Annotated in this window: 53 protein-coding genes, 2 tRNA genes and 1 riboswitch (2 of these 56 running past the window's edge); of the genes, 22 read left to right on the top strand and 33 right to left on the bottom strand. The window is 67.9% G+C overall.

What is annotated here, in order from left to right; all coding sequences use genetic code 11:
• Window positions 1–17, top strand: the 3' portion of a protein-coding gene (locus tag NYP18_RS11910; RefSeq protein WP_259428421.1) for a DUF1542 domain-containing protein. Its footprint begins 808 nt before the window's first position; 17 of the gene's 825 nt are visible here — the last part of the coding sequence; the start codon falls outside the window, past its left edge; its stop codon occupies window positions 15–17.
• A gap of 17 nt (window positions 18–34) precedes the next feature.
• Window positions 35–871 (top strand): aldo/keto reductase, encoded by an 837-nt coding sequence (locus NYP18_RS11905; protein WP_259428420.1) that lies wholly within the window; start codon window positions 35–37, stop codon window positions 869–871.
• On the opposite strand, the gene NYP18_RS11900 is transcribed toward NYP18_RS11905, so the two are convergent.
• Genes NYP18_RS11900 through NYP18_RS11885 form a run of 4 tightly spaced genes read right to left on the bottom strand, consistent with a single transcriptional unit; the run spans window position 807 to window position 4,691 of the window.
• Window positions 807–1,679, bottom strand: a complete 873-nt coding sequence (locus tag NYP18_RS11900; RefSeq protein WP_259428419.1) for a glycosyltransferase family 2 protein — start codon at window positions 1,677–1,679, stop codon at window positions 807–809. The two genes, NYP18_RS11905 and NYP18_RS11900, sit on opposite strands and share 65 nt — an antisense overlap.
• Entirely contained in the window at window positions 1,676–2,626 is a 951-nt protein-coding gene (locus tag NYP18_RS11895; RefSeq protein ID WP_259428418.1) for a hypothetical protein, read from the bottom strand. The genes NYP18_RS11900 and NYP18_RS11895 overlap by 4 nt, the downstream gene beginning before the upstream one ends.
• A complete protein-coding gene (locus tag NYP18_RS11890; RefSeq protein ID WP_259428417.1) occupies window positions 2,623–3,690 on the bottom strand; it encodes a glycosyltransferase in 1,068 nt (355 codons plus the stop codon). The genes NYP18_RS11895 and NYP18_RS11890 overlap by 4 nt, the downstream gene beginning before the upstream one ends.
• On the bottom strand, window positions 3,687–4,691 hold the full coding sequence (locus NYP18_RS11885; protein WP_259428415.1) for a glycosyltransferase family 1 protein: 1,005 nt from the start codon (window positions 4,689–4,691) through the stop codon (window positions 3,687–3,689). Before NYP18_RS11885 ends, NYP18_RS11890 begins: the two co-directional genes overlap by 4 nt.
• Before the next feature lie 119 nt (window positions 4,692–4,810).
• Here NYP18_RS11885 and NYP18_RS11880 point away from each other — a divergent pair, with 119 nt between their 5' ends.
• Both NYP18_RS11880 and NYP18_RS11875 read left to right on the top strand, forming a co-directional pair.
• Complete coding sequence (locus NYP18_RS11880) at window positions 4,811–5,740, top strand: WcbI family polysaccharide biosynthesis putative acetyltransferase (RefSeq protein ID WP_259428414.1); 930 nt, start codon at window positions 4,811–4,813, stop codon at window positions 5,738–5,740.
• Complete coding sequence (locus NYP18_RS11875) at window positions 5,737–7,779, top strand: glycosyltransferase (RefSeq protein ID WP_259428413.1); 2,043 nt, start codon at window positions 5,737–5,739, stop codon at window positions 7,777–7,779. The genes NYP18_RS11880 and NYP18_RS11875 overlap by 4 nt, the downstream gene beginning before the upstream one ends.
• Before the next feature lie 65 nt (window positions 7,780–7,844).
• Here the strand turns inward: NYP18_RS11875 and NYP18_RS11870 are convergent, their stop codons facing one another.
• Both NYP18_RS11870 and NYP18_RS11865 read right to left on the bottom strand, forming a co-directional pair.
• Entirely contained in the window at window positions 7,845–8,318 is a 474-nt protein-coding gene (locus tag NYP18_RS11870; RefSeq protein WP_259428412.1) for a ribose-5-phosphate isomerase, read from the bottom strand.
• A 60-nt stretch (window positions 8,319–8,378) separates the two neighbouring features.
• A complete protein-coding gene (locus NYP18_RS11865; protein WP_259428411.1) occupies window positions 8,379–8,996 on the bottom strand; it encodes a mycothiol-dependent nitroreductase Rv2466c family protein in 618 nt (205 codons plus the stop codon).
• 69 nt (window positions 8,997–9,065) lie between these two features.
• On the opposite strand from NYP18_RS11865, the gene pepN reads away from it, so the two are divergent.
• From pepN to NYP18_RS11845, 4 genes are all read left to right on the top strand, one after another.
• Complete coding sequence (gene pepN / locus NYP18_RS11860) at window positions 9,066–11,633, top strand: aminopeptidase N (RefSeq protein ID WP_259428410.1); 2,568 nt, start codon at window positions 9,066–9,068, stop codon at window positions 11,631–11,633.
• A 121-nt stretch (window positions 11,634–11,754) separates the two neighbouring features.
• Window positions 11,755–12,132 (top strand): hypothetical protein, encoded by a 378-nt coding sequence (locus NYP18_RS11855; RefSeq protein ID WP_259428409.1) that lies wholly within the window; start codon window positions 11,755–11,757, stop codon window positions 12,130–12,132.
• Window positions 12,113–13,594 carry a sensor histidine kinase gene (locus NYP18_RS11850; RefSeq protein WP_259428408.1) on the top strand — a complete coding sequence of 494 codons (1,482 nt, stop codon included), beginning with the start codon at window positions 12,113–12,115 and terminating at the stop codon, window positions 13,592–13,594. Before NYP18_RS11855 ends, NYP18_RS11850 begins: the two co-directional genes overlap by 20 nt.
• Window positions 13,591–14,256: a response regulator transcription factor gene (locus tag NYP18_RS11845; RefSeq protein ID WP_259428407.1), complete on the top strand. Its 666-nt coding sequence runs from the start codon at window positions 13,591–13,593 to the stop codon at window positions 14,254–14,256. The genes NYP18_RS11850 and NYP18_RS11845 overlap by 4 nt, the downstream gene beginning before the upstream one ends.
• A 167-nt stretch (window positions 14,257–14,423) precedes the next feature.
• Here NYP18_RS11845 and NYP18_RS11840 read toward each other — a convergent pair whose 3' ends face one another.
• The 6 genes from NYP18_RS11840 to NYP18_RS11815 all read right to left on the bottom strand — a co-directional run bounded on the left by NYP18_RS11840 (window position 14,424) and on the right by NYP18_RS11815 (window position 21,563).
• Entirely contained in the window at window positions 14,424–15,164 is a 741-nt protein-coding gene (locus NYP18_RS11840; protein WP_259428406.1) for a GntR family transcriptional regulator, read from the bottom strand.
• A 70-nt stretch (window positions 15,165–15,234) separates the two neighbouring features.
• A complete protein-coding gene (locus NYP18_RS11835) occupies window positions 15,235–16,443 on the bottom strand; it encodes an alkylhydroperoxidase domain protein (protein ID WP_259428405.1) in 1,209 nt (402 codons plus the stop codon).
• Window positions 16,444–16,448: 5 nt separating this feature from the next.
• On the bottom strand, window positions 16,449–18,074 hold the full coding sequence (locus NYP18_RS11830; RefSeq protein ID WP_259428404.1) for a dipeptide ABC transporter ATP-binding protein: 1,626 nt from the start codon (window positions 18,072–18,074) through the stop codon (window positions 16,449–16,451).
• Between the two features lies 1 nt (window position 18,075).
• Window positions 18,076–18,936 (bottom strand): ABC transporter permease, encoded by an 861-nt coding sequence (locus tag NYP18_RS11825; protein WP_259428403.1) that lies wholly within the window; start codon window positions 18,934–18,936, stop codon window positions 18,076–18,078.
• A complete protein-coding gene (locus tag NYP18_RS11820) occupies window positions 18,933–19,874 on the bottom strand; it encodes an ABC transporter permease (RefSeq protein WP_259428402.1) in 942 nt (313 codons plus the stop codon). Before NYP18_RS11820 ends, NYP18_RS11825 begins: the two co-directional genes overlap by 4 nt.
• Window positions 19,875–21,563, bottom strand: a complete 1,689-nt coding sequence (locus tag NYP18_RS11815; protein WP_439648093.1) for a TIGR04028 family ABC transporter substrate-binding protein — start codon at window positions 21,561–21,563, stop codon at window positions 19,875–19,877.
• Window positions 21,564–21,682: 119 nt separating this feature from the next.
• Between NYP18_RS11815 and NYP18_RS11810 the strand changes: the two genes are divergently transcribed.
• Window positions 21,683–23,599 carry an FAD/NAD(P)-binding protein gene (locus tag NYP18_RS11810; protein ID WP_259428401.1) on the top strand — a complete coding sequence of 639 codons (1,917 nt, stop codon included), beginning with the start codon at window positions 21,683–21,685 and terminating at the stop codon, window positions 23,597–23,599.
• On the opposite strand, the gene NYP18_RS11805 is transcribed toward NYP18_RS11810, so the two are convergent.
• On the bottom strand, window positions 23,600–24,316 hold the full coding sequence (locus NYP18_RS11805; protein ID WP_259428399.1) for an SDR family oxidoreductase: 717 nt from the start codon (window positions 24,314–24,316) through the stop codon (window positions 23,600–23,602). It abuts the gene before it with no gap.
• A gap of 60 nt (window positions 24,317–24,376) precedes the next feature.
• On the opposite strand from NYP18_RS11805, the gene NYP18_RS11800 reads away from it, so the two are divergent.
• Window positions 24,377–25,324, top strand: a complete 948-nt coding sequence (locus NYP18_RS11800) for a DMT family transporter (RefSeq protein WP_259428398.1) — start codon at window positions 24,377–24,379, stop codon at window positions 25,322–25,324.
• An 18-nt stretch (window positions 25,325–25,342) separates the two neighbouring features.
• On the opposite strand, the gene NYP18_RS11795 is transcribed toward NYP18_RS11800, so the two are convergent.
• From NYP18_RS11795 to NYP18_RS11780, 4 genes are all read right to left on the bottom strand, one after another.
• Window positions 25,343–26,758, bottom strand: coding sequence for an alkaline phosphatase (locus tag NYP18_RS11795; protein ID WP_259428397.1), 1,416 nt, complete (start codon window positions 26,756–26,758; stop codon window positions 25,343–25,345).
• 381 nt (window positions 26,759–27,139) lie between these two features.
• A complete protein-coding gene (locus tag NYP18_RS11790) occupies window positions 27,140–27,865 on the bottom strand; it encodes a DDE-type integrase/transposase/recombinase (RefSeq protein ID WP_259428396.1) in 726 nt (241 codons plus the stop codon).
• Window positions 27,866–27,901: 36 nt separating this feature from the next.
• Window positions 27,902–29,086, bottom strand: coding sequence for a cystathionine gamma-synthase (locus NYP18_RS11785; RefSeq protein ID WP_259428395.1), 1,185 nt, complete (start codon window positions 29,084–29,086; stop codon window positions 27,902–27,904).
• 49 nt (window positions 29,087–29,135) lie between these two features.
• On the bottom strand, window positions 29,136–29,915 hold the full coding sequence (locus NYP18_RS11780) for an ABC transporter ATP-binding protein (protein ID WP_259428394.1): 780 nt from the start codon (window positions 29,913–29,915) through the stop codon (window positions 29,136–29,138).
• Window positions 29,916–29,939: 24 nt separating this feature from the next.
• On the opposite strand from NYP18_RS11780, the gene NYP18_RS11775 reads away from it, so the two are divergent.
• A complete protein-coding gene (locus tag NYP18_RS11775; protein WP_259428393.1) occupies window positions 29,940–30,359 on the top strand; it encodes a globin domain-containing protein in 420 nt (139 codons plus the stop codon).
• Here the strand turns inward: NYP18_RS11775 and ald are convergent.
• On the bottom strand, window positions 30,316–31,410 hold the full coding sequence (gene ald, locus NYP18_RS11770) for an alanine dehydrogenase (protein ID WP_259428392.1): 1,095 nt from the start codon (window positions 31,408–31,410) through the stop codon (window positions 30,316–30,318). The genes NYP18_RS11775 and ald overlap by 44 nt on opposite strands.
• A gap of 151 nt (window positions 31,411–31,561) precedes the next feature.
• Between ald and chrA the strand changes: the two genes are divergently transcribed.
• Window positions 31,562–32,755, top strand: a complete 1,194-nt coding sequence (gene chrA, locus NYP18_RS11765) for a chromate efflux transporter (protein ID WP_259428391.1) — start codon at window positions 31,562–31,564, stop codon at window positions 32,753–32,755.
• A 131-nt stretch (window positions 32,756–32,886) separates the two neighbouring features.
• On the opposite strand, the gene NYP18_RS11760 is transcribed toward chrA, so the two are convergent.
• The 4 genes from NYP18_RS11760 to arsB all read right to left on the bottom strand — a co-directional run bounded on the left by NYP18_RS11760 (window position 32,887) and on the right by arsB (window position 35,627).
• Complete coding sequence (locus tag NYP18_RS11760) at window positions 32,887–33,510, bottom strand: DUF8185 domain-containing protein (protein ID WP_259428389.1); 624 nt, start codon at window positions 33,508–33,510, stop codon at window positions 32,887–32,889.
• Window positions 33,507–33,956, bottom strand: a complete 450-nt coding sequence (locus tag NYP18_RS11755; RefSeq protein ID WP_259428387.1) for an acyl-CoA thioesterase — start codon at window positions 33,954–33,956, stop codon at window positions 33,507–33,509. The genes NYP18_RS11760 and NYP18_RS11755 overlap by 4 nt, the downstream gene beginning before the upstream one ends.
• Window positions 33,957–34,095: 139 nt before the next feature.
• Window positions 34,096–34,512, bottom strand: a complete 417-nt coding sequence (locus NYP18_RS11750; protein ID WP_259428386.1) for an arsenate-mycothiol transferase ArsC — start codon at window positions 34,510–34,512, stop codon at window positions 34,096–34,098.
• Complete coding sequence (gene arsB, locus NYP18_RS11745; protein WP_259428385.1) at window positions 34,509–35,627, bottom strand: ACR3 family arsenite efflux transporter; 1,119 nt, start codon at window positions 35,625–35,627, stop codon at window positions 34,509–34,511. The genes NYP18_RS11750 and arsB overlap by 4 nt, the downstream gene beginning before the upstream one ends.
• An 80-nt stretch (window positions 35,628–35,707) precedes the next feature.
• Between arsB and NYP18_RS11740 the strand changes: the two genes are divergently transcribed.
• Complete coding sequence (locus tag NYP18_RS11740; RefSeq protein ID WP_259428384.1) at window positions 35,708–36,055, top strand: ArsR/SmtB family transcription factor; 348 nt, start codon at window positions 35,708–35,710, stop codon at window positions 36,053–36,055.
• 32 nt (window positions 36,056–36,087) lie between these two features.
• Complete coding sequence (locus tag NYP18_RS11735; RefSeq protein ID WP_259428383.1) at window positions 36,088–37,077, top strand: ArsO family NAD(P)H-dependent flavin-containing monooxygenase; 990 nt, start codon at window positions 36,088–36,090, stop codon at window positions 37,075–37,077.
• A gap of 66 nt (window positions 37,078–37,143) precedes the next feature.
• Here the strand turns inward: NYP18_RS11735 and ettA are convergent, their stop codons facing one another.
• The 5 genes from ettA to NYP18_RS11710 form a co-directional block, all read right to left on the bottom strand.
• The gene (gene ettA / locus NYP18_RS11730) at window positions 37,144–38,814 is read right to left on the bottom strand and encodes an energy-dependent translational throttle protein EttA (protein WP_259428382.1); all 1,671 of its coding nucleotides are present in this window, start codon (window positions 38,812–38,814) and stop codon (window positions 37,144–37,146) included.
• Window positions 38,815–38,888: 74 nt separating this feature from the next.
• Window positions 38,889–39,428 (bottom strand): single-stranded DNA-binding protein, encoded by a 540-nt coding sequence (locus NYP18_RS11725; protein ID WP_259428381.1) that lies wholly within the window; start codon window positions 39,426–39,428, stop codon window positions 38,889–38,891.
• A gap of 138 nt (window positions 39,429–39,566) precedes the next feature.
• The gene (locus tag NYP18_RS11720; protein WP_259428380.1) at window positions 39,567–41,663 is read right to left on the bottom strand and encodes a bifunctional copper resistance protein CopD/cytochrome c oxidase assembly protein; all 2,097 of its coding nucleotides are present in this window, start codon (window positions 41,661–41,663) and stop codon (window positions 39,567–39,569) included.
• 33 nt (window positions 41,664–41,696) lie between these two features.
• On the bottom strand, window positions 41,697–43,004 hold the full coding sequence (locus NYP18_RS11715) for an MFS transporter (RefSeq protein ID WP_259428379.1): 1,308 nt from the start codon (window positions 43,002–43,004) through the stop codon (window positions 41,697–41,699).
• A 2-nt stretch (window positions 43,005–43,006) separates the two neighbouring features.
• Window positions 43,007–43,768: an SDR family oxidoreductase gene (locus NYP18_RS11710; RefSeq protein WP_259428378.1), complete on the bottom strand. Its 762-nt coding sequence runs from the start codon at window positions 43,766–43,768 to the stop codon at window positions 43,007–43,009.
• A gap of 195 nt (window positions 43,769–43,963) precedes the next feature.
• On the opposite strand from NYP18_RS11710, the gene NYP18_RS11705 reads away from it, so the two are divergent.
• Window positions 43,964–44,040 (top strand) — tRNA-Arg (locus tag NYP18_RS11705).
• Window positions 44,041–44,257: 217 nt separating this feature from the next.
• Here NYP18_RS11705 and NYP18_RS11700 read toward each other — a convergent pair.
• The 3 genes from NYP18_RS11700 to NYP18_RS11690 are packed head-to-tail and all read right to left on the bottom strand — an operon-like array spanning window position 44,258 to window position 47,837.
• A complete protein-coding gene (locus tag NYP18_RS11700) occupies window positions 44,258–45,709 on the bottom strand; it encodes a 2-hydroxycarboxylate transporter family protein (RefSeq protein ID WP_259428377.1) in 1,452 nt (483 codons plus the stop codon).
• 14 nt (window positions 45,710–45,723) lie between these two features.
• Window positions 45,724–46,584 carry a hydroxymethylglutaryl-CoA lyase gene (locus tag NYP18_RS11695; protein ID WP_259428376.1) on the bottom strand — a complete coding sequence of 287 codons (861 nt, stop codon included), beginning with the start codon at window positions 46,582–46,584 and terminating at the stop codon, window positions 45,724–45,726.
• Between the two features lie 5 nt (window positions 46,585–46,589).
• Window positions 46,590–47,837 (bottom strand): CaiB/BaiF CoA transferase family protein, encoded by a 1,248-nt coding sequence (locus NYP18_RS11690; protein ID WP_259428375.1) that lies wholly within the window; start codon window positions 47,835–47,837, stop codon window positions 46,590–46,592.
• Window positions 47,838–48,163: 326 nt separating this feature from the next.
• Here NYP18_RS11690 and NYP18_RS11685 point away from each other — a divergent pair, with 326 nt between their 5' ends.
• The 6 genes from NYP18_RS11685 to NYP18_RS11660 all read left to right on the top strand — a co-directional run bounded on the left by NYP18_RS11685 (window position 48,164) and on the right by NYP18_RS11660 (window position 52,605).
• Window positions 48,164–49,795: a thiamine pyrophosphate-binding protein gene (locus NYP18_RS11685; RefSeq protein WP_259428374.1), complete on the top strand. Its 1,632-nt coding sequence runs from the start codon at window positions 48,164–48,166 to the stop codon at window positions 49,793–49,795.
• Between the two features lie 71 nt (window positions 49,796–49,866).
• Complete coding sequence (locus NYP18_RS11680; protein ID WP_259428373.1) at window positions 49,867–50,505, top strand: IclR family transcriptional regulator; 639 nt, start codon at window positions 49,867–49,869, stop codon at window positions 50,503–50,505.
• A 44-nt stretch (window positions 50,506–50,549) separates the two neighbouring features.
• Window positions 50,550–51,353 (top strand): mycolate reductase, encoded by an 804-nt coding sequence (gene cmrA, locus NYP18_RS11675; protein ID WP_259428372.1) that lies wholly within the window; start codon window positions 50,550–50,552, stop codon window positions 51,351–51,353.
• Window positions 51,354–51,356: 3 nt separating this feature from the next.
• Entirely contained in the window at window positions 51,357–51,995 is a 639-nt protein-coding gene (gene orn / locus NYP18_RS11670) for an oligoribonuclease (RefSeq protein ID WP_259428371.1), read from the top strand.
• Window positions 51,996–52,044: 49 nt separating this feature from the next.
• Window positions 52,045–52,117, top strand: a tRNA-His gene (locus tag NYP18_RS11665).
• 116 nt (window positions 52,118–52,233) lie between these two features.
• Window positions 52,234–52,605, top strand: coding sequence for a carboxymuconolactone decarboxylase family protein (locus NYP18_RS11660; RefSeq protein ID WP_259428370.1), 372 nt, complete (start codon window positions 52,234–52,236; stop codon window positions 52,603–52,605).
• A 9-nt stretch (window positions 52,606–52,614) separates the two neighbouring features.
• Here the strand turns inward: NYP18_RS11660 and NYP18_RS11655 are convergent, their stop codons facing one another.
• Both NYP18_RS11655 and NYP18_RS11650 read right to left on the bottom strand, forming a co-directional pair.
• Window positions 52,615–53,892, bottom strand: coding sequence for an LLM class flavin-dependent oxidoreductase (locus NYP18_RS11655; RefSeq protein WP_259428369.1), 1,278 nt, complete (start codon window positions 53,890–53,892; stop codon window positions 52,615–52,617).
• 4 nt (window positions 53,893–53,896) lie between these two features.
• Window positions 53,897–54,673, bottom strand: coding sequence for a 3-oxoacyl-ACP reductase (locus NYP18_RS11650; protein ID WP_259428368.1), 777 nt, complete (start codon window positions 54,671–54,673; stop codon window positions 53,897–53,899).
• Window positions 54,674–54,721: 48 nt separating this feature from the next.
• Window positions 54,722–54,819: riboswitch (TPP riboswitch) on the bottom strand.
• 84 nt (window positions 54,820–54,903) lie between these two features.
• Here NYP18_RS11650 and NYP18_RS11645 point away from each other — a divergent pair.
• On the top strand, window positions 54,904–55,788 hold the full coding sequence (locus NYP18_RS11645) for an SDR family oxidoreductase (RefSeq protein ID WP_259428367.1): 885 nt from the start codon (window positions 54,904–54,906) through the stop codon (window positions 55,786–55,788).
• A 1-nt stretch (window position 55,789) separates the two neighbouring features.
• On the opposite strand, the gene NYP18_RS11640 is transcribed toward NYP18_RS11645, so the two are convergent.
• Window positions 55,790–56,615 carry the 3' portion of an MsnO8 family LLM class oxidoreductase gene (locus tag NYP18_RS11640; RefSeq protein WP_259428366.1) on the bottom strand. The gene runs 134 nt beyond the window's last position, so the window shows 826 of its 960 coding nt (coding positions 135–960); its start codon lies beyond the right edge, outside the window — the gene reads right to left on this strand; the stop codon is at window positions 55,790–55,792.

Raw genomic sequence — 56,615 nt, 5'->3', positions numbered from 1 at the left:
TCGACTTCGACTTTTAGGCGTACCATGCGGTGGTATGGCACCGCAGATCCCCACCATCACGCTCAATGACAACACGTCGATCCCCCAGCTGGGGTTCGGCGTGTTTCAGATTCCGCCGGAGGACACCGAACGTGTGGTCTCCACGGCGCTGGAGGCCGGCTACCGGCACTTCGACACCGCCGCCATCTACGGCAACGAGGAGGGCGTCGGGAAGGCGCTCGCGGCCTCCGGCATCCCGCGGGACGAGTTGTACATCACCACGAAGCTGTGGAACGACCGTCACGAGGATGCGGAGGCGGCATGCCACGAGTCCCTGGAACGCCTCGGGCTGGACCGGCTGGATCTCTACCTCATCCACTGGCCCTGCCCGGCCCAGAACCGTTATGTCGAGGCCTGGCAGCAGCTCGTTGAGCTCCGGGAGCAGGGGCTGAGCACCTCAATCGGCGTGGCCAATTTCCTGCCCGGGCACATCGACCGGCTGGAGATGTCTTCCCGGGTCACCCCGGTGCTCAACCAGGTCGAACTGCACCCGGCGTTCCAGCCGTGGAAGGACATCGACGCCGCCCGGGTCCACGGCATCAAGGTGGAGGCCTGGGCACCGCTGGGTCAGGGCCGCAACGATGTGCTCGAGCAGCCGGAGGTTGTCGACGCCGCCGAGACCCACGGCGTCACCCCGGCGCAGGTGGTCATCCGTTGGCACCTGCAGAACGGGGTGATCCTCATCCCGCGTTCCTCCCGCCCGGAACGGATCCGGGAGAACATCGACGTGTTCGGCTTTCAGCTCAGCGAGAACGAGATGTCCGCCATTACTGCACTGGACGAGGGTGAGGCCGGTCGGGTCGGAACACACCCGCTGGATATGGAGCCTTAGCCAGTTTCTGGTTGACCGCGACCCACCGGCCGTCGCGGTACTCCAGGGCCCCTTCGTCGGCGAATTTCTCCAGCCAGCCGGTCATCGGCCAGAAACCCCAGATCTCGTGGAAGATCTCGGCGTTGCGCAGGATGTCGTGGAAATGCTCCCACGGCGGGTCGGAAACCGGATGCCACTGGTGGTAGGCATGCGCCCCACCGACCCAGATGAGCGGAATGCGGCGGACCCGCAGGTGCTGGGCGAAGTCGGTGTCCTCTGCCCCGTAGCCGGTGTAGCTCTTGTCGAAACCGCCGAAGATGCGGCGGATGCTCCGCCACAGGGCAGTGGTCACCGCGAAGGACAGGGACCAGAAGAGCTCGTAGTCGTGGCCGTCGGCGAACAGCAGCGTGCCGGCCGGGGGGTTCGGGCGCCCCGGATGCGGGTCGGGTCGGTCGGTGCGGGTGTCACCGTCCCGCAGGTAGGTGACCGGGCCGGCGACGACAGCTTCGGGGTGGGCGTCGAGCGCCAGCCGGTACTGGTCGAGCAGGTCCGGACCGGGCAGGCAGTCCGCGTCGAGGAAGACGATCATCCCCTCCCCACCGGGATCGGCCTTGGCGGCGACGTCGCCCCCGAGGTTGCGGGCACCGGCGAGGGAGAACTCCCCCAGGGCGAGGACCTCGGAATCGGGCAGAGCCTCGGCGAGGACATCGGCGTCGCCGAGCGCGATGACGAGGTGCCGCACGCCGGGTGGGAGCGCCGCAGCCTGACGGGAGACATGCCGCAGCCTGCGGGCATTGGAGAGGGTCACCACAGTCACTGGGGAATTCACAGCTCAGCCACCTTCCGGATTGCTTCGGCCGCACGAGAGGCCGCACCGGAAGTCTGCCACCGGTGCCACGTGCTGTCCAACGATTGCGCCTGTTCCAGCAGGCCCGGCCATGCCGCGGGCCCGGGGAAGTCATGGGCGACGACGGCGAGGCCGGCGGCGTCGAGAAGCGAGGCGGTGGCCCGCTGCTCGGCGAAGGGGCGCTCCTGCGGCAGGATGACCGCCCTGGCCTGCGCGGAGGCGATGTCCGCCACCGAGTTCTGGCCCGCCGCGGAGACCACCACATTCGCCGCCGCCAGCCACGGCATCGGATCATCGACGAACCGGTCCCGGCCGAGGAACACGAAATCCCGGCCGGGGCAGGCGGCCCGCACCTGCGCCCACTGCCCGTCGGTCCACCCGGTCCCGCCACGACCGGAGAGCACCACCACGTCACAGTCCGGGACCGGCCCGGCGGGCTGCCCGAAGCGGGAGATCCCGCCCACGGGGTGAAGGCGGTCCGCGTGCGGATGCAGGTGGGCAGGTACGGGCACCCAGTCCGGCCAGGCGGCGATGATGGCGTCGGCCTGGCGGTAGGCGAGCTGGTGGGCGGCATCATCCCGCACGCCGGGCATGGCGAGGGTGACCACAGGCACGCCGAGGAGCCGGGCGAGGAGGGCGACCTCCACGGAGACATCGACGTAGAAGGCCGCCGGGCGGTGCTCATCGATCCAGGCGGCGATCTCCGCCATCCGGCGGGTCAGCCCGGCGCGCCGGTACGGCACGTAGTGGAGGGTGCCGCGGGCCGTGGTATCCAGGGCCGGGGCACCGGGTGCGGCATCATCCGCGAGCACGACGTCAGCGGTGGCATCAGTCGACAACAGCTGCGCCTCCGCACCCAGTTCCGCCATGATCGCCCGGCACCGCTGGAGGTGGCCGCGTCCCTGGTGGTGGGCATAGAAACCGATCACCGCTCCACCACCTCCCGGTAGAAACCGAGGTAGCGACGCGCCACCTCGCTGAGGCTGTGGTGGCGGGTCACCCACTCCCGGACCAGACCCCGGTCGAGGTCGGCGGCGGCGAGCACCGCCGCCGCCAGCGAATCCACGTCATCGGGTTCGGCGAGGCATGCGGGTGCCCCGGAGAGGATCTCCCCCAGCCCACCGCGGCGGAAGGCCGCCACCGGGGTGCCCGCGGCCATCGCCTCGAAGGCGACCAGCCCGAAGGGTTCCTCCCAGCGGGGGGTGACCACGCAGACCCGGGATCGGCCGACGAGCGATTTCAGTGCCTTGTGGTCGAGAGCGCCGACCCAGGTCGCGGCCTGCCCGGTCATGCGCGGCACGATGTGGGTGGAGAAGTAGTGGTGGTCGCCCACCCGCCCCGCGAAGACGAGGGGGATGCCCACCCGCCGGCAGGCGTCCATGGCCAGGTGCAGGCCCTTCTCCGGGACGATCCGGCCGAACCACACCGCGTGCTGCCCGCCGGGGCCGGGCTGCCAGCGGATGGTGTCCACCCCGTTGGGGATCACCGTCGCCGGGGTGGGCAGCACCCAGTCGGCGGCGGTGGTCGCCGAGACGGCCGCGAACCGGCCCGCCTGTTCCCCAGCCCCGGCGATGGCCTCCTGCATATCCGCCAGCGCGGGCGTGTGCAGTGTGGTCATCAGGGGTAGTTCGGCCGTGGGGTGGAACAGGTGCGGGGTGAGACTGTTGTTGTGGATGATGTCGTAACCACCGGCCGACAGGCGCTGCAGGAGCGCGCGGAAGGCCGCGTCCTCGGCCTCCCGCGCGCCGGGCGGGTAACCGGTGTCGCTGGCGGCCAGGGGCAGGTCCGCCCAGTCGACACCCGGCAGTTCGAAGTCGGTGACGTGCCCCTGCGAACCCCGGGCCGCGAAGAGGTCCACGGTGTGGCCCATGTCGCGGACCGCGCGGACCAGGGTGTGGCAGAAGGCCTCCATCCCACCCGCATAGGGCTCGCGGATGGGATAACGCGCCGGTGCGATCAGGGCGATCCTCCGGGTGCCCCGGGTGGGGCTCATCGACCCACCACCTTCCGGTAGATCTCCCGGTGGGCCGCCCGGATCTGGCGGAGCTGTTCCACCCGGTCCCCGGCGTAGGGTACGGGCCCCCGCTCATACAGCGCTATCAGGGCACGGGCGGCGTCGAGCGGGTCACCGGTGCGGTACTTCTCGACACCCCGCGGGTCATCCGCCTGCCCCTCGTACATGCCGCAGTCCGGCACCGCCACCGTGACGCCGAGGTCCCGGCACATCTCCAGCCAGCCGGAGTGCGAACCCCGCTGGTAGGGCAGCAGCACGGTGCGACAGGCGGCGACGGCGGCGTGGAGGGTGGCGTCCGACATCGGCGAATGGACCCGCAGCTCCAGGTACCCGGCGGCCTGTTCCTCCCCCAGCGAGTGCAGGATGTTCGCGGCCGCCGAATTCTCGTGGAGATGGATCCGCAGCGGCCGGCCCAGCGCGCGGTGCACTGTCCGGCCCAGAATCCGGTAGAAGACGGGGTCGGCGACGACGTTGCTGCGCAGCGACTTGAGGAATACCCCCACCGCCTCCCCGTGGCCGGTTCCGGACGGTGGGTCAGCGACCACCCGGGGATGCGGGATCACCTGCGTCCCGGCGGGCAGACGGCGGGCGGCCTGCCCGGTGAGGGTGAGGTGGGCCGCGGCGGCGTCGACAAGCAGACGGATCTTCTCGTGGTGCCCGCTCTGGTCGACCAGATGGGGGTTGTCCAGGTCGTGGACGGTGACCACCAACGGCACCCCACGACGCCGCAGCGCCTGCGTGAAGGCGACCGTCTGCTCCGGACTGAGATGGTCGAAACCGAAGTGGAGGTGGACCAGATCAGGCAGTTCATCCTCGGGCAGCTGCCCCCACCATTCGGCCTCCAGCGCAGGGTGGGGCCACCAGTGGCCGTCCACATCGGGGTCCGGCAGATATGCCGCATCATCGGGTCTGACCGCGGCGGTGTAGACGTGACCGGCCGGAATGGACAGGACCTGTAGTCCTCTGCCCGCCTGATGCATTCCGATCCTTTCTCCATGAAACACATAAGCAGTGATGAATTCTACTGCAAAAAATCCACTGTAGCCGTTTCTCACCTGCAGTTCAGCGGAAGAGCCGTTCCCGTTGCTAGATTGACGCCATGACCTCACCGACTGATCTGGCCCGCCGCCGACACTACGGCAGTTTCTACCGGATCAGCCCAGTGCCTGGTGCTTCCGGGCGCCCCTTCGTCACGGTGCTGGGCAACTGCCAGGCAGAGTCACTGCGCCTCCTGCTGGACTCCTCCGGGCTGGTCGACTCCTTCCGCATCCCACCGGTGCACGAATTCACCGCCGAGGACGTCGACCTGCTGCGGGAGGTGCTCGCCCGCACCGACGTCCTGGTGACCCAGCCTGTCCGCCCGGACTACCGCGATCTCCCGGTGGGCACGGCACAGCTGATGGAGCTGCTGCCGGCCGGCGCCCGGACGGTGACCTACCCGGTGCTGCGCTGGGACGGCCTGATGCCCTACCTCGCGATCGTGCGTGACCCCGCTGATCCTTCGCGTAATCCACCCGTGGTCCCGTACCACGATCTGCGGATCCTGGTGGCCGCCTCCCGGGGGCTTGACCGCCCCCTGGATCCCTGCGCCTCCGCTGCCGCCCTGCGCGCCGCCGCAGAACTGTCCGTCGGGCAGCTGCGCAGCCGCGAGACACACCACGGCACCGTGGTCATCTCTGATGTCCTGGAGACCTCCCCGCAGTGGCACACGATCAACCACCCCGACAACGCCACCCTTGCCGTCCTGGCGCAGCGGGTGCTCGACGAGATCATCCCCGGCGGCACCGTCACCGCCCCCGCCGACCGGGAGATGCTCGGCGGGCTGAGCGCCCCGCTGGATCCCGGCGCGGCCGGAGCCCTGGGGGTTGACGTCACCGGTCGGGAACTGTGGCGCGCCGGGGGAACACCGCTCGATCCCGGGGAGCTGGTGGCCCGGCAGCTCGAGTTCTACCGCCTGCACCCGGGCCTGGTGGCGGCTGGTCTGCGCCGTCATGCCGAGCGCCTTGAGCTGCTGGGGCTGGGCCGATGACCGGGGCAGGCACTTCCCAGGTCACCCATCTCATCGTCGGCCCGGACGGGCACGGCGTGACGGAGTATGCGCTGGCCCTGGCCCGCCACACCGGTGGTCACGTGGTGCGGGACATCGGTCCCCTGCCGTCCGGTCCGGTGCACGTCACCTTCACGGACCATCTCTTCGGTCCGGGTCCGGCGGAGGCCGTCGAGCGGGTGCTCGACCGGTGCGCCGGGCATCCGCTCAGCGTCAGCCTGCACGACATCCCCCAGCCACAGGAGGGGGCGGAGCGTTTCGCCCGGCGCCGCCCCGCCTACCTCCACCTGGCCGGGGAGGCGGACCTGGTGGTGTGCAACTCCCGGCATGAGTCCGCCTTCTTCGATTCGCAGGTGGAGGTCATCCCGCTGCCCGTGCCGGCCGTCGACTCCCCCTACGATCCCGGGCCCGGCACGGTGGGCATCCTCGGCTTCATCTACCCGGGCAAGGGCCATGACGATCTCATCCGGGCGCTGGCGGGCACCGGGCTGGAGATCCGTGCCCTCGGCGGTGTCAGTGCCGGTCACGAGGACTGGGCCGCCCACCTGCAGGACCTGGCCGCCGAGTGCGGTGTCCGCCTGTCCATCACGGGTTACCTGTCCGAGGAGGAACTCGCCGTGGAGATGGGCCGGATCGCGGTGCCGGTGTGCGCCCACCGCCACTACTCCGCCTCCGGTTCGCTGATGACCTGGCTGGGGGCCGGACGCCACGTCCTGGTCAGCGATTCCCCTTATACCCGGGAGATGGCCGGGCGGTGGCCCGGGCGGATCGGGATCGTCTCCGACTGGCGGGAGGCCCTGCTCCAGGCCGCCGCCTCCCCCACCCCGCCGGTGGGGGCCGCCACCGGGTGGGACTGGCCGGAGGTTGCCGCTGAATGGCGGTCCCGCTGGGCGGGGCTGTGGCCGGCCGTGAGCGTGGTCATCCCCTACTACAACGATGCGGAGGGTCTGCGACGGGTGGTCGCCGCGGTCCGCACCCAGGATTACCCGGGGGAGGTGGAGATCATCATCGCCGACGACGGTTCCTCCACCCCACCCCCGGAGCTGGGCTGCGTGGTGGTCCGCCAGGAGGACCACGGTTTCCGGGCGGCGGCCGCCCGCAACCTGGGGGCCGGGGCCGCCTCGGGTGAGGTGCTCGCCTTCCTCGATGGCGACACCGTCCCCGGCCCCGGTTACCTGCGTGCGGTGGTGCCCCATGTGGTGGCGGACCGGCGGGCGGTGGTCGTGGGTTCCCGGCTGACCGGCCCGGAACACAGTGAACCTGCCTGGCTGCGGCAGGCCTGGTCCCGGACGGGGCATCTGCACCGGGCGGATGAGACCAGCTGGCGTTTCATCATCTCCGCCGTGCTCACCTGCTCGAGGTCCTTCTTCGGGGAGTTCGGCGGTTTCGACCCCACCTTTGTCGGCTACGGCGGGGAGGACTGGGAGTTCGGCTTCCGCGCCTGGCACACCGGGGCGTGCTTCGTCCACGAACCCCGGGCCACCGCCACCCACGACGAGCCCGACTGGGGCCACCGCGGCTGCGACCCCGTCCGGCAGGTGGAGGAGAAGAACGCTGAGACGACCGCCCTCGCCCAGCGCATCACCCACCCTTCGGCACGCCCGGCCGGCGTCATCTTCCCCACCGCCGACATTGCGGTGGCCGTTCCGGACTTCCGGGAACCCGGGGTCAGGGAGATCGTGATCGCGGGCTGGCTGCGGGCCGGGGACGTCGCCGTGGTGCCCACCGGGCCGGTGCCGGAGATCTTCCGCGCCGACCCCCGGGTGCGCACCGTCACACGGGGTGAACGCATCAGGTTCGTGCTCGACCGGCCGGTGGTGCCGGCCGGTCCGGTCGCGGATCTGGTGGACCGGATCTGTGCGACCGGTGGCGACGCCGAACTCCTCATGGAGGGGGAGGTGGCGGCGACGGCACGGACGCGGCGCCGGGCGGCGCTGGGTGGCCGGACCGTCCCGCTCGACGTCGACTGGGAGGTCATCGAGGGGCCCCGGCGGCTGGAGCGGGACTTCGCCGGTTGGTGAACGGGCCGGAGAATCGGGGACAGAAAAACCCCGCACCACAGGGGTGCGGGGTGAAGCAGACCGGACTACTGCTCGGGCAGGGCCGGGGCGATGCCGGTGCGCTCGTAGTCGGCCAGGATGTCGATGCGGCGCTGGTGACGCTCCGCCTTCGACCACTCCTGCTCGAGGAAGGCGTCGACGATGGCCAGTGCCTCCTCCTCGGAGTGCATGCGGCCGCCGATGCCGATGAGCTGGGCGTTGTTGTGCTCGCGGGCCAGGCGGGCGGTCTCCGGGGACCAGGCCAGGGCGCAGCGGGCACCCGGGACCTTGTTGGCGGCGATCTGCTCGCCGTTGCCGGAACCACCGAGGACGATGCCCAGGGAACCCGGGTCATTCACGGTGCGGGAGGCGGCCTCGATGCAGAAGGCCGGGTAGTCGTCATCGGCATCGTAGGTGTGGGCGCCACAGTCAATGACGTCGTGGCCCTGCTTCTTCAGGTGCTCGGCGATGATGTTCTTCATGTCAAAGCCGGCATGGTCTGCTCCAAGATATACGCGCATGCCCCGGATTCTACCCGGATCCGGGGACCGGCCCGTGAGCCACCCGGAGCAACCGGCCTGCTAGACCTGCGGGCCCTCGGTGCGGGAGCGCTTGATCTCGAAGAAGTAGGGGTACCGGGCGAGACGCACGGCGGCGTCGAAAATCTCGCCGGCCTCCTCACCCGTGGGCACGCGCGTGATCACGGGGCCGAAGAAGGCGGTGTCACCGAGCTTGATCACCGGGGTGCCCACCTCATCGCCGACACCGTCCATGGCGGACTGGTGGAAGGCACGCAGCTTGTCGTCGACCTCCTCGGTGTTGGCCACCTCGGCGTAGGAGGCGTCGAGTCCGACCTCCTGCAGGGCACGGACGATGAGCTCGTCATAGGCGCCGAAACCCTTCTTCCCGGCCTCCCTGCCGGCATGGAGGATGGTGCCCAGGGCGGTGTAGAGATCGTCGACCTTCCCGGGTTCCTCGGTGGCGACCTTGGCGAATACGCGGGCAGGCCCCCAGGCGGCCTTCATCATCTCGGTGTAACCCTCCTCCAGGTCGCGGCCGTCATTGAGGACCGCCAGGGACATGGGGGTCCACTCGACGGTGATGTCGCGGACCTTCTCCACCTCCTTGACCCAGCGGGAGGTCTGCCACGCGAAGGGGCAGGTGACGTCGAACCAGAAATGAACGTTGTTTGTGGTCATGGCCCCCAGGATAGGTGGAGATTAGGCTGAGGGTGGCCACCGTCCGCCCCAGTGCCAGGAGACCTGCCCATGACCTCGACCAACCTCACCCGCGATGAGGCGGCCCACCGCGCCCGGCTGCTCACGGTGGACAACTACGACATCAGCCTGGATCTGACCGGTTCCGACACGGAGTTCTCCTCCGTCACCACCGTGACCTTCACGGTGCGGGAGGCGGGGTCGACGTTCATCGATCTGCGGGCCAGCCGGGTGGCCGGGGTGCAGCTGGACGGCACCGACATCCGCCGTCAGGCACTGACCCTGGACGGGCAGGGTTACGACGAGACCCACGGCATCGCGCTGGAGAACCTGACGGTGGGCCAGCACATCCTGCGGGTCACCGCCACCTGCCCCTATTCCCGGACCGGTGAGGGGTTGCACCGCTTCGTGGACCCCGCGGACAACCTCACCTACCTGTACACCCAGTTCGAGACCGCCGACGCCAAGCGGGTCTTCGCCTGCTTCGACCAGCCGGATCTGAAGGCCACCTATGATATTTCCGTGACCACGCCGACGGACTGGAAGGTCATCTCGAATGCGCCGCAGCGGACGGCGCGTGCGGGCGGGCATCTCGTGCACCGCTCGCGGATCGCCTATCCGCTGTCGACCTACCTCATCGCCCTGTGCGTGGGCCCCTACCATGAGGTCCACTCCACCTGGGAGGGCACGCTGACCCATCACCCGGAGACCCCGCCTGACCAGCCGACGGAGCTGAGCGTGCCCATGGGGCTGTACTGTCGACGTTCCCTGGCGGAGCATCTGGACGCCGACCGGTTGTTCCGGGAGACGAAGCAGGGTTTCGACTTCTTCCACGCCCATTTCGGCATGGCCTACCCCTTCGGCAAATACGACCAGGTCTTCTGCCCGGAGTTCAACATCGGCGCGATGGAGAACGCCGCGTGCGTGACCATCAGGGACGAGTACGTCTTCACCTCCCGGGCCACCCACTACCGCTACGAGCGCCGCGCGGAGACGATCCTGCATGAGCTGGCGCACATGTGGTTCGGTGACCTGGTGACCATGCAGTGGTGGGATGACCTGTGGCTCAACGAGTCCTTCGCCACGTGGGCGGCGGCGCTCTCCCAGGCGGAGGCCACGGACTACACCACGGCGTGGGTGACCTTCGCCAATGTGGAGAAGTCCTGGGCCTACAGCCAGGATCAGCTGCCCTCGACGCACCCGGTCCTGGCGGACGCCACCGACATCGAGACGGTGGAGCAGAACTTCGACGGCATCACCTACGCCAAGGGCGCGAGCGTGCTCAAGCAGCTGCAGGCCTATGTCGGCCGGGATGATTTCCTCGCGGGGGTGCGCCGGCACTTCGCCGACCATGCCTGGGGCAACGCCACCTTCGATGAGCTGCTCGGTGCGCTGCAGACCGCCTCGGGCCGGGACCTGTCCGGTTGGGCGGAACAGTGGTTGAAGACCACCGGCATCAACCGCCTCTCCCCCGTCTTCGAGGTGGCCGACGGCCGCTACACCTCCTTCGCCGTGGCGCAGGCGGGTGCCGAGCCCGGCGCGGATGAGCTGCGCACCCACCGCGTGGCCGTCGGGTTCTATTCGCTTGTCGACGCCCACGTGGTCGCCACCGACCACGTCGAGCTCGACGTCACCGGTGCGTCGACCCCGGTCCCTGAGCTGGTCGGTGTGGAGCAGGCCGATCTGGTGCTGGTCAACGACGATGACCTCACCTACTGCCTCATGCAGCTCGACCCGGGCTCCCTGGCTTTCGTGGTGGACAACATCGACCGGATCGTCGACCCCATGGCGCGTACCCTGTGCTGGTCGGCGGCCTGGGAGGCCACCCGGGAAGGCGGGATGAAGGCCCGGGACTTCATCCGTCTGGTCGCCCGCGGTGCCGGCGCCGAGACCGAGCTGGCGGTGCTGGAGCGCATCCTCGGCCAGGCCACCACGGCGCTGCGCACCTACGCTGACCCCTCCTGGGCACACGGCCAGGGCCGTGACCTGCTTATCGACGCCTTCCTCGCCGGCGAACACGAGGGCACGGAGGAGACCTCGCTGGTCTTCGCCCAGGCGGTGACCCGCCTGCCGCTCAACGACGCGGCGGCCGACCATCTGGAGCAGGTGCTTGCTGATTCGCAGGATGCCGAGCTGCGCTGGCTGGCCCTGGCCGCACTGGTCGCCTATGGCCGGGCGGGGGTGGAGGAGATCGACGCCGAACGTGGCCGCGACCGTTCCGCGACCGGCGTCCAGGCCGCCCTGCGGGCCGAAGCCGCCGTCAACGACCCGGATGTGAAGAAGCGTGTCTGGGCGGAGATCGTCGCCGGTGACCTGTCCAACCTGGCGGCCCGACACAAGATGCAGGGTCTGGTCTACCCCGGTTCCACGGAATCCCTCATGCCGCTGGCCGAACCGTATTTCGACGTGGCCATGAAACTGTGGGAGAACCCTTCCACCGAGATGGGCCTGAATTCCCTGACCGGCCTGTACCCGGTGTGGGACATCTCCACGGAAGGGCTGGCGCGTGCCGACGCCTTCCTCTACCACGATCTCCCCGCCGGCCTGCGCCGCATCATCGCCGAACAGCACGACCGGGTCGCGCGCGCCCTGCGCAACCGGGCGGTGGACGCCGACTGAGCACAGAGGGTCAGATGAAGAAACCTTCATCTGTGTTTCATAGTGGCTTCACAGCGTGATCCCATAATGGAGGCGACCACGGGAGATCCCTTCCCCGCGCCGCCTCCCGGAAAGGACCGTCATGTCAACGATCCGCCGCTTCGCCCCCCTGCTGGCCATATTTGCCCTGCTCGTCTTGATCGGGGCCGGTGGGGCGACGCTGGCCAACAACAACCAGTCCCCGGACATCGACCCGGCAACGGCGACCCTGAACGTCGAGGAGGCACCGGCCACCGTCACCAGCACCGCGCCCCCACCCGAGGCGCAGCCCGCCCCGGCTGAGCAACCGGCAGCCCCGGCCCCGGCCCCGGCCCCGGTGCCGGTGCCTGCTCCGGCGCCTGCGCCGCAGCCGCCGCTGTACTACCAGGACTTCGACGACGACTGGGACGACGATGACTGGGACGACTGGGACGATGACGATTGGGACGACTGGGATGACGATGACTGGGACGACGACTAGACCGCGGCAGCCCCTGCAGGGGCTGACGGGTTCGCTGCGGTGGCGGATCGTCATCTGGATCACCGCCGTTGTCCTGGTGGCACTGACCAGCGTCGTCGTCCTCACCCGCTCGGTGCTGCTCTCAGAGGTGGCCAACAGCGCCAACGCGGCTGTGGAGCAGGAGATCGAGGAGTTCCGCCGCTTCGCCGCTGAGGGCACCGACCCGGAGACCGCCGCGCCCTTCGCCTCTCCGCAGCGCCTGATCCAGGTGTATCTCGCGCGGCAGATCCCGGACGACAACGAGTTGATCGTAGGCATGACCGAGGGCACGCTCATCCAGATGGACCTCACCGGCACCGGCCGCCGCCACCCGGATCCGCTGGTGTCCACGGAGCCGCTCGTTGATGAACTGCTCTCCCCCACCACCGTCTCCGGGGTCTTCGATGACCCGGACCGCGGCCGCACCCACTGGGGGCGCGTCGACCTGGAGTCCGACACCGGTCAGCCCAGCGCCCACCTGGCGGTGGCCTATTTCACGCAGGAGAGCCGGCAGGCGGTTAACGCGCAGGTGCGGCTGCTCTCGGTGATCGGCCTGGGTGGGCTGGCGGCCTCGGTGTTCATCGCGTGGCTGATCGCCGCACAGATCCTCGCCCCGGTGCGCAAGGTGCGGGAGGTGGCGGCGTCGATATCCAACTCGGATCTCACCCGGCGCGTCCCGGTGCAGGGCCGGGATGAGATCGCCCAGCTGGCGACGACCTTCAACGCGATGCTCGACCGCATCGAGGCCGCCTACCACGACCAGCGGACCTTCGTCGATGACGCAGGCCATGAACTGCGCACCCCGATCACCGTCGTCCGTGGACAGCTGGAGCTGCTGGAATCCTCCCCACCGGAGGAGCGTGCCCGGTCCATCGCGCTGGCCACCGCTGAGCTGGACCGCATGTCGCGGATGGTCAATGATCTGCTCACCCTCGCGGTGGCGGATGCGGGGGATTTCCTGCACCCGGCGCCCGTCGACGTCGCTGAAATGGCCATCGACATCGAGGACAAGGCCGTGACCATGAGCGACCGGATCTCGCTTATCGACGTCGCCGAGGGCACCGTCGTCCTCGATGAGCAGCGTGTCACCGAGGCGGTGCTGGAGCTGTACAACAATGCCCTGCGCTACAGCGAGGGCAGCATCGACCTGGCCACCGACTTCATCGGTGAAGGTGCGGACCGGAGGTTCCGCATCTGGGTCCGCGACCACGGTGAAGGGATCCCCACGGAGAAGCGCGAGCACCTTTTCAGCCGCTTCTCCCGTGGGGAATCCTCCGGCACGCAGCGCCCGGGTGGGGCGGGCCTGGGCCTGTCGATTGTCAAGATCATCGGTGAGGCCCACGGCGGGCGGGCGTTCGTCGAGTCCGCCCCCGGCCTCGGATCCATCTTCGGGCTGGAGATCCCCGCCCCGGAGGAGTCCCTTTCAGAAGGAGCAGACCAGTGAGCAGAATTCTCATCGCCGAGGATGACCGCGGCATCGCCGATTTCATCAACCGCGGCCTGACCTCGGCCGGCTATGCCTGCGATGTCGTCGACTCCGGGGCGGCGGCCTTCCACATGGCCCGCTCCGGGGACTTCGACCTCATGATCCTCGACCTGGGTCTGCCCCACATGGATGGCGCAGAAGTGCTTGAGGAGCTGCGTTCCCTGCGGGTCAGCCTGCCCATCATCGTGCTCACGGCGCGGACCAACCTTGAGGCGCGGATCCGCAGCCTGGAGGGCGGGGCCGACGACTACATGCCCAAGCCCTTCCAGTTCGCGGAGCTGCTGGCCCGGGTGCGTCTGCGCCTGGCGGACAAGGCCAATGTCGGCGACGAAGGCGGGGCACTGCTCACCCGCGGGGAGCTCTCCCTGGACCTGCGGACCCAGAAGATCCGGATCGGGGAGAAGTCGAAGGATCTCTCCCGCCGGGAGTTCGGGCTGCTGGAGACCTTCATGCGCCATCCGGGGCAGATCCTGTCCCGGGCGCAGCTGCTGAGCATGGTGTGGGGCATGGACTTCGATCCCGGTTCCAACGTGGTGGACGTCTACATCCGGACCCTGCGCAAGAAGATCGGGGCGGAGCGGATCGAGACGATCCGGGGTTCCGGTTACCGGCTGGTCTGAGCGGGCCCCTGGCGCCGGAAAATGTCACATAATACGTATGCCCGTATTTTTATAGGCCCAGGTGAGGCTGGACCAGGAAAAATACGTGTGGTCGCATTTCCCCGCACCCGTACTATCCGACATGATGCGTCACCTACCCTGAGCGGCAAATTCCGGGCGGCCCTGCGCTAACCGCCCACCGGCACCCCGGTGACCACGCGGATACGCGCGACGTCGGAACGCAGCACACCCACGGCATGCTCGAGCGGCACCCCGTCACCGGTGGTGGTGTTGCGGCAGATGCGCAGCAAGGGCTGATTACCGGTGATGCCGAGGACCTCCTGTTCCCAGGCGGAGGCGACGCCGGGGATGATCGTCTCGGCCTTGTGCACGGGGCGCAGGTTCCACCGGGAGCCGAGCAGTTCATACATGTGGCCGGAGAGATCGGCATCCAGCAGCCCGGGTACCCGCTCCTCGGGGAAGTGCGTCTTCTCGATGACCATCGGTGTGCCCTCCACCGAATGGACCCGCACGATACGGAAGACGGGGGCACCAGGGTCGATGCGCAGGGCCTCCGCCACGCTGTTCTCCGCGGGAACGGTCATGGCGCGGTGGACCTCGCAGCCGACCGTCATCCCCAGCTGCCGCAGCTGCGGCAGCACACCCTCCATGCGGGTGAGTTCGACGACGGGTGGGGCGGAGCGGACGAAGGTGCCGCCGGTGCGGCCGCGACGGCGTTCGATCAGCCCCTCCATCTGGAGGACGTCGAGGGCGTGGCGCACGGTCATCCGGGCCACACCGAATTCCTCGACGAGTTCACGCTCCGTGGGCAGCCGGTCCCCGGGGGCCAGTCCGCGGCTATCGATCTGCCCGCGGATGCCGTCGGCGATGACGAGGTAGGTCGGGGAACGTCGGGACTGGAGATTCACCCGGACAACACTAGCCAATCCATACGGTAAGTCGAATATGGGTGCCGCCACATGTCTCCCCCGCGGCGGCTCAGTCGCGGAAACGTGCCGGGACCTCGGCCTCCCCCAGGACGAGCATGAGTCGGTTGGCCCAGTTGAAGAAGGCGGTGGCGTACAGGTGGTCGATGAGGGAGGCATCATCCAGACCGGCCTCGCGCAGCCTGGCCACGTGCTCCCCGCCGTAGGAGACGGGGGTGGCGGTCAGGGCGACGGCGGCCTCGCGGATGGCGTTCCAGCGTGCGTCTCCCAGGTCTGCCTCATGCCCCTCGTCGAGGAGCTTGTCGACGCTTCCCGCGTCCCCGCCCTCCTCCACCGAGCGCACCGAGTGCACGGAGGCGCAGTACTCGCAGCCGTTGTACCGGGAGGCGACGGTCGCGGCGAGTTCCCGTTCCGCGCGGCTGAGGCCGCCGTCGGTGTTGTAGAAGATGTCCAGGTCCGTCAGCGTCCGGGCCTTCAGGGCATCCGGGTCGCGGGCCAGGAGACGGAAGTAAGCCATGTCGGCGCGCTCGGGGCGGATGAGCGAGTCGAGCTGTGCCTCGGTGAGTTCCGCCTTCGGCACGGGGGCGACCCACGCCTTCCAGCCCAGGGAGTGGCGCACGAAGCGGCTGGGTCGGGACAGGTCCGGCCAGGTGGTGATGTCCCCGTGGAGCTGCCAGTCCGGCTGTACGCCTGCCGCGCGGGCGGGGGCGGGAACGGTGACGTCGCGGCCGGCGAGCACCTGCAGGCCGTGGATGACGCGCAGCTGGAAGGCCAGGAAGGAGATGAGCTGGGTCAGGGAGACGGTGTCATCGGCGGACCAGCCGCGGGCCGCCAGGTGGGACATGGCCTCCGGGCGGGCGTCGCGGGGGTGGAAGACCAGCAGGTGAGCGATGTCGAAGGCCGCTGCCAGCCGCTCCCCGAGGGCGTCCGCATCGTGGAGGACGAAACCGCCATCCCAGTAGGGGCCAGCGGAACGACCGGCCTCGATGGCGGCGTCGACTGCCTGCGGGAGGGCGGCGGGGGCGTCGTCAAGCAGCAGTTCCGCGTAGAAGGTGCGGGCGTTGGCCGCCCCGTGCAGGCCAGCGACATAGGTGGCCACGGCGTAGCGCTCGCCGTAGCTGAACGTGCCCGGCGCGGCGGGCTCGAGGAGAGCCTCGAAGCTGTTCTGGGCGTTGGCCAGGGCGTCGGGGCGGGCGCCGCGCAGGCGGGCCAGCGGGTGGTCCGGGCCGAGGGCGGAGAGCAGGTTGATGATGTCGGTCATGGTGATCACAGTCCCAGGTTGAGGTCGCCGCCCCGGTAACTGCGACCGGGGATGGCATCGATGAGGTTGCGGGTGAACTCCGATTCCGGGTTCTCGAAGACGGCTGCTGTCGCACCGTACTCGACCTGGCGACCGGCGCTCATCACCGAGACGGTGTCGGAGATCTGCCGCACCACGGCCAGGTCATGGGAGATGAACACGTACGTCAGGCCGAGTTCGGTCTGCAGCTCGTCGAGCAGGCGCAGGATCTGGGCCTGCACGGTCACGTCCAACGCGGAGACGGCCTCGTCGAGGACGACGAGCTCGGGTTCCAGGATCAGCGCACGGGCGATGGCCACGCGCTGGCGCTGCCCACCGGACAGTTCCGCGGGTCGTCGGCCGGCGACCGCCTGGTCGAGGGCCACCAGGTCGAGGTGGCGGTTGACCTGGGCGTCGACCTCCCCGCGTGTGAGGCGGCTGAAGTTGCGCAGCGGCTCGGCGATGATCTGGCCGATGCTCTGCCGCGGGTTCAGGGAGGAATAGGGGTTCTGGTAGACCAGCTGCACATCGCGGCGCAACTCCCGGCGGGCCTTCGCGTCCGCGGTGGTGATCTCCGTGGCACCGATGCGGATGGAACCGGCCGTCGGCTTGTTGAAGGCGGCGATGGACCGGCCGAGCGTGGTCTTGCCGGAACCGGACTCGCCGACAATGGCGTGGGTGGTGCCCCGGGGCACGGTGAAGGAGACGTCGTCGACGGCGGTGAAGTCCCCGAACCGCTGGGTGACGGAGTCGACGACAAGCAGCGGTTCCACTTCCGGGTCGACCTCGCGGCGGCGGTCGCCGGCCAGGGTGGCGGTGGTCAGGGAGGGGGCGTCGGCGAGCAGCTGGCGGGTGTAGGCGTCCTGCGGGTCGGTGAGCACGCTGGCCGCGATCCCGGATTCGCGGACGGTGCCGCGTTCCATGACCACAATGTGGTCGGCCCGGTCACCGGCCACCGCCAGGTCGTGGGTGATGAACAGGATGCCGATGCCCAGCTCCGCACGCATCTCATCCAGCAGGTCGAGGATGACCTTCTGCACGGTGACATCCAGGGCACTGGTCGGCTCGTCCGCGATGATCAGCTCCGGCTCCAGGGCCACGGCCGCAGCGATGAGCGCGCGCTGTTTCATGCCGCCGGACAACTCGTGCGGGTACTGGTCGTGGCGCTTGTCCGGGTTGTCGATGCCCACCCGCTCCAGCAGCTCGATGACCCGGGCCCGGCGGGCGGACCTGTCCCCGCGGCCGTGGATGGCCAGCCCCTCCCCCACGGACTCACCGATCGTCTTGACCGGGTTGAGGGAGTTGTTCGGGTCCTGCGGGATCAGACCGATGCGCTTCCCGCGCAGCTGACGCCACTGGCGCTCACTGAAACCGGTGACCGACTCCCCGCCGATACGGACCTCACCGGCATCGATGCTCGCGTTGCGCGGCAGCAGACCGATCGCCGCCTGCGCGGTGGTCGACTTGCCGGAACCGGACTCACCGACGATCGCGGTGATCTGCCCCGGGTGGACCTGCAGGCTGACACCGTTGACGGCATTGACCTCCCCACGCGAACTGGCGTAGGAGACGACGAGGTCGGTGACCTCCAGCAGAGGGGTGGTGCCTGGCATCTCAGGCCTCCTTCCGGATCGTGTGGCTGAGGTAGTTCGCCGCGCAGACCACCGCGACGATGACGACACCCGGCAGTACCGTCAACCACCAGGAGGTGGCCATGTAGTCACGGGCATCCGAGATGATCAGGCCCCATTCCGGGGTCGGCGGCGGCGCACCGTAACCCAGAAAACCCAGGGTGGACAGCTGCAGGATGGCCGAGCCGAACTGCAGGGCCGCCAGCGCCAGCACCGGGGTCAGGGAGTTGGGCAGGATGTGGCGGAAGAGCACCTGCGCCTGGGTACCGCCGGAACCGTAGGCGGCCTCCACGAAATCGGAACCGGCGACGCTGAGCACCTGGGACCGGGCCAGGCGGGCGAAGGTCGCCACCGAGGTGATGCCCACGGCGATGGCGGCGTTGATGGTGCCGAAACCCAGCAGGATGATCACCGACAGGCTCAGCAGCAGCGCCGGGATACTCAACAGCACATCCACCAGGCGCATGAGCACGGAATCGACCCAGCCGCGCCGGGTGCCGGCCAGCAGGCCGATCAGCGTGCCCACCACGAGACCCACGAGCACGGCGATGAGTGCGCCCGCCAGGGATTCGCGCGCACCCCAGACCACACGGGTGTACAGGTCGCGGCCGACGGAATCGGTGCCGAACCAGTTGGTGCCGTTGGGCTCCAGCAGGGGTTCGAAGGTGCCCGAGTTCGGGTCGTGGGTGGTGAACAGCTGCGGAATAAGGGCCCACAGGACGGCCAGCACGAGGATCACCGCGGCCACGACGGTGCCGGTGCGGCGGGCGGTGAGGCCGCCGGTACGGTTGCCGCTTCCGCGCCGGGGCAGGCGGGTGGCGGGGATGGTGGTCAGGGTGCTCATGCTCGAACCTTCCTGCGCAGACGGGGGTCGAGGACCGGGTAGAGCAGGTCCACGATGAGGTTGATCAGGACGTAGAGGGTGGCGGCGATGACGACCACGGCCAGCAGGACCGGGGTGTCGCGGTTGGCCACGGCCTGCACGGTCATCTGGCCGATGCCGGCGCGACCGAAGACGGCCTCGGTGACCACGGCACCGCCGACGAGTTCGCCGAAGAGCAGGCCGGCCATGGTCAGGGCGGGCAGCATGGCGTTGCGCAGGATGTTGCGCCAGAAGATCCAGGCCTCACCGGCGCCGCGGGAGCGGACCACCTGGATGAAGGGCTGGCGGTTGACCTCGTCAATGGAGCGGATGAGCACCTGGGCCAGGGGCGCGGAGATCGGCACCGCCAGGGTCAGCGAGGGCAGGATGAGCGACTGCAGCGGGGTGGCATCGATGACCGGCACCCAACCCAGGCGGAAGGAGATGACCTGGATGATGACGATGCCCAGCCAGAAGGTGGGCAGCGAGACCATGAAGGCCGGCAGGGAACGGACGATGTCGCCCACGAAGCCGAAGGTGCGGGTGGTGGCCAGCACGGCGATGAGCAGGGCCAGGAGGATGGCCAGGATGAAGGAGGCCACGGACAGGGCCACGGTGCCGGGCAGGGATTCCACGATCATCGTGGACACGGCGGTGCCGGTCTGCACGGAATAGCCGAAGCTGCCGGTGAGGAAGCCCCCGAGTGCCTGGAGGTACTGCAGGAGCAGGGGTTCATCGGCGCCGTAGGTCTCACGGATGCGCGCGATCTCCTCGGCGGACAGTGCCAGCTCGGGGCTGGCGTAGCGGGCCATCACGCCGTCGGAGGGCAGGGCCGAGAGCAGCAGGAAGGCCACGGTGTAGGTGATCAGCAGCACCAGGACGGCCTGCCCGATGCGGCGGAGGATCTGTGCGCGGGTCATTTACTGCTCCTCCCCGGCGGTGTCAGTGGTGTTCTGGTCCGGGTCCTCGAGCCAGACCCCGTAGAAGGAGGGGCGGCCGATGGACTCGGGCTGGAAGCCGTGGACATAGGGGGCCACGCCGAAGACCTGGGGCTCCTCGAAGAGCGGCAGGATGTAGGCCTGCTCGGTGAGGTAGTCCTGCACGCGGCGGGTCATCTCGGCACGCTCCGCTTCGGTGGGCAGGGCGGCAATCTGGCCGAGCATGTCCTCGAGGACGGGGTCGTGGATCTCGCCGGTGGTCTTGTCGCCGTTGAGCAGCTCGTTGCGGTTCTCGGAGTGCCACATGGACTTGATCACGTCGTAGTCGGCGCGGCCGACCATGGTGTGGCGGATCTGGATGGTGTTCCAGTCCAGGGAGTCGGCGTTCTGGGTGGCGTTGTCACCGGGGTTGAGGTGGATCTCCACGCCGATGCGGCGCAGGTGTTCCTGGACCTTGGTCACCACCTCGCGGGAACGCGGCTGGGGGACGGCCTCGTTGATGGTGAAGCTCAGGCGTTGCCCGTCGCGGGTGCGGATGCCGTCCCCGCCCATCTCCCAGCCGAGTTCGTCGAGCAGCTGCTCTGCCCGGGCGGGGTCGTATTCATAGGCGCCGGGCTGCTCCTGGTAGCCCAGCGCGGTGTGCGCGATGGCGGAGGTGGCCTGGACATAGGAATCGGAGAAGAGGGTGTGCATGATCTCGTCGCGGTCGATGCCGTGGATGAGGGCCTGGCGCATGCGGATGTCCTGCAGGTGCGGGTGCATGAAGCGGAAGCTCAGGGAGTTGTTGACGCCGTTGGTGCCGTGCCAGATGACGTTGAGGCCCTGTTCCTGGAGATGCCTCTCGACGGGCGCCTCCACCTGGCGCGCAATGTCCGCCTGCCCGGCGATCAGGCCGCCGACGCGGACGGATTCCTCGCTGGCCAGGATGAAGTCGACTGTGTCGACGCGGGCGCGTCCCTGGTGCGGGTGGGCCGGCGGGGCCCAGTCGTAGTCCTCGCGGGCGACCAGACGCAGGCGGGTGCCCAGCTGCTCGGATTCGATGACGAAGGGGCCGGAGCCGATGACGCCGGTGGCGTTGCCCGGTGCGAAACCGTCGTTGGCCAGGGCGAGGGTCTCGTCGGAGAGCAGACCGGCGTTGATGGAGCTGGTCGCCTGCGCGAAACCGGGGGCGGGGGCGGAGAAGTGGAAGCGGACGGTGTCCTCGTCGATGACCTCACCGCGCTCGTAGTTGGTGATCTGCTCGGAGGAGGTGAGCACCCGGTCGGAGTCCCCGAGGCCGAAGAGATCGAAGTTGGCCACCACGTTCTCGGCGGTCAGCGGGGTGCCGTCGGAGTAGGTGACGTCGGTGCGGATGTCGAAGGTGAATTCGGTGGCATCGTCGTTGATCTCGGGCAGGGAGGTGGCGATCCAGGGGCTGAGTTCCAGGGTCTCCGGGTCCTGGTAGAGCAGGCGGTCGGTGATGTTGTTGACCACGCCACCGTTGGGGTAGAAACCGGCGGCCGGCGGGTAGAGCGTGGCGAAGAAGATCGGCTCGAGGTAGGTCAGCCGGTTCTCCTCCACGGCGGAGGGCCGGGAGGTGCAGGCGACGACCAGGCTGAGGCTGGTGAGCAGCGCGAGGGCGACACTGATCCTGCGTCCGAGGTGGCGGAGGCCTCCGGTTCGGATGGGCACGTGGTTCTCCTGGATGGCGAAATAGTGAATAGTCTTATGTTTGAACAGCAACCTAACACACACTAGACTGTCCAGTATTATTCACATAGACAACTTGGTCTTAATTTCAGGAGCCGCACTTGTCCCCCCCCTCCCCCGCCATCGCCATCGTGGGACTCGGCCCCCGCGGCATCTCCGTCGTGGAGCGGCTGGCCGCCCTGATCGAACCCGGCACGGAACTCACCCTCCATCTTATTGACGAGGCCCAGCACGGCGCCGGCCGGGTATGGGACACCACGCAGACCCGCACCCTGTGCATGAACACACTCTCCGCCGCGGTCACCCTGTTCACCGAGCCCGGCTCCAGCGTCAAGGCCCCCGTGGTGGAGGGCCCGATCCTCCACGACTGGATCCGCCACCTGCGCGGCGAGGAGATCAACCCCGCCGCCGCGGCCCTGCTCGCCCAGCACCCGCCCGCCCCGGAGGTTGCCGAGGCCTTCGCCGAGGAGATCGCCGTCACCCGCCCGGAGTCCAACCCCTCCCGCGCCCTCTACGGCGCCTACCTGCGCTGGGTTCTCGACGTTGCCCTGGCCCGCCTGCCCGAGTCCGTCCAGGTGATCGCCCACCACTCCCGCGCGGTGGAGCTACAGGAGACCGACGGCGCCCGCGACCGGATCACGCTGGCTGATGGCACCACCGTCACCGCCGACGCCACCGTCCTGGCCTTAGGCTGGCACCAGCCGGGGCCGACCCACGAGGAGAACCTCCTGGCCGAATCGGGGCTGACCTGGATCCGCCCCGGCAACCCCCTCGAGCAGCCGGTGGAGCAGATCCCGGCGGAGGGCACCGTCCTGGTCCGCGGCCTGGGCATGGGTTTCTTCGATGTCATGGCACTGCTCACCTTCGACCGGGGCGGGCAGTTTCACGAGGACCCTGAGGCGCGTTCCGGCCTGCGCTACGAGGCCTCCGGCCGGGAACCGCACCTGGTGGTCACCTCCCACCGCGGTTATCCCTACCTGCCGAAATCCGAGTACCACGCCTTGCCCCCGGCCGCGGAGCTGCGCCGCCTCAAGGCCGCCATCGCGCGGCTGCAGGGGGCGGAGCGCATCGACTTCGACACCCAGGTGTGGCCCGCGGTCATCGCCGACGCCTACGAGGCCTACTACGCCACTCTGGCGCGGGTGCGCCCCGGGGCCGTCGACCTGCCCACCACCGAATTCGCGGAGCTTCTCGACGCCCTCGTCGCCGCAGGCAACATCACGGGGGATCTGCGGGGCGTCGACAAGCTGCTTGCCGCACACAGCCGCGAGCCCTTCAGCCTGCGGACCTGGCTGGAACCCCTAGCCGGTGTCACCGGCACCCGTGCGGAGCTGACCGCACACATCGCCGACCGCATGGCCGGCGACATCCACGAGGCCACCCTGGGCCTGGACAGCCCGGCCAAGGCCGCCCTGTGGTCGATCAGCGCCTCCCGCAAACCCACCGCGATCCTCGGCGCACAGGACCGCTACACCTTCGAGTCGCGCCGTAACCTGCACGCCACGATGATGTCCCTGGGACAGATGGTCGGCTCCGGCCCGCCGCTGTTCCGCACCCGCCAGCTGCTCGCGCTCGTCGATGCCGGCCTGGTCAGCTTCCTCGGGGCGAACCCGAAGATTCGTGTCACCGGCGGGGAATTCGTGGCCACCTCCCCCACCACGAACAAGGCGGAGGTCCGCTCCCCCGTCCTCGTGGACGCCTGGATGCACAGCCCCGATGTACGCCGCCGCGCCGACCCGCTGGCCCTGTCCATCGCGGGAGCCGGCCGCAGCCGCGCATACCACCTGAGCACCAGCGACGGACAGCGCATCGCCAGCGGCTCCCCCGAGGTCGACCCCGCCAGCCGGCTGCTCATCCGCGCCGACGGCAGCACTGATCCGCGGCTCAGCCTCATCGGCATCCCGACGTGGGGTCAGCTGCCCGACACCACCATCTCCCCCATGCCGGGCACCGACGCCCTCATGCTGCAGGAGACCGACGCCGCGGCGCGCACGGCCCTGGCCACGGCGCTGGGCTGACTACCTCCGGTCACCGACCTCGATGCGCGGGCGCACCGAGATGTCCGTGATCTGGGTGCTGGGTCCGGCATCCACCACCGTCCGGACGGCCCGGGCGATCTCCACCGGCTCGATGAAGTGGCCGGCCCGGTACTCCCTCCCGTCCTGCGCGTAAAGCCCCTCCAGCATCGGGGTGTCGGTCGGGCCGGGCGCGACGGTGGCCACCCGCACCCCGCCCACGGACTCGGCCTTACGCAGCCCATCAGCCAGCGCATAGAGGGCGTGTTTGGTGGCGGCGTAGACGATATTGTCGCCGTAGGAACTGCGCCCGGCACCGGAGTTGATGAACACCACGGTGCCCTGCGCCTCCCGAATGGCGGGCAGCAGACGGCGGGTCAGCTCGGCAGGCACGACCACGTTGAGGTCCAGCGCATCGCGCCAGTCCGACGGCCGGGCGGATTCCACGCTGAACTTCGTCGCGACGGCTGCGGCATGCACGACGACGTCGACCCGCGTGAGCTCGGTGAGCCGGTCGACGGAGGAGGGCGCCTCCTCCCCGAGCAGGTCGGCGACCAGGTCGGAGTTGACGGGCGTGACGTTCGAGAGTGCACCGAGTTCCGCCAGGGCCCCGTCGTTGCGCCCGAGGGCGTAGACGTGATGGGTGCGGGCGAGGTCCGCGACGATCTCGCGGCCCATACCGCCCGTCGCGCCGGTGACAATGGCGATTGCTTCGGTCATATCATCGACTGTAGCCGGGCCGGATGACGCGCGGACCAATCTGTCCGAAAGAGGAGGATCATGTTTGCTGTCGTGTTCGGTGTCCTGGTCGGGCTGGTGATGCCGGTGCAGACCAACGCGAACTCGCGTCTGCGCCTGTCGGTGGGTTCGCCCTTCCTGGCCTCCCTGATCTCCTTCAGTGTCGGCTTCCTCGCCCTGTTTCTCGCCGTCCTGCTTCTCGACGCCCGCCTGCCCGACCTCGCCCTCGCCGCCGGCCGGCCCGCCTGGCTGTGGTCCGGCGGCCTGCTGGGCGTGGTAGTGCTGACCGCCAACATCTTCCTCTTCCCCCGTCTGGGCAGCGTGCAGACCGTGGTTCTGCCCATCACTGGCCAGGTCATCATGGGGCTGGCCATCGATCACTTCAGCCTCTTCCACGCACCCCAGTCCGCGCTGACCGGCACCCGGGTACTCGGTGCCCTGCTGCTGGTGGCCGGCGTGCTCGGCGCCATCGGCCTGGCGGACGCCCTGCTGCACCCGCACCGGGATCCCGGCGCGGCCGGCACACCGGGGAGCGGACCAGGCCTGTGGGGCTGGCGGATCGCCGGGGTGGTCGCAGGCATGTTCTCCGCGACCCAGACCGCGGTCAACGGCCAGCTCGGCGTGGTGCTGGGCACCGCCACCGGTGCAGCGTTGATCTCGTTTGCCGTCGGGGTGGCCGTGCTGCTGTTCATCGTGCTGGCCGGCCGGGCCCCCTGGCAGCTGAGGGTGCCGGAGGGGGAGCTACGCAACCCGTGGTGGATGTGGATCGGCGGTTTCCTGGGGGCGGTCTTCGTCTTCGGCAACGCCTTCCTCGCCCCGGTCATCGGCACGGGCCTGACGGTGATGGTCATCGTGCTGGGACTCATGGCCGGCAGCCTGCTCATCGACCACTTCGGTCTGCTGGGGGCGACACGCAAACCGGCCACCGTGCTGCAGGTCCTGGGACTTGCGTGCATGGTGGCCGGGGTGGCGGTCATCCGCCTGCTCTGAGGCCGGCGGGATCGCGGGTTAGTTGCGGGCCCACCAGTTGTCGAGGGTCAGGTTCGCGATGGTGACATTGTCGATGAACTTGCCGCGGACCGGGTCGGTACCGGTAGTGGAGCGGACAATGTCCTCGCTGCCGGCGCCACGGAAGAAGACGGGCACCAGCATGTTGGTGTGGTTGCCGGAGTAGTAGTCATGGGCCGGGACCTCACCGACGGCGCCGGTCAGGGCCTTGTAGTCCGGCGTCTCAGCCTGGCCGGAGAGGTAACCGGTCTCGTGGTCGGCGGTGACGATGACCAGGGTCTCGTCCCAGGAGGAGTTCTCCTCGACCCAGGTGACGACGGTCTCGACGGCATCGTTGAAGGCCTGGACCTCCTCGATGTCCCGGGCGATGTCGTTGGCGTGGCCGGCCCAGTCGATGGCGCCGCCCTCGATCATGAGGTGGAAGCCGTCCTCGTCCTGGTTGAGCACGTTGAGTGCGCCCTCGGACATGGTGGCCAGGTCGACGACGTCGTTCAGGTCGGTGTCGTAGGGGACGATGGAATCGCCGGAGCGGTCATGCTGCAGGGTGTCGGCGACCTGCGCCAGACCGAAGTAGCGCTCGCCGTCGAGTTCGCCGTTGGCCAGGGCCTCGAAGTCCGCGTCCTCCTCGATGAAGGTGAAGTCGGTCTCCCCGTTGGACAGACGCTCGTACTGCTCGACACTCATGTACTTCTGGTAGGCGGTGGATACCTTCTGGTTGTCATTGTTGAAGAAGGGGTGGCCCGCGCCCATGATGACGTCGAGATCGCTGTTGATCATCTCCTCGGCCATGGGGACGAGATCGTTGCGGTTCGGGTTGTGGGCGGCCCAGGCAGCCGGGGTGGCGTGATTGAACGGCACGCTGGAGACGACACCGGCGGCCTTGCCCTGCGCCTTGGCGCGCTCGGAGATGTTCTCCACGGACGCGTCGGTCTCGTCGACGCCGATCTTGCCGTTGACGGTCTTCTTGCCGGTGGCCATGGCGGTGCCGGCAGCGGCGGAGTCGGTGAAGTCTTCGTTGACGTAGTTGTGGTCGGCCCAGGCGCGGTCCGGCTCATAGGAGTTGTTGTGCTGGAAGGTGGTCATGGCCAGCTGGTTCCACTTGTCACCCTCATAGACCTGGACCGCCTCGCCCGGGGCCTCGGAGAGATCCGAACCGGCCTCACCCTCGACCTGGTAGCGGGTCTGGCCGGACTCGAAGAGGTTGGCTGCGGCCACGTGGTTGTAGCCCATGCCGTCACCGACCAGGTAGATGATGTTCTTCGGGGCCTTCTTGACGCCCGGCAGACCCGTGGAGGATTCGTGGCCCATGGAGGAGCCCGTGAAGGCGGTGGCCGAGGGGGCCACGAGACCGGTGAGCATGATGGCGCTGGCAGCTGCGGCGAGGATGGTGCGCGGCATGCGGCGGGAGAGAGACATTCGAATCCTCAGGTGATCATCAAGTGCGAACAAAATGGAGAGGGCTGATTAGCCACGGCAGGACACCCCGTGGCGAGCCCTCAACAGCACCCTAAGGACACTTCATTAACGAATTTCTACCTCCTGGTTAACACTCCGACCATTTAAGATGACCTTTAGGGGAAGTCACGATATGGCCTGTGAACTGCACCTATAGTTTCTCCCGAAAGTGATGGGCACCCTATCCCCGCACTTTCTCCAGCAACCCCTGAGGCGCGGGCGTGCGGTGAAACCCGCGATCACGGGCACGCGAAGACCATCCCGTGAGGACGCGCCCGCGACCGACCCAGGAAAAGCACGAAAAACCCGCGATGGGCTCTGCGGACTTTTTGTGGGACCTAGTCAGGCAGCAATTACGTTGGGCTGCGGGTCCTGCCCGCGGAATTCAGCGATAGTGACGAAGTCCAGGCGGGCGTTAATCCGGCCCCAAATATACCAGTCGATGTACTGGTCGAGCGCCGTGAGTACCTGCTGTCTGGTCATCTTCTCCGTTTGGCGTTTGACCGGGAACAATTCACGTTTCATGGTGCCGAAGAATCCTTCCGCCGCAGCGTTGTCCCCGCTGGTGCCTTTCCTCGACATCGATGGGATGAATCGTGGATGTTCCTGCCCATCGACAATAGTGGTCATTGCATCGATCCAGACATTGGCCCGGTAGTGGAATCCCCGGTCGGAGTGGATGATCGGGCACACCCCGTCGGGAAGTTGAGCAAGAGTATCGTCCAGCATGGTCATCACCAGATCCATGCTCGGCCGGTAGCTGGCACTGACACTGATGGGCATGCCGTCATACAGGTCAATCATCGGCGACAGGTACACCTTGCCGTCGGCGCATTTAAACTCGGTGACGTCGGTGACCAACCGCTGATAGGGGCCATCAGCGTGGAAATCATGGGTCCGCGGGCGCTGCGGATGAATGTGGTTGTACTCGGTGAACGCGACCGATGGCCGGCCGGCAGCCTCCGGCAGGGTTCCGTCGGTGTGGACCATCAGCAGGTTATCGGGGACATGGGCGTTTTCACCCTGGTCCCCCACCACCTGACGACGAAACCCCCGCCCGGTGACCATGCACCAGGCGGGGACAGTACCGCAGAGCAGGAAGAGCTAGGCCTCCACGGAGGAGTCGGCGACCGCGGTGGCGGCGGCAACGGCCTCGAGAGCCACGTCGATGTCGGCGAGCAGGTCCTCGATGTCCTCGATGCCGATGGAGATGCGCACCAGGTCGCGTGGGACCTCCAGCTGGGAGCCGGCGGCGGACTGGTGGGTCATGGTGGCGGGGTGCTCGACGAGCGATTCGACACCACCGAGGGACTCGGCCAGGCAGATCAGGCGGGTGTTCAGGCAGAACACGCGGGCAGCCTCCTCGGAGTGGAAGCGCACGGAGATCATGCCGCCGAAACGCCGCATCTGACGTTTGGCCACCTCATGGCCCGGGTGGGACTTCAGGCCCGGGTAGAGGACGGTGGACACCAGGTCGGAGGCCTCGAGGTGCTCGGCGATGGCCTCGGCGTTGTCGCAGTGGCGGTCCATGCGCACAGCCAGGGTCTTGATGCCGCGGGCGGTGAGGTAGGCGTCGAAAGGCGAGGGGATCGGGCCGACTCCGCCCTGGAACCACAGCAGCCTCTCATCGAAGGCCGCATCGTTGGTGACCACGACGCCGCCGACAACGTCCGAGTGGCCGCCGAGATACTTGGTGGTGGAGTGCAGGACGTGGTCCGCACCCAGAGCCAGGGGCTGCTGCAGGTAGGGGGAGGCGAAGGTGTTGTCCACCACGAGAGCGGCGGAGCCCTTGATCCCGGCGATGGCGGCGATGTCGGTGATGCTCAGCGCCGGGTTGGTGGGCGTCTCCAGCCAGATCAGCTTCGTGTTGTCCCTGAGTGCGGACTGCACGGCGGTGACGTCGGTGGTGTCGACCACGGTGTACTCCACGCCCCATTCGCCGAAGGCCTGGTCGATGAGGCGCCAGGTGCCGCCGTAGGCGTCGTGGCCGAGGACGAGGTGGTCGCCCGGGCGCAGGAGGATGCGCAGAATGACGTCGGTGGCGGCCATGCCGGAGGAGAAGGCGCGGCCGTACTGCGCACCCTCCAGGTTGGCGACGGTCTTCTCCAGGGCGTCGATCGTCGGGTTGCCGCAGCGGGTGTACTCGAAGCCGCCGCGCAGCTCGTTGAGGCCGTCCTGCGCGAAGGTGGTTGACGCGTAGATCGGCATGTTGATGGGGCCGTAGAGGCTGTCGGGCTCATATCCGGCGTGAATGGAACGGGAGGAAAAACCATTGAGTCCGTGGGTCATGTCGGCCACTATAGACCAAGCTGTCCATGAGGACATCACTGTTTCTGAATTATATGCAGAGCGCGAACCAGCGTCCCGCGACGGTCTCCAGGGAGACGGGCAGCTCGTAGAGTGCGGAGAGGTTCTCCGAGGTCAGCGTGTCTTCCACCGGCCCGGCCGCCAGCACACGGGAGTCCTTCATGAGCAGGACATCGCTTGTCGACGCCGCGATCTCCTCCACATGGTGCGTCACCAGCACCGTGGTCAACTCCGGCCGCAACGTACGCAGTTCATCGAGGACACGCAGCAGCAGTTCCCGGCCCGGCAGGTCCAGGCCGGTAGTGGGTTCGTCGAGAAGCAGCAGCTCCGGCTCCGTGATCAACGCCCGCGCGATGAGCGTGCGGGCCCGCTCCCCCTGGCTCAGCTCCATCCAGCGCCGCCCACGTTTAGCGGCCAGGCCGGTCAACTCCAGCAGCTGCTCCCGGCGCTCCAGCTCCGCGGCCGTCGGCGTCCAGCGGGGCAGCAGTCCGTTGGAACCGGTGACACCGCTGAGCACCAGCTCCGCCACCGGGTAATCCCCCAGCCGCTGGCGCGGATCCACCCAGCCGATGCGGCGGCGCAGCTTCAGCAGCTCCACCCGGCCGAGACGCTCACCGAGGATGTCCACGGTGCCGGTCGTCGGGTACCACCAGCCGCCCGCCAACTTCAGGGCCGTGGATTTACCCGCCCCGTTCGGCCCGAGCACCGCCCAGTGGGAACCCGCCGGCACCCGCCAGCTCAGGTTCTCCACCAGCCGGGTGGCACCGCGGCGGACGGTGACGTCATCGAGGAGAAGAGCATGGTCATTCATGCGGGCCAGTCTAGGCTGGAAATCATGAACACCCCGAAGTCTGTCTATGAGGCGGTCGGCGGCGACGCCACCTTCGCCCGGATCTCCGCCGGTTTCTATGAGCAGGTCAGAACCGATGACATCCTCGGCCCCATGTACCCCGACGATGACTGGGAGGGCGCCGAGGCCCGGTTGAAATGGTTCCTCGCCCAGTACTGGGGCGGGCCAGCCACCTTCAACGAACAGCGCGGCGCACCGATGCTGCGGCGCCGCCACTTCGAGTTCCACGTGGACCGCGAAGCCGCCATCCGCTGGCTGGAACTGATGAAGGTCTCCCTCGACCAGATCGACGACGAGACCATCCCGCCCGCCTACCGCCACCAGATCTGGGAGCACATGGAACGGGTGGCGGCAATGCTGATCAACCAGCCAGATCCGGGAACGCCCGGCGCACCGGCTCACTGACCAGGCGCCCGCCGCGCGTCATCACGCCCGGGGCCAGCCCCGGGAACCGACCGGTCGCCCCGTCGACCCCGAGGTCGGCGATCGCGCGGACAAACGGCAGGGTCGCCCCCGTCAGCGCCCGGGTGGAGGTGTTGGCCACCGCGCCCGGCATGTTGGGCACACCGTAGATCAGCGTGTCGTGGACCCGCAGGACCGGTTCCTCATGGCTGGTCTTGCGGGACGGCTCGATGCAGCCGCCCTGGTCGATGGCCACATCCACCAGCACCGCCCCCTTCTTCATGTGGGCGACCAGCTCATCCGGCACCAGTGTCGGGGCCTTTGCACCGGCGACGAGGACGGCACCGATGACCAGATCGGCGTCGAGAAGCTCCTCCTCAATCGACATCGGGTCGGAGAGGATGGTGCGGACATTGCCCTGGTAGAGGTCGTCGAAACGCTCCAGCACCCGCGGATCAAGATCCATGACGGTGACCGAGGCACGCGAACCCTGAGCCATGGCCACCGCCGAGGCGCCCACCTGGCCGCCGCCGAGGACGACGACCTTCGCCGGGGAGATGCCCGGCACGCCGGAGAGCAGCACACCGCGGCCACCCTTCTGGCTCATCAGGTGGTGCGCCCCCTCCTGGACCGCGAGCCGGCCGGCGACCTGGCTCATCGGAGTGAGCAGCGGCAGCCCACCGCGCGCATCAGTGACCGTCTCATAGGCCAGCGCGGTGATGCCTGAGTCGACCAGCGCCTGCGTGCACTCCCGGGACGCCGCCAGGTGCAGATAGGCGAACAGCACAAGGTCCTCGCGCAGGAACTGGTACTCCTCCGGCAGCGGCTCCTTCACCTTGAGCACCAGCTCCGCGTCGTTCCACACCTCCGCGGCGGTCGCCGCGACACGCGCCCCGCGCTCCGCGTACTCCGCATCGGCGAAGGAGGAACCCTCGCCGGCACCGGTCTCCACGATGACCTCGTGTCCCTCGGCGATCAGGGTGGCGGCACCGGCCGGGCTCAGCGCAACACGCCCCTCGTTGTTCATGATCTCTCTGGGGATACCGATGCGCATGGCGTGACTGTCCTCTCTACGGACCCTGCGGTGTGACCGTAACTTCGTGATGGCTCCGACCATTGTGCCACGTCAGCACCGCCGGACAGCAGAGGCTCCCCCACGTTCTGCCACGCTGCGGACGCTGACGACCGGATCTAACATGTGGGCGGTGAGCACCGTACCGGAACCCCGCCGCCACCTCGGGGAGGTCATCCGCAGCTTCGGGCTGCTCGGACTGACCGCCTTCGGCGGTCCCACCGCCCACCTCGGCTACTTCCGGACCGAATTCGTCGCCCGGCGCGGCTGGCTGAGCGAACGCAGTTACGCCGACATCGTGGCCCTCGCGCAGTTCCTGCCCGGCCCCGCCTCCTCCCAGGTCGGTCTGGCCCTGGGTTACCACCGCGCGGGCTGGGCCGGGATGTTCGCCGCCTGGCTGTTGTTCACCCTGCCCTCCGCGCTGGTCCTGGCAGGTTTCGGCCTGTTCATGGCGGGTGGGACTGTCGATGCGGGGCAGGGCTGGATCGCCGGTCTGCTTGCCGCAGCTGTCGCGGTGGTCCTGCACGCCGTCACCGGCATGGCCAGGTCAATGGCGGACACGAGGTTCACCGCCACCGTCGCGGTCCTCGCCGGCCTGGTGGTGCTGGTGGTGCCGGGTCCCCTGACACACGTGGCGGTACTGCTGGCGGCGGGTGCGGCGGGCGTGCTGCTGCTCCGGGGCGGGCGGGGCGCCGACGGCGCCGGGGAGCTCGAGGGGATCCGTCCCGTCTCCACCCGGGCGGCGATGGGCAGCATCGTCGGCCTGGTGGTCCTGCTGGTGGGCCTGTGGGCCGGGGCGGCACTGTCAGGCGGGGAGCTGCTCACCCGCGCGGCCGCCTATCTGCAGACCGGCTCGCTCGTCTTCGGCGGCGGGCACGTGGTACTGCCGCTGCTTGAACAGCAGACCGTGGCCACCGGCTGGGTCAGCCAGTCCCAGTTCCTCGCCGGTTACTCCGCCGCCCAGGCCGTACCCGGGCCGCTGTTCACCTTCGCCGCCTACCTCGGGGCCGTCGACGGCGGGGTGTGGGGTGCGCTGCTGGCACTGGTGGCGATCTTCCTGCCGTCTGCCCTGCTCATGACCGCGGGGCTGCACTTCTGGGGCCGGTGGCGCCACTCTCCTGCCCTGCGGGCCGCCTTCACGGCGGTCAACGCGGCAGTGGTGGGCCTGCTGGGCGCCGCCTTCTGGGATCCGGTGCTGGTCCACGGCATCACGGGAACCAGTTCCCTGGTCATCGCCGCCCTGTGCTGGCTCGGCCTGACGAAGTGGGGGTTGCCGCCCTGGGCGGTGGCGGCCTTCGCGGCGCTGGCCGGGGCGGTGCTGCTCTGAGCCGGGTGGGTGGCGGGATAATACGGGACGTCGTCACATGTCACATCAACAACTTATTTCGCCGCTGGCGAACTGGGCTTATGCGACAGGCCAAGCTTGTTGACGTGACATGTGACGATGCCGCGTCTTTCCTAGAACAACGACAGGCGGGTGGAACGGTAGACGGTGCCGAAGGGGGCGTCGAGACGCACCCAGCGCCCCAGGACAGAGACCCGCAGGTGACGCGGGATGTCCACAGGCGCGGCGAAACCCGGGATGAGCCCCAGGGAAGTACAGGCGAAGATCATCCGCATGGTGATCTCCGCGGTACCGGCCTCCTCCTCAACGGTGAGGACGACCTGGTCCAGCAGGCTGGCCGGCGGACCCAGCGGACCGGAGAACTGGCGTGCCAGGGCCTGACCCTTGTCGGCGAGCTCCCGGACCACATCGACGGGGATGTTGCCCACCAGCATGAAACCCTCGGCGGGCGGCAGTGCCCCGGGCCAGTTCGGATCACGGGCGGGACCGATGGTCTCGGAGCCGTCGCGGAGGGCGTCGAGAAGCTCCATCGCGGAGACCACCGCTCCGTCACGGGAGGCGGTGCCCTGGATACGGCGTGAGGCGACGACCTGGAACGGGGTGGTGACGAACACGTCCACCCACTCACCCAGCTGACGGAAACGCACCGACGCGGAGGCGTCGAGATCCACCGAGCGGCCGATCAGTGACTGCAGTCCCGGCGCACCATCGAGGATCCGCAGCGATTCGGTGATCACTGCGCGGAGTCGCCGGCCTCGAGCTCATCCACGTCGGCGGCACGGGTGAGGATCTTGATCTCCTTCTGCGTGATCGACCGCGGGCGCTCGGTGTTCATGTCGATGGCCACCTGCACGCACTCGACGATGCAGGCGACACGGCCCTGGCGGTCCTTGATCTCCTGACGGGTGGTGAAGGAGGTGTTCCCGATCTCCACGACCTGCGTCTCGATGACCAGCTCGGTGGTGTCGGGCAGCACCGGGCGCAGGTAGTCGACGTCCAGGTGCCGGACGAATACCGCGAAGTCATGGCCCCGGGCGGTGAACTCATCCTCGGCGAACTGCAGGCGGGCCTCCTGGGCGACCTCCACATAGTTCGCGTTCATGATGTGGCCGTAACGGTCGAAATCGGACCAACGGACCGGCACGGCGGTCACGTGCAATGCTGAGTTCTGGTCGGCGTTCATTCGGGGGAGGTTCCTCTTCCGGTGTTGCTCTGGGTCTTGCCCGGTCTCGCACGGCGGGCGCGTGTTACTTCCCAACCAATCTATACCGGATCCGCCCGGAGAGGGATCCGGGGCCGGGCACTGCCCCGGGCGGGGAGGTTCAACCGAGCAGTTCAGAGAACAGCAGGATGAGCCGGGCATCGATGTCATCCCGGATCAGCCGCATGCGCTCCCCACCCCCGATGCCGCGTTCCGCGGGCTCATCGGTCACCCAGCGCTCGAGCGTTCCGCGGGCATCCGCCGGGAGTTCCAGCTCGGCGTCGGCACCGAGGATGACGGTGCGGTCGACCCGGCGCAGCAGCTCGGGATCAATGCCCTTGGGCGTTCCGTGGGACATGTCCGCACCGACCTCCGCGATGGCCTCGACGGACTGGGCGTTGAGCCCGGTGCCGGGTTTCGTGCCGGCGGAGTGGATCTCCAGGCGGTCACCGGCGTGCTTCCTGGCGAGGGCGGCGGCCATCTGGGACTTGCCGCCGTTGCCGACGCAGACGAACAGGACGGACGGGGTGGCGGTCATGGTGCGACGGTTTCCTTTTCGGTGCTGGGGTCGGTGGCGGGGGTCCGGCCGGTGGGCAGGGTGGGGTCGTCCGGAAAGAGCTTCGGTCCCAGCCACAGCATGACGTAGACGAGGCCGACGAGCACGGGGATCTCGATGAGCGGGCCGATGGTGCCGGCCAGCGCCTGGGCGGAGGTGGCACCGAAGGTGCCGATGGACACCGCAATGGCGAGCTCGAAGTTGTTGCCCGCCGCGGTGAAGGACACCGACGCGGACTGGGCGTAGCCCATCCCGGACGCCTTCGAGGCGAGCAGGGAGATGGCGAACATGCCGACGAAGTAGGCCAGCAGCGGGATCGCCACCCGTGCCACGGTCCAGGGCTGGGAGGTGATCTGCTCACCCTGCAGGGAGAACAGCAGGACGATGGTGTAGAGCAGGCCGATCAGCGCCAGCGGGGAGATCGCGGGGAGGAACGTCGACTCGTACCAGCGGCGCCCCCTGGTCTTCTCGCCGATCACCCGGGACAGCACCCCGGCCAGCAGTGGGATCCCCAGGAAGACGAGGACGGAGGTGACGATCGACCAGAAGGAGAACTCGGCGGAGGTGGTCTCCAGGCCCAGCCAGGAGGGCAGGACCTGGAGGTAGAACCAGCCCAGGACGCCGAACATGAGGACCTGGAACACGGAGTTGATGGCCACCAGCACGGCCGTGGCCTCGCGGTCGCCGCAGGACAGGTCGGACCAGACGAGCACCATGGCGATGCAGCGGGCCAGGCCGACGATGATCAGGCCGGTGCGCAGCTCCGGTTCATCGGGCAGGAAGATCCAGGCCAGGGCGAACATCAGGGCCGGGCCAACGAGCCAGTTGAGGATCAGCGAGACGGCCATCAGGCGTTTGTCGGCGGTGATCTCGCGCGTCTTGTCGTAGCGGACCTTGGCCAGCGGCGGGTACATCATCACCAGCAGGCCAAGGGCGATGGGCAGCGAGATGCCGCCGACCTCGAGCGCCCCGAGGGCGTCACCAACCCCGGGGACCGCGCGGCCGATGAGCAGGCCGGCGGCCATGGCCAGGATGATCCAGACCGGGAGATACTTGTCGAGGAAGGACATGCGGGCGGGTCTGACTGGTGCGGTCATGCGGCACCTTTCACAATATTGACGGATATCAATAATGAAAATACTTCCGTTATCGACATCCGTCAATATAAGCTGTGGGCATGACCGCCGCCCAGATCCTCCCGCTCACTGACCTCGCCGACTGCTGCTCGCTGGGCACCGGCCCGCTCAGCGACGACGAGGCGGCCCGCTACGCCGCCCTGTTCAAGATCCTCGCGGAACCCGCCCGGTTGCGGATACTCTCCCAGCTGGCGGCCGGGGGGTGTGGCCCGGTCAGTGTCAACGAGCTCACCGAACTCGTCGGGTTGAGCCAGCCGACGGTCTCCCACCACCTGAAGAAACTGACCGACGCCGGCCTCCTGGAGAGGATCCGGGAGGGCCGGAACGTTACCCACCGGGTCCGTCCCGAGCTCTTCGCGGAGCTGCGCACGGTCCTGCAGATGGACTGAACCGCACTGGAACAGGAACCGAGGACTTTTCCGTGACGCATTCCCATGTCTTCGAGGCCATCATCATCGGGGGCGGGCAGTCCGGCCTGGCCACGGCCTATTACCTGCAGCGGGAGGGAGTGGACACCCTCATCCTCGACGACCAACCCTCCCCCGGTGGGGCGTGGCGGCATGTATGGCCGTCGATGACCCTGTTCTCCACGACCGACTTCTCCAACCTGCCCGGCAAACCGATGCCCGCCTCCGCGGGCTTCCCACCGGCCCGGCATGTCGTGGACTACCTGGGCGCCTACGAGAAGCGGTACAACTTCCGTGTCCGACGCCCTGTCCGCGTCACCCGGGTGGACCATGAGGCGGGGCTCTTCCACGTGCGGTCTCCTGAACAGTCCTGGCTCACCCGGAACGTGGTCGCCGCCACCGGCACCTGGTCTGCCCCCTTCGTCCCGACGTACCCGGGCTCCTTCGCGGGGACACAGTGGCACTCGGCCAACTACCCCGGCGCCGGACCCTTCCGGGGTGAGTCGGTGGCCGTGGTCGGGGCGGCGAACTCCGGCGCCCAGATCGCCGCCGAACTCAGCCAGGTCGCCCAGGTCACCTGGTACACCCGGCACGAGCCGCGGTGGATGCCCGATGACGTCGACGGACGCGTGCTGTTCCAGCGCAACCGCCGGCGCGCACTGGCCATCCTGCGGGGTGGCCCGGACCCCGGCCCCGACTCTCAGCTGGGCGACATCGTCATGCTCCCGCACGTCCTCGCGGCCCGGGATTCCGGACGGCTGACACCGACCCGCATGTTCAGCTCCCTCGATGAGGTCACAGCCGGGCACCTGATCTGGTGCACCGGCTTCCGGCCCGCTCTCCGGCCGTTCCGGGGGCTTCTCCACGGCCGCGCCCCGGAACACCCGGGCCTGCACCTGGTCGGCTACGGCGACTGGACCGGCCCCGGATCGGCCACGATCACCGGGGTGGGTCCCTCCGCCAGGCAGGTGGCCCGGGAGATCCTCGATTCTCTCGGCACATAAGCCGGCGGCCCACACCCTGAACAGGGTGCGGGCCGCCGATTGCTGGGCCGTACTGACCGGTCCGGGCTAGCGGGTCAGGCGGCGGTGGGTGACGCGCGAAGGACGGGCAGCGTCAACGCCGAGGCGCTCGACCTTGTTCTTCTCGTAGTCACCGAAGTTGCCCTCGAACCAGTACCAGCGCCCCTCCTCCACGTTGCCCTCCCAGGCCAGGATGTGGGTACAGGTGCGGTCCAGGAACCAGCGGTCGTGGGAGATGACCACGGCACAGCCCGGGAACTCGGTCAGCGCATTCTCCAGGGAACCGAGGGTCTCGACGTCGAGGTCGTTAGTCGGCTCATCGAGCAGGATCAGGTTGCCGCCCTGCTTGAGGGTCAGCGCCAGGTTCAGTCGGTTGCGCTCACCACCGGAGAGCACCTTCGACGGCTTCTGCTGGTCCGCGCCCTTGAAACCGAAGGCGGACAGGTAGGCACGGGACGGCATCTCGTTCTGACCGACGTGGATGTAGTCCAGGCCGTCGGAGACGACCTCCCACACGCTCTTCTCTGGGTCGATGTTCTCGCGGCCCTGGTCCACGTAGGAGAGCTGGACGGTCTCGCCGACCTCCACTGAACCGGAATCCGGCTCCTCGAGACCGACGATGGTCTTGAACAGGGTGGTCTTGCCCACGCCGTTCGGGCCGATGACGCCGACGATGCCGTTGCGCGGCAGGGTGAAGGAGAGGTCCTTGATCAGGGTGCGGCCGTCGAAGCCCTTCTCCAGGTCCTTGACCTCCACGACCTTGTTGCCCAGGCGCGGCGGGGTCGGGATCTGGATCTCCTCGAAGTCCAGCTTCCTGTACTTCTCGGCCTCGGCGGCCATCTCCTCGTAGCGCTCCAGACGGGCCTTGTTCTTGGCCTGACGTGCCTTCGGGGAGGAGCGCACCCAGGCGAGCTCGTCCTTCAGGCGCTTCTGCAGCTTCTGGTCCTTCTTGCCGGACACCTCGAGGCGCTCGGCCTTCTTCTCCAGGTAGGTGGAGTAGTTGCCCTCGTAGGGGTGCAGCTGGCCGCGGTCGACCTCACAGATCCACTCCGCGACGTGGTCGAGGAAGTAACGGTCGTGGGTGACGGCCAGGACAGCGCCCTTGTAGTCGGCGAGGTGCTTCTCCAGCCACAGGACGGACTCGGCGTCCAGGTGGTTGGTGGGCTCATCGAGCAGCAGCAGGTCCGGCTCGGACAGCAGCAGCTTGGCCAGGGCGACGCGGCGGCGCTCACCACCGGAGAGGTGGGTGACCGGGGAATCCGACGGCGGGCAGCGCAGAGCCTCCATGGCCTGCTCGATCTTGGAGTCGACCTCCCACGCATCAGCGGCGTCGAGGGCCTCCTGCAGGACGCCCATCTCCTCCATCAGCTCATCGGTGTAGTTGGTCGCCATCTCCTCGGCGATCGCCTCGAAGCGCTGCTTCTTCTCGAAGATCTCACCCAGACCCTCCTCCACGTTCTCGCGGACGGTCTTCTCCTCGTTCAGCGGCGGCTCCTGCAGCAGGATGCCGACGGTGGCACCCGGCTGCAGGAAGGCATCGCCGTTGGAGGGCTGGTCGATGCCGGCCATGACCTTGAGGACGGAGGACTTACCGGCACCATTGGGTCCGACGACACCGATCTTGGCGCCCGGGTAAAAGGCCATCGTGACATTGTCAAGGATGACCTTGTCGCCGACGACCCTTCGCACATTCTTCATCGTGTAGATGAACTCGGCCATTTCTCCCCTTGTGTGTAATGCGTTAAAGACACTCCACAGGGTACATGACCGGCGCGTATATACCCGAACGGCCGCTAGAAGGGCACATCCTGCGGCTCCGGGGCCCCCACCGGCTGCTCCAGGGGTGTCTCCTGCAGGTGCGAGACGTCGGTGAAGGAGTCGGCCGGCTGTTGCTTGATCTCAAGCTTCTGGTCGTAGATGTCTGCCATGTCCTGCTCGGGAATCTGGATGCCCTCGATGCGGCGTTCGCTTGCGTCCATCTTCCGGGAGGCGGCGATGTAGTAGGTCAGGTCCAGACCGATGCTGCTGGCCTTGAGGACGAGCTGGGTGCGTGGCTTCTCCTCCCCGGTCACCTGCCATTCGGTGGTGACCAGGTGGCCGGTCGCGATGACCGGCATGCCCTTGTCCAGCGAGACCCGGCAGTGCCGGGCCAGCGAGCCCCAGGCCTCGACGGTGATGTAGGCCGCGTCGCCGTCGATCCACTTGTCGTCCTTGAGCACGCGGCGATTCACGGCCACCCGCATGCTGACCAGGTCGGATTTGGACGGTTCGAACTGTTTGAGGACGGGTGTTCGGGTGAGGTTGCCGGTGATGGTGGTGGTTGATGTTGCCACGGTGAGTTCCCCCCTGGGTGTCTGTGAATGATGGTGACACCCCGCACCCTGCCACTGCGCTGGGGCGGTGACAACGAGGCGTCGATAAGCCTGTGGACAGACCCCCGCCATCCACAGGCACGGGTGCACCGCGCGGGATCAGGACTTGCGGGGGAACTCATCCCCGTAGTAGTCCGGACGCGTGGAACCACCCTCGGCCATGCGGGCGAGCATCTCGTTGTAGACCTCGTACTCGTCGCTCTCCCCCGCCTCGACCTTCTTGTCGTACTCGACCTCGGTGGCGCGGTCATCCCGGCGCCAGCCGAGGAACAGCAGGATGAACACCAGACCCAGCGGGAAGGAACCGGAGGCCCAACCGATGCCGCCACCGACCTTCTGGTCCTCCAGCAGATTCAGCTCCCACGGCAGCCCGAGGCTGGTGTAGAAGTCCTCGCCCATGACCGTGGTCAACTGCATGAGGTAGATGCCGGCGAAGAGGTGGAAGGGCATGGAACCGACCAGCCACGCCAGGCGGATCGCGGTGGGACGCTGGACCGGCAACGGGTCCGGGCCGACCAGCTCCCAGAAGTACAGGTAACCGGAGAGCAGGAAGACCCAGTTCATCGACAGATGGCCGGCGTGCTCGGAGATCATCAGCTCGTAGAAGGGGATGAAGATGTAGAGCACGTAGAAGAAGAACAGGAACTGCGCGGTGTTCACCGCCGGATGCGAGATGATCTTCAGCAGCGGTGCCTTGGTGATCGCCACGACCCAGTCATGCGCCGAGGGTTGGCCCGGCGCGCCCGGTTCATAGGCCGCCATGATCAGCGAGAGCGGTCCGCCCAGCACGAGGAAGAGCGGCACCACCATCGACAGGATCATGTGCACGATCATGTGCATCGAATAGGTGGCCGGCATGTTCATGCCCAGGCCGGAGCTGGTGGTGACGAAGAGCGAGACCGTGCCGGTCAGCCACATCGCCGTGCGCAGCCACGGCCAGGTCCCGCCGCGGCGGTGGACGCGCCACACCCCGTAGAGGTAGCCGGCGGTCATGAGGCTGGCGATGGTGCCGAACATGACGTCGAAACGCCACATGGTGAACACGTTGGTCAGCGTCGGCTTCTCCACGAGGTCGTAGCCCATCTGGATGGCCATCTGCGAGAGGTTCGGGTCCCGCGGCGGGGGTGGCGGGGTGCGGCCCATGGTGATGGCCACACCCGTCACGGCGGCCATGACGATGGCCTCACCCACCGCGAAACGCAGGAACAACCGCGGCCGGGTGTTGATCTGCGGGATGGTGATGCTGCGGTGGATCCAGCCGAGGAATCCGAGCACCAGCAGGCCCACCGTCTTGGTCACCAGGATGTAGCCGTATGTGGTGGTGAACCAGTCCGACCACTCCACACGCACTGCGGCGTTGACCAGGCCGGAGATGACCATCACGACGATGGCGAACAGCGCAATCCGCGAATAGCGGCGCAGCCCGAGCTCCATGTCGGGGCCCAGACGGCGGCCGTGCGCGATCAGGGCCATGAGGCCACCGACCCAGAAGACCATGCCCAGCAGGTGCCACAGGTAGGAGTTGGTGCCGTAGTCGTGCGCGCCACCGGCCGCGGCGTGGCCCTCCATGCCCAGCGGCACGACCGTGAGCACGGCGCCGACCAGCAGCAGCGGCTGCGCGATCCACTTCCGGAAGATCAGCCCCGCGATGCCGACGACCGCGGCGAAGGCGGCCACCACGGCCCAGGCCTGCGCGGTGGCGACCTGGCCGACGGCCACGCCCCACATGTCCGGGGCCAGTGCGTCCCTGAAGGGTGTGCCCGAGACATCGGAGAGCACCAGCGGGATCATCAGCAGCGCGACAAGCGCGAAACTCAGCGCCGAGAACGCGCCGGTCCGCGCGGCGATATCACCGTCGACGGTGAGCGGGGCCTCCACCAGGCGGGAGTTGTCGTTGTCCGGCACCTTCGGCGAGATGTAGAACGCCGAGAACATGAAGGAACCCACCGACAGGGCGGCGAGCATCCAACCCACCGCCCGGAAGAACGGCAACCCCCAGGTGGTCACCGGTCCCGGGTCCGGGATGCCCAGCGCGATGAGCGAATCGGTGAGCAGGCCGAAGGAGATCGTCGCACCCACGAGCCCCGCGACGCCGAAGAACAGCAGGTAGAGCGGCCAGGTCGGCCGCACCCTGCTCGTCCTGCTTATCGACGCCCTCTTTGTCCCGGCCTGCTCTTCCACCTGCGGTACTGACATGGCATCCACCCTAATGCCCGGCAGGTTTGCGGCCTAGCCGGTGACGGGGGCCACCGTATTCACCTCATCCTCCAGGAACTTCTTCCTGGTCATGAGGTAGGCACCGGCGAGCATCAGCACTCCGGAAGCGGCGTAGAGGATCATCGCCGCCTCCCAGCCGCCGGTGGCGGAGAAGAGCCAGCCACCGGCCAACGGACCGAGGGTACCGACGAGATAACCCACACCCATGGCGAAGCCGGAGATCGCGGCGGAACCCGACTCCGTCCGGGTGCGGCGGTTGAACATAGCGATGGCGAAGGGGAAGGCACCGCCGCCGAGACCCATGATGGTCACCCACAGGGCCGGGATACCCGGCGCCAGCAGCAGACCGACGAAGCCGATGGCGTGCACCACACTCAGTGCCGCCGCCAGTGGGAAGGGTTGGTCCATCTTCGCCGCGATGAGCGGCACGATCAGCGCCATCGGCAGCGTCATGAAGGTGTAGATACTGAACACGCCGGCGGCGGCGCCCAGATCCAGGCCGCGATCACCGAGGATGGTCGGCATCCACGCCAGCACCGCGTAGGTGTTGAAGGAGGCGGTGGCGTAGAACAGCGCCGTGCCCACCGCCGTCGGGCTGCGCAGTAGCGAAGCGATGCCGAAGGAGGCGCCTTTCGTATCCTGTGCCGTTGCGGCCCCGCCCTGGGCCGCAACGGATGCGGAGTCCTTCCGGAACAGCTGGATCGCCCACGGGATGATCGCCAGGAAGGAGATCAACGCCCAGGACGCCAGCGACCAGCGCCAGCCGGCGGCATTCGAGATCGGCACCGCAGTGAAGGCCGGCAGGGTGGCGCCAGCCTGCATCAGCAGTGCGAAGGTGGTCAGCATGATGGCCTGGCGGTCCGGGAAGTACTTCTTCACCAGCGGGGCACCGGCCACGTTGCCGAAGCCCATGCCCAGCAGGGACACCGCGGACAAGACGATGAACAGGGTGGCGTCGGTGGCCAGCGCGCGGGTCACGGCACCGATGGTCGCCAGCGTCATGCCGACAACCGCGACCAGCTCAGTCGAGGTCCGTCGCGCCAGCATCGGAGCCAGCAGACCACCCGCACCGAACATCAGCGTGGGCAGCATGCCGATGATGCTGGCACCCGTGACTCCGATACCGAGCCCCTCCCGGACCACCGGGAGCAGCGGCGAGAGACCGGTGACGGCATAACGCAGGGAGATACCCAGCAGGACGATGCCCAGGATCAGCAGGATCCGGCCGCGCCAGAGACTCGGGCGCGGGGCATCCGGGTCGGCGTCCGGATCAGGGCCGGCCCCGCCGAGGGGCGCCGAACCCGTGGCAGGCTCCGTCATGGCTACACCGCCGCCTTCGAATCACCGTCGATGTTGAGCATCTGCCCGGAGATCGAGCGGGCGTGGGGTCCGGCGAGGAACAGCGCCAGCTCGGCGATGTCCGCCGCGTCGACGAACTGCTGGACCGCCTGGTTGGCCAGGGCGCTCTCCCGCTCCTCCTCCAGGGTGCGCCCGGAGATGTCCGCCCGTCCCTGCAGGACATTCTCCATGCGCGGGCCGGCAACAGCACCCGGGTGGATGGTGTTGGATGTGATCCCGAACTCCCCCAGCTCCCGGGCCAGGGTCTTGGCGAAACCGACCAGTGCGAATTTGGTGGTGGAGTAACCGATGCGGTTCGGGTATCCGAAACGCCCCGCCAGCGAGGACATGGTGATGATAGAAGGCGCGTCGGATTCCTTCAGCAGCGGCACCGCCCGCTTGGTGATGTTGAACGTACCCCGCAGGTTCACGTTGAGCACGGCATCGAACTCGTCCTCGCCGTATTCGTCGATCGGCTTGGTGGGGCCGGCGATACCGGCGTTGTTGACCAGCACGTCCAGACCGCCGAGATTGCTGCGCACATCCTCGAGGATCTGGTCCGCCGCGGCCAGGTCGGCGATGTCGCCCACCGTGCCGGTGACGTTCTCCAGTTCGCCGGTCACCTTCTCCACAGCCTCGGCGTTGATGTCTGCGATGTGCACCTTAGCCCCCTCGCGGACGAAGGCCCGGGCGATCTCCAGGCCGATGCCGCCTGCTCCTGCGGTGATGAGAACTCGCTGTGCCATGATGCTGCTCCTTATCCGTCGCCCCGGACAACCGCCGGAGCCTGGTTGACTGATCGATCACAATTGCGCGTAGCTTGATTCATCCGGAGCCCAGGTGACTCCGGACACAACCCGATGCTACATATCGCCACTGATTCATGGATGTCTCGAACTTTTCTTCTTCCCACGTGCGGTGCGCTAGGATTTAGCGCGCATGCCCCCATAGCTCAGTGGATTAGAGCATCCGGTTTCTACCCGGCTGGTCGCGGGTTCGAATCCTGCTGGGGGCACCAATGGACTACGCCCCACCGCCCTCGTCCGGGCGGCGGGGCGAGGTCTTCCGGCTTAAGGGGCAAGAAAAATGGTGAACTCCGCCGATTTCAGGCGCGATCTTCTGCAGAGTTCACCGGAAATACCCGCTTAGCCGACAGAAGCTCCTCACCCAACAAAACGAGAAGGGCACCCGCGGGAGTCAGTGCGGGTGCCCTTCTCAGCTCAGAGGGGACGGTTCTACAGAAAACCGGCCAGGACGGAGGTGACGAAGAGGACGAGGACGCCACCGACGCGGTTGGTCAGCGCCGCGAAGGCCATGAGGTGGAGACGGTTGGCGGCAGTGAGCACCGCGACGTCACCACTGCCGCCGGTGTCAGCCATGACCAGGCCCGGGGTGATGGAAGCCTCGATGAAGTTCATCTTCACCAGCCAGCCGACGATGCCGGAGGAGACGGTGGCGATGATGACGGTGATGACGATCAGGGGGATGAAGGTCGGGTTGGCCAGGGAGGCCAGGACCTCACCGATGTTGATGTAGGTGATGGACACACCGACCAGCAGGGCGGGGACAAGGTAGGACTGGATGTAGTCGCCCCAGGAGGAGGCAGCCTCGGTCAGATCCTTCGGAAAGAGGTTGGACAGGTTGAGCGCCAGTGCGATGAGGATGACCCAGGCGTAGGCGTGGAGTCCGGAGAACATCTCCCCGAGGGCGGTGCCGGCGACGTAGAGGACGGCGGTGATGGCCAGGCCCTTGCCCAGGGCGACGAGGTTGCCGGATTCCTTCTTCTTGGGCATCGACAGGTCGCGGCCCTTCTTCTTCACGCGCAGCAGGTCGCCGTAGCCGTTGAAACCGGGGAAGGGCTGCTTCTTCAGCTTGCCCATGGCGTTGTAGGCGCCGGCGATGAGGATGCAGACGATGTTGGCCAGGACCACGGCGGACATGAGGTCGCCCATGAAGTCGCCGGATTCGCCGCCGAGGCGGGTGGCGTACATCTCGGACATCGGGACCGCACCGACACCCAGGCCACCGGCCATGATCGGGGCGGCGATGAACAGCACAGCCTCAAGGCCGCCGAAGCCGGTGATGGTGCCGAGGAGGAACAGTCCACCGAAGGTGGCGGTCAGTGCGCCGACGAGGGGCACGATGAAGCGGGGCCCGGCTTGGATGAGCAGGTCACGGGGCATACCGATGACGCTGCCGACGATGACGGCGATGACGAAGAAGTCCAGGAAGCCCTGGGCCGTCATGAAGTTGGTGACGACGTCGATGCCGTTCTGGGGGAATACCGCGAAGTGGATGAGGATGGCCGGCATGAAGGTGCACAGCATCGTGGGCAACCCGACCTCGCGGACGTAGGGGATCAGGTTGCCGACCCAGATGAGCAGGCCACCGAGGACGATGGTGATGGCGAAACCGCCGAGCATGTTGTCTGGGACCGCACCCATGTTCATCGCGGCGATGACAACCGCGAAGAGGATACCGAACCACAGGGGTGGGAAACCGGCGATGCGGCGCCACGGGGGTTCCTTGCTGACGGTGGTGCTGCCGACGGAACCCTCTGGTGGGGTGAAGGTCTCGGCGAGGATCTTCCGGGTCGGATTGTTGCGGTCACCGATGCGGGGGAATTCGACGTCCTCAGGCATGACGGGGGCCGGCTGAGTCAGGGTGCGGGGGTTGTTCTCGGACATGGGAGGATTTCCTGTCAGGCGAGTGCGGGGGCGGCAGCCACGAAATCGGCTGCGTCAGCTGAGAGTTGGGCCAGGGCCGCGACATCAATGCCGGTGTCGACGCCGAGTGCATGCAGATGTTCAACGAGTTCGAGGGTGTTGAGATTTCCAGCTGCTCCCGGGGCGAAGGGACAGCCGCCGAATCCGCCGAGGGCGGAGTCGAAACGGGTGATACCGAGTTCCAGGGCCGCGGCGACGGTCTCGAGAGCCCGGCCATGGGCATTGTGCAGGTGGAGGGAGAGGGCCACCCCGGGGAAGGCCGCCTGGACGGCCTTGACGGAGTCGGTGACCTGGGCGGGTTCGGCGTTGCCCAGGGTGTCGGCCAGGCCGATGGTGGTGATGCCGAGTTCAGTGAAGGGACGGACCACCTCGACGAGCTTGGCGGCGGGAATCTCGCCCTCGAAGGGGCAGGTGAAAGCGGTGGAGATGCCGCCGATGACAGCGGTGCCGGCCGCCTGGGCCGCCTGGATGGCGGGGGCCTGGTTGGCGAGCATCTCGCGGGTGGTGCCGCCGGCGTTGGCGGAGCTGTGGGCGTCGGAGGCAGAGGCCACAACGGAAATCTCGCTGGCGCCGGCGGCCTGGGCACGGGTGATGCCGCGGGCGTTGAGTGCCAGGGCGATCCAGGTCACGGCACCCTCAGGGCGGGCTGCGAAAAGATCATCGGCATCGGCCATCTGGGGTACGCGCTTCGGATTGACGAAGGAGGCGACCTCGATACGGGGGACGCCAACCTCCTGCAGTCGGCGGGCGATCTGGAGCTTGCGGTCGGTGGGCACGATGACGGACTCGTCCTGGAGGCCGTCGCGGAGGAATACGTCCGTGATTTCCACGTACATGCCGGTCAGCCCTCCATCAGTGCGTCGGTGGTGGAGTCTGCCAGGGCACGGGCAGCGTCCTCGTCCATACCTGCGACGTCGCGCAGGACCTCGAGGGTGTGCTCGCCGAGCTCGGGGCCGAGCCAGCGGGTGGAACCCTCGGCGCCGGGAATCTTCGGGACGACGCCGGGGAAGCGGACCGGGCGCGGCTCGGCGTCGGCCTCGACCTGGACGAGGTGCTCTTCGACCATGCCACGGGCGTGGTAGTGCTCGTCCTCCGCGATGCCGGGGGCGTCGTAGACCGGTCCGGCGGGGACACCGGCGGCGTCCAGAAGTGCCTGCGCCTCCTTGAGCGGGACAGACAGAGTCCACTGGGTGATGAGGTCGTTGAGCTCCTCTTCCCGGGCCTGGCGCCCTTCGGCGGTGACCAGGGACTCGTCCTCGGCGAGGTCGGGGCGGCCGATGACGTTCATGAGGCGTTTGAAGACGCTGGAGGCATTACCTCCGATGACGATCTCGAGGCCGTCGGCGCAGGGGTAGGCACCCATGGGAACGACACCGGGGAGTTTCCCGCCGGAGCGCGTGCGGACCATGCCGTAGGCGTCATATTCCGGTACCAGGGATTCCAGGAGGCTGAACACGCCCTCGTAGAGCCCGACGTCGACCACGCGGGCGTCGCCCTGGCGGCCGCGGGCGCGCTGCAGCATGAGCATGAGAGCACCGAGTGCGCCGTAGAGACCGGCGACGGTGTCGGCCATGCTGGCGGCGGCGCGGGCGGCCGGGCGGTCCGCCTCGCCGGTGATGTAGCGCAGGCCACCGAAGGACTCGGCTGCGCTGCCGAAGCCGGCGCGGTCGCGGTAGGGGCCGGTCTGGCCGTAGCCGGAGATGCGGACGAGGACGGCGTCGGGGTTGAGCTCGGCGATGACGTCGGGGCCGATGCCCCACTTCTCGATGGTGCCGGGGCGGAAGTTCTCGATGATCACGTCGGAGGCGGCGATGAGGCGCTTGACAGCGTCGATGCCGGCTTCAGTGCGCAGGTCGAGGACGACGGAGCGTTTGTTGCGTCCCACGGTGCGGAAGAGCATGGAGATGTCGCCGACGGGGCGTCGCCAGTCGCGGAGTTCATCCCCGCCGGGCTTCTCGATCTTGATGACGTCCGCGCCGAAGTCGCCGAAGATGCGGGAGGCAAAGGGGGCGGCGATGTAGTTGCCGAGTTCCAGAACCCGGATGCCGTCGAGCGGCATGTTGCTGGTGTCCTGCTGATCCTGCGTCATGGTGAGTTCCCATTCAGTGGTAGTTGCCGTGTTGCTGAGTGAGAGCCTAGGCATGTGATCCATTCTGCGCAAGGGCAATTTTGAGGCTTGTCTCACATTTTTTGGAAACCCCCAGCGCAGCATGGGTACAGATGGCCGGAAAATTATCCCAATCAGTGAGAGTTAATCTCCCACCTGTTGGCAAAGTGGGGTCACAGTGTTAGCTTGAACGTGTCAGAGGTCACCTTCGGCCTCGGTGCCCGAAAAATGGGCACTATCCCCTCCGGAGCGCAGCGTCCGGGTCAGACACATATGGACAAGCCACTCATTCATCACTGGAGGATCTGATGTACACCGTCTCCGAGGCCGTCGCCCGCACCCTGACCGCCAACACCGACACCTTCTTCGGGCTCATGGGCAACGGCAACGCCTGGTTTGTCGACGCACTCGAGCGTCTCGACGTCCCCATGATCCCCGTCCGCCACGAGGTCGCCGCCGTGGCCTCCGCGGACTCCTACCACCGAGTGACCCGGAAACTGGCAGTCGCGACCACGACCTACGGGCCCGGTTTCACCAACGTCATCACCGCGCTGACCGACGCCGCGCTCTCCCATACCCCGCTGGTCTACGTCGTGGGTTCCGCCCCGGCCGCCGCGCCGCGGGACTTCGACATCGATCAGGACGCGATGTCCACCGCCGCAGGTGCACACGTGCTCAGCGTCGGCCCCGACAACGCCGCGGCCGCTACCCAGCAGGCCGTCGAACTCGCACTGGAGACCCTGCGTCCCGTCGTCCTGTCCATCCCTTATGACCTCGCCGACCAGCCCGTCACCGAGGCCGGCGCACAGGCCCCCGCCCCCGCACAGCCCGCGGCCCGGGTGGTGCCGGTGGTGGATGAGGTCGTCGATAAGCTCGCCGCCGCCACCCACCCCCTCATCGTCGCAGGCCGCGGCGCACGGGCCGCCACAGCTGATTTGATCACCCTGGCTGAGCTGCTGCGTGCCGACGTCGCCACCACCGCTCCCGCCCGCGGCACCTTCCCCGCCGGCGAGCGCCGCTACCGCGATCTGGGCATCAGCGGTGGATTCGCCGCCGAGGGTTCGGCCAGGGAGATGCAGCGTGCCGACGTCGTCCTCGTCGTCGGCGCCGGACTCAACCAGTTCACCACCTCCTCCGGCAATGCCTACGGTGAGCAGGCCACCATCATCCAGATCGACATCGCCGCGTCCGCCACCAACTCGCTGGTAGACCTCTTCCTCTCCGGGGACGCCACCGACATCATCCCCGTGCTTCTCGACGGCCTGCGTTCCCGCGAGTACCTTGCCGGCGAGCGGGAGCGCCGTGAAGCAGAACCCACCGCCCGCGCACTCGGTGAGGAACTCGCCCCCGACGGACGCCTCGACCCGCGCAGCCTCATGGTACGTCTCAACCGGGCCATCCCCGCCGACCGCCTCATCGTCTCCGACGGCGGCCACTTCATTGGCTGGGCCAATATGTACTTCGACGTCCAGGGCCCCGACCACCTCGTAATGGTGGGCACTGCCTTCCAGTCCATCGGACTGGGCTTTCCCTCCGCACCGGGTGTGGCCACAGCCGCCGGTGAGCGCACCACCGTCCTGGTCACCGGCGACGGCGGCGGACTGATGGGCATCGCGGATGCCGAGAGTTTCATCCGCACTGCCCACCGCGGCGTGATCATCGTCTTCAACGACGCCGCCTACGGCGCCGAGATCCACCAGTACGGCGCAAATTCCAAGGGCCTGGCCGAGAAGCCCATGCTCATCCCCGAGATCAACTTCGCCGGGATACTCACCTCCCTCGGCGCGCAGGGCACCGTCGTACGCACCCTCGACGACCTCGCCGACTTCGATGGATGGATCGCCTCCGGAGCCACCGGCACCTATGTCCTTGACTGCCGGGTCTCCCGCAGCATCGTCGCCCCCTACATGAACAAGGCACTGCAGAAGACCACCGTCTGACCCCCGTGCTAAACATTGGGGTGAACACCCTGGAGCGAAACTGCCCCGGACCCCGCAGGGAAGGAACAGCCATGGACGGCGAACGGACCGGAAACCGGATGCTCGAGCGGACGGCCGCGATCCTCGACGCCGTGGAGAACGGCCCTCTCCTGGCCTCCGAGATCGCCCGGGTCACCGGGCTCTCCCTGTCCACCACCCACCGCCTCGCCCTGTCCATGGCGGACCTGGAATTCCTCACCCGCTACCCCGACGGCACCTTCGGCCAGGGCACCCGCATTCTGCAGACCTACCGTGACGCGGTCGCCTACCAGCCACTATGGGAACTGGCCTCGAAGGTGCAGGAATCCGTCCAGCTGTGGGTGCGCTACCGCGACGAACGTGTTTGCCGCGTGAGTATCGACGCCCCCCGCGAGCTCCGCGTCACCCTACCCCAGGGCTCCCGCCTGCCGCTGCCCGCCGGTTCTGCTGGCCAGATCCTCGCCGAAACCCCGGAAGCCGCGGAACAGCTGCGCAAGAACGGGTGGGTTGAATCCGAGGGCAACCGCGTCGCCGGTGTCGGCTCCGTCAGCGCCCCCGTCATCGTCGACGGCAAGGTCGTCGGCGCCGTCTGCGTCGCCGCCCCACTCAGCCGCGTCGTGCGCAGCATCGGCCAGGACTACGGCGCCCAGGTCGCGGAGACCGCAGCGAAGATCTCGAAGCTGCTGATCTGAGGGGCCACACCCCAACCACCGCGGCGTCGATTAGCGTGTAGGACATGACTCTTCCCTCCCCCAGCCCGCAGGCTCATGCGCTCGTCACGGGTGCCAGCCAGGGCATCGGTATGGCCATGGCGCGTGATCTCGCGTCGATGGGCCACAATCTCATCATCGTCGCCCGGCGCGAGAATGTTCTCCGGGATTTTGCCGCGGAGCTCGAGTCCGCGCACGGTGTGGACGTCGAGGTCTTCGCTGCGGACCTGAGCAGGCATGAGGACGTCGACCGTCTCATCGTGCATATGGCGGAACGTGAGATCTCGATCCTGATCAACTCGGCGGGCATCGCAACCTTCGGCCCGTTGATCAAACAGGACTGGGACCATGAGATGGCCCAGTTCAACCTCAACGCCACCGCCGTCTTCCGCCTCACGCGTGCGGTGCTGGACGGAATGCTGGAGCGGAAGTCGGGGGCGATCTGCAACGTGGGTTCTGCGGCGGGCAACGTGCCGATCCCGAACAACGCCACCTACGTGTTCACCAAGGCGGGCGTCAACGCGTTCACCGAGGCTCTGCACTATGAGCTCAAGGGCACCGGTGTGAGCTGCACGCTGCTGGCACCTGGTCCGGTGCGTGATGCGGTGGTGCCGGATGCGGAGAAGTCCATTGTGGACAAGGTGGTGCCGGATTTCCTGTGGACCACCTATGAGTCCTGCTCCCGGGAGACGCTGGAGGCGATGGCGAAGAACCAGCGTCGCGTGGTGCCGGGCCCGCTGAGCAAGGCGATGAATGCCGTGTCCAAGATTGCACCGACGGGGTTGCTCGCGCCGGTGATCGGTAAGTTCTATTCGAAGATGGGTGACTAGCAAGTGATCGAGAATAACGTCGCACGGAAGAATGACCGCCTGGTGTGGGTCGACCTGGAGATGACCGGGCTGGACTACGAACGCCACGTCATCGTGGAGATCGCCGCGCTGGTCACCGACGCCAACCTCCATATCCTCGGCGAGGGCGTGGACCTGGTCGTCCACGCCACCGAGGAGGAGCTGGCGGAGATGGATGACTTCGTCACCAACATGCACGAGACCTCCGGACTCACCGAGCAGATCCGGCAGTCGACCGTGACCATGGCCCAGGCGGAGGACGCCGTGCTTGCGCTCATCGCCGAGCACTGCTCCCCCGAGCACCCCGCTCCCCTGGCCGGCAACTCAATCGCCACGGACCGGGCGTTCATCCACAAGCAGATGCCGCGTCTCGACGCCGCGCTGCACTACCGCATGGTTGATGTCTCCTCCATCAAGGAGCTCGCCCGCCGCTGGTTCCCCAAGGCCTATTTCAACCAGCCGGAGAAGGGCCTCGCCCACCGCGCGCTGGCCGACATCATCGAGTCCATCCGCGAGCTCGACTACTATCGACGCACCGTCTTCGTCCCCGTCCCGGGTCCGGAGTCGCCGGCAGCAGCTGAACATTCGACCGCAGTTCAGGCCCACTACCAGCAGTTTTTGTAAATTGCGCCGGATGGGTTAATCTGTAGTCCGCTGCGATCAAGCAGCGATGGTGGCTGTAGTTCAGCTGGTAGAGCACCAGGTTGTGATCCTGGGTGTCGCGGGTTCGAGCCCCGTCAGCCACCCCGATGAAGCAGGACCCCGGACTTTCAGAGTCCGGGGTCCTGCTGTTTTTCTTCCTATACTGGGGTTTTGTGCCCGGGCCACACGGGCCGGCACGGATCAGTGAAGGAGTATCACGATGACTTTCAGCATGGACAAGGGCAACGAGTTCGTCGAGGAGACGCAGAGTCCCGAGGGTGCCGCCGCCTGGAAGCAGCAGCTGGATGAATTCGCCCCGGGCGCCTCCGACTGGGTCGTCGGCGCCGTATTCGGCGGGACCTACCAGCGCGAGGGCATCGACCTGAAGACCCGCCAGCTGCTCAACATCGCCGCGCTGGCGGCCATGGGTGGGGTGGAGCCGCAGCTGACCGGCCACATCAGGACCGCGATCGAGGTCGCAGGTATGAGCCAACAGGAGGTCGGCGAGAGCATCATCCACCTCATGCCCTACATCGGTGTGCCGAAGACGCTGGCTGCCATGCGCTGCATGAAGGCCGCCGTCGAGGGCTGATCCCGGCCGCTACTCCGCCAGGTGCCCCCGCAGCGTGGTGGCGGCGTACTCCGTGCGGAACAGGCCACGTTCCTGGAGGACGGGGATGACCAGGTCCACGAAGTCCTCGATACCCGCGGGCAATGAGGGCGGCATGAGGTTGAAGCCATCCGCTCCCCCGCCTTCGACCCAGCGGGCCATCTCGTCGGCGATCTGTTCCGGGGTGCCCACGAAGGTGGCGTGTCCGCCGCCTGCCGCGAGGTAGCCGAGCAGTTCCCGCACGGTGGGTTGCTTAGATTCGATGATGCGCAGGATGGTGGCGTAGCGGCCCTTCGGTCCGGTGAACTCAGCCAGGGTGGGCAGCTGCGGCACCGGGGCGTCGAGTTCCCAACCGGAGGTGTCCTGGGCGATGAAATAGGACAGACCCTTCAGCGCGTCCTCGACGGGCAGCAGCTCGTTGAGGGCGCGCTGCTTCTCCCGGGCCTCCTCCTCGGTGCGCCCGACGTAGGTGACCAGCCCAGGCATGACGATGAGTTCGTCCGGGTCGCGGCCAGCCAGCTCGGCCCGACGGCGCACATCGAGGCGGTACTCGCGGGCCATCTCCAGGTCCCAGGCGACGGCGTAGATTCCCTCGGCGTGTTTCGCCGCCAGGTTCCGGCCGGGTTCGGAGGCCCCGGCCTGGAAGAGGACGGGCCGGCCCTGCGGCGGGGCGGGGATGTTCAGCGGCCCGGCGACCTCGAAGTACTCACCGGAGTGCTCCAGCGGGACGAGCTGCGAGCCGTCACCCCAACCGGTGGTGGGGTCGTTGCGCACCGCTTCCGCCGGGAAGGAATCCCAGAGGCGGTTGAGCACTGTGATGAACTCCTCGGCACGCGCATAGCGTTCGGCATGCGGCGGCAGCGCCGGCATGCCGTGGTTGCGGGCCTCAGTGTCGTTCATGGAGGTCACCACGTTGATCCCGGCGCGCCCGCCGGAGATGTGGTCGAGGGAGGCCAGCTGGCGGGCGGCGTGGAAGGGTGACCAGAAGGTCGAGGAGATGGTGGTGACCAGGCCGATGTGCTCGGTGGCGCGCGCCAGGGCGCTCAGGGTGGTCACCGGTTCGAGGAACCACAGCGGGCCGGAACCGACGCCGCCGAGGTCGGCGGACTGGCCGTCGGCGAGGAAGACGGCGTCGAGAAACCCGCGTTCAGCGATCTGCGCGAGTTCCTCCCAGTAGGTGATGTCGCCGAGCCGTCCGGCGGCGGAGTCCGGGGCGCGCCAGGCAGAGGTGTGGTGGCCGGCGGCGAAGGCGAAGAGGTTGAGGTGCATGTTTCTAGTCCTTGACCAGACCGCCGTCAACGACGAGGTTCTGGCCGGTGACCGCGCGCGCCCAGGGGGAGGCGAAGAAGAGGATGGCGTCGGCGAATTCCTCCGGGGTGGTCACCGACTGCAGCGGGGTGGACGCTGCGATGAGGTCGAAGACCTCGTCCGGGGTGGCGGCGCTGGCGTCGGTGGTGCGCAGCAGCCCGCCGGAGAGCATGTTGACGGTGATCTTCTTAGGCCCGAGGTCCGCGGCCAGGGTGCGGGTGAGCGAGAGCAGCGCGGCCTTGGCGGCGGTGTAATCGTGGTACGGGACCACGGGATACTGGAAGAGGTTGGTGCCGATGGTGATCACGCGTCCGGAGCCGGCCTCCTCGAAACCGGGCAGGGCTGCCTGCACGGTGTTCAGCGTCCCCTGGACCGCGCCGGAGAACTGGGTCTCGAAGCGTTCGTAGGTGATTTCCCCGGCCTTGGGGCGGGCGTCACCGTCGAAGGAGAAGTCGATGAGCGCGTTGTTGATCACCGTGGTGATCGGCGCGCTGAAGGTTGCGCGGGCGGCGTCGACAAGCGCGTCCATCTGCGCGCGGTCGCGGACATCCGCCTGCAGTGCGACGGCCCGGCCGGGGTGCTTGTCGACGATCGCGGCAGCCGCCGCAGCACTCGAGTGGTAGTTGATCACGACGCGGGCCCCCTCGCGCAGGAACGCCTCCGTGATGGCCCGGCCGAGGCCGCGGGCCCCGCCGGTGACGAGCACGATCTGCTCGGCGATGGTTGGTGCAGTGGTGGTCATGTGGGCGCCTTCCGGGAAAAGGCGAAGGTACCCCAGACGCCCCGGATGTACCGGAGCTGTGGACATTCCCTTCGCCAGTGCTAACTGGATCAGGTTCGACGGGTGTCATCTCAGCCGCTCAGGTGGCGGCACCCCGTGTCACGTGGCCATCACTGTAGCAAGGGGGCGGCGCACAGCCACCCCGGTAGGTAACCTGGGCCACACATCGACACCGAGCAACAGGAGAAGACGTGAACGCACTGCATGATCCCCGTACCCTCCACCCGAAGATCGATCCCCCGAAGCAGACGCAGCCCCACCCGGGGCTGGACGCCGAGCTTGAGCCCCAGGCCGACCTGGGCATGGACAGCTACGAGGGCCACGGCCGGCTCAAGGGCCGCCGCGCCCTGATCACCGGCGGCGACTCCGGTATCGGTGCCGCCGTGGCCATCGCCTACGCCCGCGAGGGTGCGGATGTGGCGATCGCCTACCTCCCTGAGGAGGAACCCGACGCGCAGAAGATCATCGCCGCAATCGAGGCCGCCGGACAGCAGGCCCTGGCCCTGCCCGGTGATCTGCAGGAGCTCAGCCACTGCGAGGAGATCGTGACGAAGACCGTCGAGGCCTTCGGCGGCCTGGACATCCTGGTCAACAACGCTTCCCGCCAGATCTGGCACGACGGCATCGGCAACATCCCGGACGAGGATTTCGACGCCACCATGAAATCCAACATCTACAGCTCCTTCCGGGTGACCAAGGCCGCCCTGCCGCACCTGGAACCCGGCTCGGCGATCATCTTCACCTCCTCCATCCAGGCCTACCAACCCTCGGACACGCTGCTGGATTACGCCATGACCAAGGCCGCCATGAACAACCTGGCCAAGGGTCTGGCCCAGCAGCTGGCCCCGGAGGGCATCCGCGTCAATGCCGTCGCCCCCGGCCCCATCTGGACGCCCCTGCAGCCCAGCCACGGCCAGCCGCAGGACAAGATCGAGGGTTTCGGGCAGCACTCCCCGCTCGGGCGTGCCGGGCAACCCGCCGAGCTGGCGGGCGCCTATGTGTTCCTGGCCTCTGATGAGGCCTCCTACGTCATGGGTGAGACCCTCGGAGTCACGGGAGGCACCCCGACGCCGTGATTCAGGCGGACATCTCCGCGAGCAGCTCCTCGGAACGGGCGCGACCCGCCAGATCACTCATTCCGGCGGTGGCCAGGATCTCCTCCGCCCCCGCGGCCCGCAGGAGTTCCCCGGCGCGCGCCGCCACCTGGGCCGGCGTGCCGTAGAGGTCGGTGGCCAGGGTTTCCTCGATGAGGCGGCGTTCCTGCGGCCGCAGCACCGACTCGTCCAAATCCGCCAACGGCTCCAACCCCCCGAAGGAACCGGTGGTGCGTGCCTTCGCCTGCGCCCAGGCCTCCGGGATGAGCAGGTCACGCGCCGCCGCCTCCGTGTCAGCGACGGCGACGTTGTAGGAGAGGATGACGTGCGGGGCGTCGATGAGCCCGGGGCGGAAATTCTTGCGGTAGAGACGGGCCGCATCAACCTGGTTGGGGCCACCGAGGATGACACCGAGGCCCAGTTCGGCGGCCAGCAGCGCGGAACGGAAACCCGCCAGCACGAAGACAGGGGTGGCGGAATCATTGAAGGGACGCGCCGTGACGGGGGCGCTGCCGTTCAGGAAACTGAGCAGTTCCCGCAGATCATCCGGGTAGCGCTTCTTCAGCTCCGCCACATCCCCCTGCCGCAGGGCAGCGCGCACCGGGGCGGTGAAACCCACCGAGGAACCGATGCCGGCGTCGATACGCCCCGGATACAGCGCCTCCAGGGTGGCGATCTGCTCCGCGACGATCAACGGCTGGTGATCCGGCAGCATGATGCCCGCCGTACCGACACGGATCGCATCAGTCGCGGCCCCCACCGCCGTGGCCAACATCCCCGGCTGCGAACCGGGCAGCCCCGGAACCGCA

The organism is Corynebacterium lemuris, assembly GCF_024919295.1.
In the GTDB taxonomy this organism is placed as follows: Bacteria; Actinomycetota; Actinomycetes; order Mycobacteriales; family Mycobacteriaceae; genus Corynebacterium; species Corynebacterium lemuris.
Note: the sequence above shows the minus strand (reverse complement) of the source record. Positions and strands in the feature narration are given on the sequence as shown.

Coding starts and splice junctions, on each gene's coding strand:
- NYP18_RS11660 (WP_259428370.1), top strand. CDS start 52,234: ATGACTTTCAGCATGGACAAGGGCAACGAGTTCGTCGAGGAGACGCAG.
- NYP18_RS11710 (WP_259428378.1), bottom strand. CDS start 43,768: ATGGCACAGCGAGTTCTCATCACCGCAGGAGCAGGCGGCATCGGCCTG.
- NYP18_RS11655 (WP_259428369.1), bottom strand. CDS start 53,892: ATGCACCTCAACCTCTTCGCCTTCGCCGCCGGCCACCACACCTCTGCC.
- NYP18_RS11795 (WP_259428397.1), bottom strand. CDS start 26,758: ATGTCTCTCTCCCGCCGCATGCCGCGCACCATCCTCGCCGCAGCTGCC.
- ald (WP_259428392.1), bottom strand. CDS start 31,410: ATGCGCATCGGTATCCCCAGAGAGATCATGAACAACGAGGGGCGTGTT.
- NYP18_RS11835 (WP_259428405.1), bottom strand. CDS start 16,443: ATGACCGACATCATCAACCTGCTCTCCGCCCTCGGCCCGGACCACCCG.
- NYP18_RS11885 (WP_259428415.1), bottom strand. CDS start 4,691: ATGCATCAGGCGGGCAGAGGACTACAGGTCCTGTCCATTCCGGCCGGT.
- NYP18_RS11720 (WP_259428380.1), bottom strand. CDS start 41,663: ATGTCAGTACCGCAGGTGGAAGAGCAGGCCGGGACAAAGAGGGCGTCG.
- NYP18_RS11750 (WP_259428386.1), bottom strand. CDS start 34,512: ATGACCGCCACCCCGTCCGTCCTGTTCGTCTGCGTCGGCAACGGCGGC.
- NYP18_RS11870 (WP_259428412.1), bottom strand. CDS start 8,318: ATGCGCGTATATCTTGGAGCAGACCATGCCGGCTTTGACATGAAGAAC.
- pepN (WP_259428410.1), top strand. CDS start 9,066: ATGACCTCGACCAACCTCACCCGCGATGAGGCGGCCCACCGCGCCCGG.
- cmrA (WP_259428372.1), top strand. CDS start 50,550: ATGACTCTTCCCTCCCCCAGCCCGCAGGCTCATGCGCTCGTCACGGGT.
- NYP18_RS11850 (WP_259428408.1), top strand. CDS start 12,113: ATGACTGGGACGACGACTAGACCGCGGCAGCCCCTGCAGGGGCTGACG.
- NYP18_RS11715 (WP_259428379.1), bottom strand. CDS start 43,004: ATGACGGAGCCTGCCACGGGTTCGGCGCCCCTCGGCGGGGCCGGCCCT.
- NYP18_RS11830 (WP_259428404.1), bottom strand. CDS start 18,074: ATGCCAGGCACCACCCCTCTGCTGGAGGTCACCGACCTCGTCGTCTCC.
- NYP18_RS11785 (WP_259428395.1), bottom strand. CDS start 29,086: ATGACCCACGGACTCAATGGTTTTTCCTCCCGTTCCATTCACGCCGGA.
- NYP18_RS11680 (WP_259428373.1), top strand. CDS start 49,867: ATGGACGGCGAACGGACCGGAAACCGGATGCTCGAGCGGACGGCCGCG.
- NYP18_RS11690 (WP_259428375.1), bottom strand. CDS start 47,837: ATGACGCAGGATCAGCAGGACACCAGCAACATGCCGCTCGACGGCATC.
- NYP18_RS11740 (WP_259428384.1), top strand. CDS start 35,708: ATGACCGCCGCCCAGATCCTCCCGCTCACTGACCTCGCCGACTGCTGC.
- arsB (WP_259428385.1), bottom strand. CDS start 35,627: ATGACCGCACCAGTCAGACCCGCCCGCATGTCCTTCCTCGACAAGTAT.
- NYP18_RS11700 (WP_259428377.1), bottom strand. CDS start 45,709: ATGTCCGAGAACAACCCCCGCACCCTGACTCAGCCGGCCCCCGTCATG.
- NYP18_RS11650 (WP_259428368.1), bottom strand. CDS start 54,673: ATGACCACCACTGCACCAACCATCGCCGAGCAGATCGTGCTCGTCACC.
- NYP18_RS11880 (WP_259428414.1), top strand. CDS start 4,811: ATGACCTCACCGACTGATCTGGCCCGCCGCCGACACTACGGCAGTTTC.
- NYP18_RS11805 (WP_259428399.1), bottom strand. CDS start 24,316: ATGACCGAAGCAATCGCCATTGTCACCGGCGCGACGGGCGGTATGGGC.
- NYP18_RS11790 (WP_259428396.1), bottom strand. CDS start 27,865: ATGGTCACCGGGCGGGGGTTTCGTCGTCAGGTGGTGGGGGACCAGGGT.
- NYP18_RS11820 (WP_259428402.1), bottom strand. CDS start 19,874: ATGACCCGCGCACAGATCCTCCGCCGCATCGGGCAGGCCGTCCTGGTG.
- ettA (WP_259428382.1), bottom strand. CDS start 38,814: ATGGCCGAGTTCATCTACACGATGAAGAATGTGCGAAGGGTCGTCGGC.
- NYP18_RS11875 (WP_259428413.1), top strand. CDS start 5,737: ATGACCGGGGCAGGCACTTCCCAGGTCACCCATCTCATCGTCGGCCCG.
- NYP18_RS11685 (WP_259428374.1), top strand. CDS start 48,164: ATGTACACCGTCTCCGAGGCCGTCGCCCGCACCCTGACCGCCAACACC.
- NYP18_RS11800 (WP_259428398.1), top strand. CDS start 24,377: ATGTTTGCTGTCGTGTTCGGTGTCCTGGTCGGGCTGGTGATGCCGGTG.
- NYP18_RS11755 (WP_259428387.1), bottom strand. CDS start 33,956: ATGAACGCCGACCAGAACTCAGCATTGCACGTGACCGCCGTGCCGGTC.
- NYP18_RS11905 (WP_259428420.1), top strand. CDS start 35: ATGGCACCGCAGATCCCCACCATCACGCTCAATGACAACACGTCGATC.
- NYP18_RS11855 (WP_259428409.1), top strand. CDS start 11,755: ATGTCAACGATCCGCCGCTTCGCCCCCCTGCTGGCCATATTTGCCCTG.
- NYP18_RS11780 (WP_259428394.1), bottom strand. CDS start 29,915: ATGAATGACCATGCTCTTCTCCTCGATGACGTCACCGTCCGCCGCGGT.
- NYP18_RS11695 (WP_259428376.1), bottom strand. CDS start 46,584: ATGTACGTGGAAATCACGGACGTATTCCTCCGCGACGGCCTCCAGGAC.
- NYP18_RS11865 (WP_259428411.1), bottom strand. CDS start 8,996: ATGACCACAAACAACGTTCATTTCTGGTTCGACGTCACCTGCCCCTTC.
- NYP18_RS11825 (WP_259428403.1), bottom strand. CDS start 18,936: ATGAGCACCCTGACCACCATCCCCGCCACCCGCCTGCCCCGGCGCGGA.
- NYP18_RS11775 (WP_259428393.1), top strand. CDS start 29,940: ATGAACACCCCGAAGTCTGTCTATGAGGCGGTCGGCGGCGACGCCACC.
- NYP18_RS11890 (WP_259428417.1), bottom strand. CDS start 3,690: ATGAGCCCCACCCGGGGCACCCGGAGGATCGCCCTGATCGCACCGGCG.